Origin of the sequence: Nocardioides sp. NPDC127514 (assembly GCF_040302125.1) — a bacterium.
In the GTDB taxonomy this organism is placed as follows: Bacteria; Actinomycetota; Actinomycetes; order Propionibacteriales; family Nocardioidaceae; genus Nocardioides.
This window is the reverse complement of the sequence record NZ_JBEORF010000007.1, coordinates 55,420-112,460: the sequence shown is the minus strand read 5'-3', so window position 1 is coordinate 112,460 and position 57,041 is coordinate 55,420. Positions and strand designations below refer to the sequence as shown.

The 57,041-nt window shown below is 67.9% G+C and carries 49 protein-coding genes and 1 pseudogene (2 of these 50 only partly in view); 25 read left to right on the top strand and 25 right to left on the bottom strand.

The window, feature by feature from the left end:
- From ABTX24_RS07475 to ABTX24_RS07445, 7 genes are all read left to right on the top strand, one after another.
- Window positions 1-904: the 3' portion of a hypothetical protein gene (locus ABTX24_RS07475; protein WP_350838531.1), read on the top strand. The gene continues 257 nt to the left of window position 1, outside the view; the window shows 904 of its 1,161 coding nt (coding positions 258-1,161); its start codon lies off the left edge, out of view; it ends in the stop codon at window positions 902-904.
- 72 nt (window positions 905-976) lie between these two features.
- On the top strand, window positions 977-2,989 hold the full coding sequence (locus ABTX24_RS07470) for an MDR family MFS transporter (RefSeq protein WP_350838529.1): 2,013 nt from the start codon (window positions 977-979) through the stop codon (window positions 2,987-2,989).
- A 53-nt stretch (window positions 2,990-3,042) separates the two neighbouring features.
- Window positions 3,043-3,345 (top strand): hypothetical protein, encoded by a 303-nt coding sequence (locus ABTX24_RS07465; RefSeq protein ID WP_160025414.1) that lies wholly within the window; start codon window positions 3,043-3,045, stop codon window positions 3,343-3,345.
- Window positions 3,345-4,547 (top strand): WXG100 family type VII secretion target, encoded by a 1,203-nt coding sequence (locus ABTX24_RS07460; RefSeq protein WP_350716524.1) that lies wholly within the window; start codon window positions 3,345-3,347, stop codon window positions 4,545-4,547. Before ABTX24_RS07465 ends, ABTX24_RS07460 begins: the two co-directional genes overlap by 1 nt.
- Before the next feature lie 7 nt (window positions 4,548-4,554).
- The gene (locus tag ABTX24_RS07455; protein ID WP_350663671.1) at window positions 4,555-4,914 is read left to right on the top strand and encodes a hypothetical protein; all 360 of its coding nucleotides are present in this window, start codon (window positions 4,555-4,557) and stop codon (window positions 4,912-4,914) included.
- 2 nt (window positions 4,915-4,916) lie between these two features.
- Window positions 4,917-5,339: a hypothetical protein gene (locus tag ABTX24_RS07450; protein ID WP_350838527.1), complete on the top strand. Its 423-nt coding sequence runs from the start codon at window positions 4,917-4,919 to the stop codon at window positions 5,337-5,339.
- Window positions 5,336-5,782, top strand: coding sequence for a hypothetical protein (locus ABTX24_RS07445; RefSeq protein WP_350838525.1), 447 nt, complete (start codon window positions 5,336-5,338; stop codon window positions 5,780-5,782). The genes ABTX24_RS07450 and ABTX24_RS07445 overlap by 4 nt, the downstream gene beginning before the upstream one ends.
- On the opposite strand, the gene ABTX24_RS07440 is transcribed toward ABTX24_RS07445, so the two are convergent.
- Window positions 5,776-6,222, bottom strand: a complete 447-nt coding sequence (locus ABTX24_RS07440) for a TY-Chap domain-containing protein (RefSeq protein WP_350838523.1) — start codon at window positions 6,220-6,222, stop codon at window positions 5,776-5,778. The genes ABTX24_RS07445 and ABTX24_RS07440 overlap by 7 nt on opposite strands.
- A gap of 124 nt (window positions 6,223-6,346) precedes the next feature.
- On the opposite strand from ABTX24_RS07440, the gene ABTX24_RS07435 reads away from it, so the two are divergent.
- Window positions 6,347-7,123 carry an NPP1 family protein gene (locus ABTX24_RS07435; RefSeq protein WP_350838521.1) on the top strand — a complete coding sequence of 259 codons (777 nt, stop codon included), beginning with the start codon at window positions 6,347-6,349 and terminating at the stop codon, window positions 7,121-7,123.
- Between the two features lie 7 nt (window positions 7,124-7,130).
- On the opposite strand, the gene ABTX24_RS07430 is transcribed toward ABTX24_RS07435, so the two are convergent.
- The 8 genes from ABTX24_RS07430 to ABTX24_RS07395 form a co-directional block, all read right to left on the bottom strand.
- Window positions 7,131-8,270, bottom strand: coding sequence for a N(5)-(carboxyethyl)ornithine synthase (locus ABTX24_RS07430; protein WP_350838519.1), 1,140 nt, complete (start codon window positions 8,268-8,270; stop codon window positions 7,131-7,133).
- Window positions 8,270-8,404, bottom strand: a complete 135-nt coding sequence (locus tag ABTX24_RS07425) for a hypothetical protein (RefSeq protein ID WP_256206805.1) — start codon at window positions 8,402-8,404, stop codon at window positions 8,270-8,272. The genes ABTX24_RS07430 and ABTX24_RS07425 overlap by 1 nt, the downstream gene beginning before the upstream one ends.
- Before the next feature lie 125 nt (window positions 8,405-8,529).
- A complete protein-coding gene (locus tag ABTX24_RS07420; RefSeq protein WP_350838517.1) occupies window positions 8,530-9,285 on the bottom strand; it encodes an anti-sigma factor in 756 nt (251 codons plus the stop codon).
- Window positions 9,282-9,881, bottom strand: coding sequence for an ECF RNA polymerase sigma factor SigK (sigK, locus tag ABTX24_RS07415; RefSeq protein ID WP_350838515.1), 600 nt, complete (start codon window positions 9,879-9,881; stop codon window positions 9,282-9,284). Before sigK ends, ABTX24_RS07420 begins: the two co-directional genes overlap by 4 nt.
- Before the next feature lie 37 nt (window positions 9,882-9,918).
- Window positions 9,919-10,557 (bottom strand): fasciclin domain-containing protein, encoded by a 639-nt coding sequence (locus ABTX24_RS07410; RefSeq protein WP_160025404.1) that lies wholly within the window; start codon window positions 10,555-10,557, stop codon window positions 9,919-9,921.
- 81 nt (window positions 10,558-10,638) lie between these two features.
- Entirely contained in the window at window positions 10,639-12,177 is a 1,539-nt protein-coding gene (locus ABTX24_RS07405) for a molybdopterin-dependent oxidoreductase (protein ID WP_350838513.1), read from the bottom strand.
- A 52-nt stretch (window positions 12,178-12,229) separates the two neighbouring features.
- A complete protein-coding gene (locus ABTX24_RS07400; protein WP_350838511.1) occupies window positions 12,230-13,984 on the bottom strand; it encodes a DUF429 domain-containing protein in 1,755 nt (584 codons plus the stop codon).
- Between the two features lie 47 nt (window positions 13,985-14,031).
- Window positions 14,032-14,727, bottom strand: a complete 696-nt coding sequence (locus ABTX24_RS07395; protein ID WP_350838509.1) for a class I SAM-dependent methyltransferase — start codon at window positions 14,725-14,727, stop codon at window positions 14,032-14,034.
- 53 nt (window positions 14,728-14,780) lie between these two features.
- On the opposite strand from ABTX24_RS07395, the gene ABTX24_RS07390 reads away from it, so the two are divergent.
- Window positions 14,781-15,701: an AraC family transcriptional regulator gene (locus ABTX24_RS07390; RefSeq protein WP_350838507.1), complete on the top strand. Its 921-nt coding sequence runs from the start codon at window positions 14,781-14,783 to the stop codon at window positions 15,699-15,701.
- 39 nt (window positions 15,702-15,740) lie between these two features.
- On the opposite strand, the gene ABTX24_RS07385 is transcribed toward ABTX24_RS07390, so the two are convergent.
- The 4 genes from ABTX24_RS07385 to ABTX24_RS07370 form a co-directional block, all read right to left on the bottom strand.
- A complete protein-coding gene (locus ABTX24_RS07385; RefSeq protein ID WP_350838505.1) occupies window positions 15,741-16,157 on the bottom strand; it encodes an agglutinin cell wall attachment protein in 417 nt (138 codons plus the stop codon).
- Between the two features lie 31 nt (window positions 16,158-16,188).
- Complete coding sequence (locus ABTX24_RS07380; protein ID WP_350838503.1) at window positions 16,189-18,444, bottom strand: DNA/RNA non-specific endonuclease; 2,256 nt, start codon at window positions 18,442-18,444, stop codon at window positions 16,189-16,191.
- Window positions 18,445-18,584: 140 nt separating this feature from the next.
- Complete coding sequence (locus tag ABTX24_RS07375) at window positions 18,585-19,067, bottom strand: TrmO family methyltransferase domain-containing protein (protein ID WP_350838501.1); 483 nt, start codon at window positions 19,065-19,067, stop codon at window positions 18,585-18,587.
- 27 nt (window positions 19,068-19,094) lie between these two features.
- Window positions 19,095-20,513: a helix-turn-helix domain-containing protein gene (locus tag ABTX24_RS07370; protein WP_350838499.1), complete on the bottom strand. Its 1,419-nt coding sequence runs from the start codon at window positions 20,511-20,513 to the stop codon at window positions 19,095-19,097.
- A gap of 274 nt (window positions 20,514-20,787) precedes the next feature.
- On the opposite strand from ABTX24_RS07370, the gene ABTX24_RS07365 reads away from it, so the two are divergent.
- Together ABTX24_RS07365 and ABTX24_RS07360 are read left to right on the top strand one after the other, a co-directional pair.
- Complete coding sequence (locus ABTX24_RS07365; RefSeq protein ID WP_350838629.1) at window positions 20,788-21,498, top strand: TetR/AcrR family transcriptional regulator; 711 nt, start codon at window positions 20,788-20,790, stop codon at window positions 21,496-21,498.
- Window positions 21,467-22,319 (top strand): annotated as a pseudogene (locus ABTX24_RS07360) (IS256 family transposase); the annotation flags it as partial. The gene ABTX24_RS07365 and the pseudogene ABTX24_RS07360, both read left to right, overlap by 32 nt.
- Before the next feature lie 288 nt (window positions 22,320-22,607).
- On the opposite strand, the gene ABTX24_RS07355 reads toward ABTX24_RS07360, so the two are convergent.
- The 7 genes from ABTX24_RS07355 to ABTX24_RS07325 form a co-directional block, all read right to left on the bottom strand.
- The gene (locus tag ABTX24_RS07355) at window positions 22,608-23,615 is read right to left on the bottom strand and encodes a RecB family exonuclease (protein ID WP_350838497.1); all 1,008 of its coding nucleotides are present in this window, start codon (window positions 23,613-23,615) and stop codon (window positions 22,608-22,610) included.
- A complete protein-coding gene (locus ABTX24_RS07350) occupies window positions 23,612-29,089 on the bottom strand; it encodes a DEAD/DEAH box helicase (RefSeq protein WP_350838495.1) in 5,478 nt (1,825 codons plus the stop codon). Before ABTX24_RS07350 ends, ABTX24_RS07355 begins: the two co-directional genes overlap by 4 nt.
- 18 nt (window positions 29,090-29,107) lie before the next feature.
- Complete coding sequence (locus tag ABTX24_RS07345; RefSeq protein ID WP_350838493.1) at window positions 29,108-30,007, bottom strand: hypothetical protein; 900 nt, start codon at window positions 30,005-30,007, stop codon at window positions 29,108-29,110.
- 23 nt (window positions 30,008-30,030) lie between these two features.
- Window positions 30,031-32,103 carry a hypothetical protein gene (locus ABTX24_RS07340; protein WP_350838491.1) on the bottom strand — a complete coding sequence of 691 codons (2,073 nt, stop codon included), beginning with the start codon at window positions 32,101-32,103 and terminating at the stop codon, window positions 30,031-30,033.
- A 451-nt stretch (window positions 32,104-32,554) separates the two neighbouring features.
- Window positions 32,555-33,040: an HNH endonuclease gene (locus ABTX24_RS07335; protein ID WP_350838489.1), complete on the bottom strand. Its 486-nt coding sequence runs from the start codon at window positions 33,038-33,040 to the stop codon at window positions 32,555-32,557.
- Window positions 33,041-33,217: 177 nt separating this feature from the next.
- On the bottom strand, window positions 33,218-33,613 hold the full coding sequence (locus tag ABTX24_RS07330; protein ID WP_350838487.1) for a very short patch repair endonuclease: 396 nt from the start codon (window positions 33,611-33,613) through the stop codon (window positions 33,218-33,220).
- Between the two features lie 35 nt (window positions 33,614-33,648).
- Window positions 33,649-34,431, bottom strand: a complete 783-nt coding sequence (locus tag ABTX24_RS07325; RefSeq protein ID WP_350838485.1) for an HNH endonuclease — start codon at window positions 34,429-34,431, stop codon at window positions 33,649-33,651.
- Between the two features lie 274 nt (window positions 34,432-34,705).
- On the opposite strand from ABTX24_RS07325, the gene ABTX24_RS07320 reads away from it, so the two are divergent.
- The 5 genes from ABTX24_RS07320 to ABTX24_RS07300 all read left to right on the top strand — a co-directional run bounded on the left by ABTX24_RS07320 (window position 34,706) and on the right by ABTX24_RS07300 (window position 40,427).
- Window positions 34,706-35,731 (top strand): DNA cytosine methyltransferase, encoded by a 1,026-nt coding sequence (locus ABTX24_RS07320; protein WP_350838483.1) that lies wholly within the window; start codon window positions 34,706-34,708, stop codon window positions 35,729-35,731.
- Between the two features lie 72 nt (window positions 35,732-35,803).
- Window positions 35,804-36,766 (top strand): NaeI family type II restriction endonuclease, encoded by a 963-nt coding sequence (locus ABTX24_RS07315; RefSeq protein ID WP_350838481.1) that lies wholly within the window; start codon window positions 35,804-35,806, stop codon window positions 36,764-36,766.
- Window positions 36,767-37,000: 234 nt separating this feature from the next.
- On the top strand, window positions 37,001-38,023 hold the full coding sequence (locus tag ABTX24_RS07310; protein ID WP_350838480.1) for a LacI family DNA-binding transcriptional regulator: 1,023 nt from the start codon (window positions 37,001-37,003) through the stop codon (window positions 38,021-38,023).
- A gap of 239 nt (window positions 38,024-38,262) precedes the next feature.
- Entirely contained in the window at window positions 38,263-39,798 is a 1,536-nt protein-coding gene (gene arfA / locus ABTX24_RS07305; protein WP_350838479.1) for an arabinosylfuranosidase ArfA, read from the top strand.
- Between the two features lie 14 nt (window positions 39,799-39,812).
- On the top strand, window positions 39,813-40,427 hold the full coding sequence (locus tag ABTX24_RS07300) for a nucleoside/nucleotide kinase family protein (protein ID WP_160025382.1): 615 nt from the start codon (window positions 39,813-39,815) through the stop codon (window positions 40,425-40,427).
- A gap of 3 nt (window positions 40,428-40,430) precedes the next feature.
- Here ABTX24_RS07300 and ABTX24_RS07295 read toward each other — a convergent pair whose 3' ends face one another.
- Window positions 40,431-41,213: a Fic family protein gene (locus ABTX24_RS07295; protein WP_350838477.1), complete on the bottom strand. Its 783-nt coding sequence runs from the start codon at window positions 41,211-41,213 to the stop codon at window positions 40,431-40,433.
- A complete protein-coding gene (locus ABTX24_RS07290) occupies window positions 41,210-41,959 on the bottom strand; it encodes a helix-turn-helix domain-containing protein (RefSeq protein WP_160025381.1) in 750 nt (249 codons plus the stop codon). Before ABTX24_RS07290 ends, ABTX24_RS07295 begins: the two co-directional genes overlap by 4 nt.
- A gap of 74 nt (window positions 41,960-42,033) precedes the next feature.
- On the opposite strand from ABTX24_RS07290, the gene ABTX24_RS07285 reads away from it, so the two are divergent.
- Entirely contained in the window at window positions 42,034-42,573 is a 540-nt protein-coding gene (locus ABTX24_RS07285; protein WP_350838475.1) for a TOPRIM nucleotidyl transferase/hydrolase domain-containing protein, read from the top strand.
- 10 nt (window positions 42,574-42,583) lie between these two features.
- Here ABTX24_RS07285 and ABTX24_RS07280 read toward each other — a convergent pair whose 3' ends face one another.
- Complete coding sequence (locus ABTX24_RS07280; RefSeq protein ID WP_350838474.1) at window positions 42,584-44,434, bottom strand: hypothetical protein; 1,851 nt, start codon at window positions 44,432-44,434, stop codon at window positions 42,584-42,586.
- A gap of 340 nt (window positions 44,435-44,774) precedes the next feature.
- Here ABTX24_RS07280 and ABTX24_RS07275 point away from each other — a divergent pair, with 340 nt between their 5' ends.
- The gene (locus ABTX24_RS07275) at window positions 44,775-48,815 is read left to right on the top strand and encodes a carboxypeptidase regulatory-like domain-containing protein (protein WP_350838473.1); all 4,041 of its coding nucleotides are present in this window, start codon (window positions 44,775-44,777) and stop codon (window positions 48,813-48,815) included.
- 150 nt (window positions 48,816-48,965) lie between these two features.
- On the top strand, window positions 48,966-50,123 hold the full coding sequence (locus tag ABTX24_RS07270; protein ID WP_350838471.1) for a hypothetical protein: 1,158 nt from the start codon (window positions 48,966-48,968) through the stop codon (window positions 50,121-50,123).
- Window positions 50,124-50,127: 4 nt separating this feature from the next.
- Here ABTX24_RS07270 and ABTX24_RS07265 read toward each other — a convergent pair whose 3' ends face one another.
- On the bottom strand, window positions 50,128-50,703 hold the full coding sequence (locus ABTX24_RS07265; RefSeq protein ID WP_350838469.1) for a mismatch-specific DNA-glycosylase: 576 nt from the start codon (window positions 50,701-50,703) through the stop codon (window positions 50,128-50,130).
- A 77-nt stretch (window positions 50,704-50,780) separates the two neighbouring features.
- Here ABTX24_RS07265 and ABTX24_RS07260 point away from each other — a divergent pair, with 77 nt between their 5' ends.
- The 5 genes from ABTX24_RS07260 (at window position 50,781) to ABTX24_RS07240 (ending at window position 55,425) form a co-directional block, all read left to right on the top strand.
- Complete coding sequence (locus tag ABTX24_RS07260; protein ID WP_350838468.1) at window positions 50,781-51,323, top strand: hypothetical protein; 543 nt, start codon at window positions 50,781-50,783, stop codon at window positions 51,321-51,323.
- 10 nt (window positions 51,324-51,333) lie between these two features.
- The gene (locus ABTX24_RS07255) at window positions 51,334-52,575 is read left to right on the top strand and encodes a site-specific DNA-methyltransferase (protein ID WP_350838466.1); all 1,242 of its coding nucleotides are present in this window, start codon (window positions 51,334-51,336) and stop codon (window positions 52,573-52,575) included.
- An 18-nt stretch (window positions 52,576-52,593) separates the two neighbouring features.
- Window positions 52,594-53,421 (top strand): MBL fold metallo-hydrolase, encoded by an 828-nt coding sequence (locus ABTX24_RS07250; protein ID WP_350838464.1) that lies wholly within the window; start codon window positions 52,594-52,596, stop codon window positions 53,419-53,421.
- Between the two features lie 109 nt (window positions 53,422-53,530).
- Window positions 53,531-54,181, top strand: coding sequence for an HNH endonuclease family protein (locus tag ABTX24_RS07245; RefSeq protein WP_160025373.1), 651 nt, complete (start codon window positions 53,531-53,533; stop codon window positions 54,179-54,181).
- 128 nt (window positions 54,182-54,309) lie between these two features.
- On the top strand, window positions 54,310-55,425 hold the full coding sequence (locus tag ABTX24_RS07240) for an FUSC family protein (RefSeq protein ID WP_160025372.1): 1,116 nt from the start codon (window positions 54,310-54,312) through the stop codon (window positions 55,423-55,425).
- Window positions 55,426-55,519: 94 nt separating this feature from the next.
- On the opposite strand, the gene ABTX24_RS07235 is transcribed toward ABTX24_RS07240, so the two are convergent.
- Complete coding sequence (locus tag ABTX24_RS07235) at window positions 55,520-56,647, bottom strand: glutamate--cysteine ligase (RefSeq protein ID WP_160025371.1); 1,128 nt, start codon at window positions 56,645-56,647, stop codon at window positions 55,520-55,522.
- Window positions 56,648-56,729: 82 nt separating this feature from the next.
- Here ABTX24_RS07235 and ABTX24_RS07230 point away from each other — a divergent pair, with 82 nt between their 5' ends.
- Window positions 56,730-57,041, top strand: partial view of a threonine/serine exporter family protein gene (locus tag ABTX24_RS07230; protein WP_350838461.1) — the 5' end (the start) only. 1,029 nt of this gene lie beyond the right edge of the window; the window shows 312 of its 1,341 coding nt (coding positions 1-312); it begins with the start codon at window positions 56,730-56,732; its stop codon lies off the right edge, out of view.

The following is a 57,041-nucleotide window of genomic DNA, read 5'->3' as shown; positions in this document are numbered from 1 at the left end:
GCTCATGCCGAGGTGGGCGCATTCGCGCTGGATCGTCGCACAGGCGATGCAGAGCACCAACGCGCGCAACCAGTGGCGGATGTCGAAGGCGATCCGTGTCGCTCTGGACGTCCGTGGCGGCCCCGACCCAGGACGTGACCGGGAGGACGACCGGATCCAGATCTTGGATCGCGACTGGGTCTACCGGCAGACCTTCCTCTACGAGCTCGGCGGGCTCGAGGCGTTCTTGCGCCACAACGCGTCCGGCGACCTGATCGCCGGTGCCGACCGGATCTGGGAATGGGTGCGGGCGCCGATGCGTGGCCTACGGCTGCTGGGACGCGAGCCGCGACACCTGCTCTGGGAGGATCCGAGGACCGGAGAGCAGCTGACCACGATCAACATCGGTGCCGGGCTGCTCGTCGACGACGGCGAGTGCGTGATCGGCCGGATCGTGCCCATCGACGACGGCCTGATGTTCGAGACCGCGCCGCTGCGGGTGCCTGAGGAGGTGGCGTACGCGGTGGCGGACGAGCCGGAGCGGTGGATCGACGCGCTGCGTGACAGGACCGGCAGGCCGGGTCACGAGCCGGGGGAGATCTGGACCCACCGCGGGCTGCGCGACTATGGCTTGCTCACCGACATTCCGTACGGACTGGTCAATCTCGCCATGGACGCGGGTCTGCATGCGTTCAGGAATCCGGATGACGATGGGTTGGTCGAGCTCGACGAGCTGTTCAACCGTCCGGCCGACTATCCCGCCTGCCTGGCCGCGTGGCTGGTGCGACCGGAGACGATCGCGGCGCTCTCTGCGGGCGTGCCGCTGGAGGGTCTTTCCGCGCTCGGCGGGTTTGCGGAGTTCGTCCACGAGCCGGCCGCGAGCCTGATCCGCGACCTGGCCGACCACCACGAGGAGGCTGCCTGACATTCCGCGAGGTCCCTCGCCCGGCCTGGAGTTTGGCTTAGTTTGATTCCAGTCGAGACCGTGGGGGTCGCAATGGCAGCACCGCAGGCGACGTCGGACGCCGAGCCTCAGCTGAGCCGGCGCAGGATCAATCTCATCTTCGGCACCGTGCTCCTCGGCATGCTGCTCGCGGCGCTCGACCAGACGATCGTGTCGACAGCTCTACCGACGATCGTGGCCGACGTCGGAGGTGCCGGACACCTGTCCTGGGTGGTGTCGTCCTACCTCCTGGCCGAGACGGTGGCGACCGTGCTGGCCGGAAAGTTCGGTGACCTCTTCGGTCGCAAACTGATGCTGCAGGTGTCCGCCGGGCTCTTCATCCTCGCCTCGGCCGCGTGCGGGTTCGCGACCGACATGGCCTGGCTGATCGGCGCCCGCGCCGTGCAGGGCATCGGGGCCGGTGGCCTGATGGTGACCGCGACGGCGCTGATCGGCGACATCATCCCGCTGCGCGACCGCGGGAAGTACCAGGGCGCCCTCGGCGCGGTCTTCGGTGCCACCACCGTCCTCGGGCCGCTCCTCGGCGGTCTCTTCACCGACCACCTCTCCTGGCGCTGGGCGTTCTACATCAACCTGCCGCTCGGCATCGCCGTGATCGCGATCGCCAGCCTGACGCTGCCGCAGATCGCCCGCGGCAAGCGACCCTCGATCGACTACCTCGGCATCCTCTTCGTCGGCCTCGGCGCCTCGATGCTGACGCTGGCCGTCAGCTGGGGCGGGACGGAGTACGCCTGGGACTCGGCGACCATCATCGGCCTGTTCATCGGCTCGGCCGTCGCGTTCGCGATCTTCGTCTGGGTGGAGTCGCGGGCGGTCTCTCCGATCCTGCCGTTGCGGCTGTTCCGGGACCGGGTGTTCACGGTCAGCGTCGTGCTCTCGTTCATCGTCGGCTTCGCGATGCTCGGCGCGATGACTTACCTGCCCACCTACATGCAGTACGTCCACGGCGTCTCCGCGACGTCGTCCGGGATCCGCACCCTGCCGATGGTCATCGGTCTGCTGGTGACATCGACAGTGGCGGGTTCGATCGTGGGCCGGACGGGCCGCTACAAGATCTTCCCGGTCGCCGGTGCGCTGATCATGTCGCTGGGCCTCTATCTGCTCTCGACCATGGACGCTGACACCAGCACGCTGATGATGTCGCTGTACCTGCTGATCATGGGCATGGGTGTCGGCCTGAGCATGCAGATCCTGACGATCATCGTGCAGAACACCGCGGCCTACGAGGACCTCGGCGTCGCGACCTCGGGCGTGACGTTCTTCCGGACGATGGGCAGCTCGTTCGGCGCCTCGATCATGGGCACCGTCTACGCCAACCAGCTCGCCGACCGGCTCCCCGCCGCCCTCGCCACGGCCGGAGTCTCCCCGAACGACGTCGCGACCCCCGCCCTGCTGCACACGCTGCCCGACGCCCAGAGCGCGCCGATCATCGGTGCCTACGCGGAGACGCTGCAGGTCGTCTTCCTCGCCGCGGTCCCTGTCGCCGGACTCGCGTTCCTGGTCGCGCTCTTCCTCAAGGAGGTGCCTCTTCGCGGCACCTCGAGGGCAGCAGCGACCGACACGGGCGACGGCTTCGCGATGCCCAACTCCTCCGACAGTGCGATGCGCCTCGATGCCGCCGTCGCCCAGCTCGTCCGCCGGCAACCGCCGGAGACCTTCACCATGCTCCGGGAGTCGGCGGTCGACCTCGACGCGGCGACCGCGTGGTGCGTACGCCAGATCGGGATCCGCGAGTGGGTCGGTGGCGAGACTTCGCTGGTCGCGATCGGCCACCGCCTCGGGATGCCGGGCGCGGTACTGGCGCCGGCGTTCGCCTCCGCCGCGGCGCAGGGCTACCTCTACGGCGACGAGACGGCGTACGCCCTGACGGAGGCGGGCAAGGAGGAGCTCGCCAAGCTGGTCGCTGCGTTCAAGCAGTGGCTGGTCACCGAGCTCGCCGACTGGGGTGCCGACGACGCCAAGCTCGACGAGGCGCTCGCCCTGCTCTCCCGCAGGATCGTCGAGGGTGAGCAGGACGTGCGCAGCCCGGCCGAGGCAGCCCTATAGGGCTTTTTACTTTCGTCATGTTTGAAATCGGCGAAAGCGGGTAGGACGAAGGCATGAGTGACGACGACATGCACGTCAATCCCGACGATCTCAGGTCCATCAAGAGCACGCTCGACACCGCCGGCGGCGACCTCTTCAAGCAGGCCAAGCCGCTGCAGAAGACACCTGACGTGGGCGAGTCGTCCTCGGAGGTCGCGACCGCGCTGGCGTCGCTGGCGGCGGCCGTCGGCGGGATGGCAGAAGGCCTCGGGTCACTCAGCGACGGCGTACAGAACGCTCTCGACCACGCGACCACGACCGATGACGCGTCCGGCGACGCGGGTCGGCGTCATGAGCAGAGGGTGAGGGGCAACTGATGCCTGAGGCGATGGACACGAAGGTCTACGGCGACGCGTCGGCGGCGCAGACCGCGGCGGATGCGTGTACGACCGCCAAGGACGCGGTCGGTGACGCGCTCGACGATCTCGGCAAGGCGATCAAGACCGCCGGTTCCTGGAAGGGCCAGGCGGGCGCCGCGTTCGAGTCCAAGGCGGAGAAGCGCAAGAGCGACCTGCGCCAGCTCGAGTCGCGCATCGAGGCCATGGGCAAGGGTCTCTCGACCTTCTCGGGCGACCTCAAGGCGGTCGAGACCAAGATGTCGACGATCCGCACCGAAGCCAGCGGCGCTGGGCTCACGGTCAGCGGCACCATGATCTCGCCGCCGACCGACCCGGGCGAGGACGCCTCCGAGGGCGACGTCAACGCCCACAACACCAAGGTCGAGAAGTGGAACGACCTGGTCAGCCGGGTCGAGACGGCTCGCAAGGACGAGGACAACGCCCACGAGGACCTCGGCAAGGCGATCTCGAAGTCGACCGGCGACGGCTGGATCGAGGACCGCCTCGAGGACCTGGGCCTGCTGCCGAAGGACTTCTCCGACGGCATGCAGATCGGTGCGTACGCTCTGGGGCTGGCCGGTCTGGGTGCCGGTGCCGGCGTCGACTGGATGGTGAAGAGCCGTTACGGCACGTTCCAGCCGCGGGTGAACGGCCGGTTCGCCAGCCCGTCGAGCCTGACGAAGCTGGAGCGCGCCGCGAAGGTACTCAGCGACAAGAACTGGCACGCGAAGGCCAACAAGGCAGCCGTACGCGGTAAGTGGCTGACCGCGGGCAAGTGGGCGACCCGGGCCGGCTGGGTGGTCACGGCCGGCACCTCGGCGTGGGAGCAGTGGCAGAAGGACGCCGACGACCCGTCGCTGTCGACGACGGAGCGGGTGAGCCGTACGGTGAGCACCTCCGCGATCACGACCGCGGGCGCCGCGGGTGGAGCCTGGGCGGGTGCTCAGGCCGGTGCCGCGATCGGCAGCATCTTCCCCGGCCCGGGCACGGTCATCGGCGGTGTCGTCGGGGGCGTGATCGGTGGTGCCATCGGCTCCGGGCTGGCCGGCAAGGCCGCCGACTTCGTGGTCGACGAGGCCGGTGAGCTCGGTGAGGCCGTGGTCGACGGGGTCAGCGACTTCGCGGAGGGCGCCGGCGAGGTAGCCTCCGATGTCGGCGACGCCATCACCTTCTGGGACTAGGACCGCAATGATCTGGGCCGCACTCATCCTCGCCGCCGGCGTCATCGGCGCCGGGGTCAGCATCTGGCAGCATCTCGGGCTCTCCGCTCGTGCCCGTTCCTGGGCGACCGCGTGGAACCGGGGCGGTGTGGGCGAGGACGTCGTACTCATCCATCTGCCCTGCATCTCCGCGCTGGCCATCACCGGCTCGACGGCGTTCGGGCTGGTGCCCGAGCAGACCGCGGCATGGACGATCATCGGTGGGCTCTTCCTGCTCACCTGCCTCGTCTATCCGCTGCTGGTCATCGTGCCCACCCCGTCGTTCATCAAGCCGAAGTGGTATCGCGAGTCGCGCCCGAAGAAGAAGCGCACCGCAGGAAAGAAGTGACCATGTCCGATCAGATGACGATGACGCTCCCGGAAGGCTGGGAGAGCGTCGAGCCACCCGAGGGCGTACGTTTCCTGGCGCTCGCGCCCGCGAGCGGGACCTTCCGCGCCAATCTCACGGTGACCGCCCAGACCAACGGCGACCTGGGGTTCCGCGACTGGCAGGTCGGCTCCGAGATGGCGTTCACCGAGATGATGCCGGGCTACACGCCGATCGACCTCGAGCGCCTCACGATCGCCGGGCAGGAGGCGGGGCGGCGACTGGCGATGTACGACGGGCCGGGCGGCTCAGCGCTGACCATGGAGCAGTGGTTCGTGGCGATCGACGGAGTCGGCCACACCCTGACCGCCACCGTGCCGACCAGCGACTATGCCACCTGGGCCGCCCAGATCGACGCCGCCGCCGCGACCTGGAGCCCGGCATGAGCGCCGCCGCGACGGAGGTGGTCTGGGTCCTCGCCGGTCCGGGCGGACGCCTCGAGCACCGCGCCGCGGTCGACCTCACGGGCATCCACCTCGAGCTCGGCGTCGACGGCACGCGTACGCAGCCCCTCGACCTCCCGCGAGGCCACCTCGTCCCGAGCCTGGTGCGCACGCTGAAGATCCGCCCGGTCAAGGGCGCGGCCGGGTCCATGCGCCCGTTCCCGACTGCCCGGATGGCCGAGCTGTTGGGCGAGGACCAGGACGCTCGCGACGAGGTCCTGGACGAGCTCGGTGCCCGCACCGCCTGGTCGATCACGGTCGGGCCGTGGCAGCTCGCCGGCATCAACGGCCCCGACGGCCTCCATCTCGCGCTGGAGGACAGGCTCACCCCGATGACGAACACCGGCTTCTACCGGATGCTCTGCCAGCAGCTCGGCGACTACTGATCCCGGCGGAGGGTGAGCGTCGCGAAGTCGGCCCCGAGGATGCCGAAGGCGTCGACGAGGAGCCCGGCGACCAGCGCTGCCTCGGCCCGGGGAACGGTGCGCCAGTAGTGCGGCACGCCCGGTGCCGGGGCGATCGGGTCGGTCTCGTCGGGGGTGAGCCAGCCGGCCGCGCGGAGCGCCTCGTGCTGCTCGGCGGAGGCCTCCCAGGTGCCGCCGATGTGCTGCGTACCCGTGAACTCCGCGTAGAGGACCGAGTCCACGCACAGCACCTGTCCCCAGCGAGATGCCGAGGCGGACCGTGACGCCTTCGACCTGAGCCGGGCGAAGAGGCCCGTCGGTTCCGGCGCCGGCGGCGAGGGCTCAGCGATGATCACGAACTCCTGCTGCCCGAGGCCGGCGAGCTCGGCGGTGATCCGTTCCTGCCACTGCGTTGCGTCCACCGGTCCATCCAACCAGGGTCGGCGAGCAGCGTTACCGGCGCGTTCACACACCAGGGGTTGTCACGCGATCGTGGCACTGGTTGCATCTGAGCACCCCCTTCCCCCACGATCAAGGGACCCCCACATGACTCTCGGGAAACGACTCACACGCAAGCTCGCCCTTGCGCTCCCGCTCGCCGCCCTCCTCTCCCTCGTGCCGGCGGCGGCCTGGGCCGCCCCGCCGCCGGCGTTGCCGGCCTCGGCCCCGGAGGGCGACCGCACCTGGCAGCCGGCCCTCGACTTCGACACCGACGGCTGTTACAGCACCCCGGCGATCGGCCCGGACGGCACGCTCAACGGCGGTCTGGCGATGGGCGGCACGGTCAACGGCCAGTGCCGCGATCTCTCCGACCTGCAGAACACCAACGTCTACTCCCGCTCGAAGTGCAACAACGGCTGGTGTGCGTACCTCTACGGCTACTACTTCGAGAAGGACCAGGTCTCCTGGGGGCCCGGCTCGGCCGGCCACCGGCACGACTGGGAGCACATCATCGTGTGGGTGCAGGACGGTCACGCGCGGTTCATGTCCGTCTCCCAGCACTCCGGCTACCAGATCAAGCCCGAGTCGGAGCTGCAGTTCGAGGGCGGTACGCACCCCAAGGCCGTCTATCACAAGGACGGCGGCAGCACCCACTGCTTCCGCTTCCCCAAGACCGGCGGCGGAGACGAGCCGCCCGAGAACCACGAGGGCGTCTGGCAGGTCAAGGGCCTGGTCGGCTGGGACAACTACCCCGCCGGCATCCGTGACCGCCTCGTTTCAGCCGACTTCGGCGCCGCCACCTTCAAGCTCACCGACGCCCGCTTCGGCAACGCGCTGGCGGGCGGGAAGCCGGCCGCGGTCACTCTGGATCCGTACGCCTGACCCACGGTCACACCAGAGCGTGAGGCGCCTCCGTCGCGCGCCCCTGGAAGGCGAGGATGGCGGGGTTGAGCACGCGGCCGTCGCGGATCTCGATCGCTCGGCGCAGCGTCTCGACGGCGTCCCACGCGGTCGGTCCCTCGAGCACCGGGCGCAGGAACGGGATCAACGCGTTGCTGTTCTCCCAGGTCGCCGAGTTCCACAGGTACGACGGACTGTGGTCGACCGCGTAGTAGAGGACGTTGTCGCCGACCAGGAAGGCCGGGTCGTCGAAGGTGGTGGGCCGGGCCCAGGTGAAGCCCATGCCCAGGTCGCAGGAGACGTCGACGATGACACTGCCGGGGCGGAAGGCGGAGAGGTCCTCCTCCTCGAGGAAGACCAGTGGGTTGGCCGTGTCCTGGAGGGTGCAGTTGACGACGATGTCGTTCTCCGCGAGGTACGGCGCCAGCGGCTCGCGCCCCCGCTCGGTGATCACGTGGCTGACGTGCTTGCCGTCCGGCTCGTGGTCGAACTGCCGGATCAGCACCGAGTGGATCGGTGAGCCGACCGCGGCCACCTCTCGGTTGGTGAGCACCGCGACCTCGTGCACACCGTGCGCGTTGAGGGCGGTCACGGCGCCACGTGCGGTGGCCCCGAAACCGATGACCACCGCGCTGAGCCGGCGACCGTAGTCGCCGGTCAACCCGGCCAGCTCGAGCGCTTGTAGGACAGAGCAGTAGCCGGCCATCTCGTTGTTCTTGTGGAACACGTGCAGGCCGACCGCACCGTCGCGGGTCCAGTGGTTCATCGCCTCGAAGGCGATCAGGGTCAGGCGCCGGTCGATGGCGACCTGGGTCAACTCCGGGTCCTGTACGCAGTGTGGCCAGCCCCAGAGCGTCTGCCCCGGGCTCAGCGCCTCGACGTCCTCGAGCTGCGGCTTGGGGAGAAGCACGACGTCGGAGTCGGCCAGGATCTGCTCGCGTGACGCGAACCCGGCGACGTACGTCCCGAGAGCCTCGTCGCTGACCCCGAACCGGGTGCCATAGCCGTCCTCGAGCGTGATCCTGGACCGGATGTCAGGGTCCAGGTTCGGGATGTGCTCGGGGTGGAGCGGCAGCCGGTGCTCGTTCTCCTTGGCCGACGAGCCGATGACCCCGAGCCCTAGGCGCATCACTTCTTCTTCGGCGGGTGGATCTTGTCGGCAAGGGTCTCCGTGGACCCCGAGCTGCGCTTCTCGGCGCGCTTCGCCTTGATGGATTTCCCGGACTTCTTGGACATCTTCTGCCGCGGCGACTTGTCGCTCATGGGGATCTCTCTGATGGGAAGCCTGAATGGCTCCATCCTGCGACAGTACGCCCTTGCTGGTCGGAAGCCGGCCGGGGTCTCCTCGCCCCGTGCGCCTGAGCCGGCCGGCCTCCACTTCTCGCAGGTCAGGTGGCCTGCGAGAAGTCGAAGAGCGCGATCGGGGCCGAGGTCGGTTCGTCGGAGCCTCCCTCGGGCTCGACGGTGATCCCGGCCGCGCTCGCATCCGCGGCGTCGCCCTTCAGGACGAAGGTCTGGTCGCTGCCGGCAGGCATCAGCCCGGCGGGGACCATCACATCGTCGTGCTGGAGCCAGAGCTCGTAGACCTTGCCGTTCGGCGCGGCCGGCATGCCGGAGGTGACCAGCACCGCCCTGTTCTCCGAGACCGAGCGGACCACCCGGGCACGGGCTTCGCCCGGAAGGTCGACGGCCACGGTGGTCGCGTCCTTCGCGTTCAGCACCCGTTCCGCGGTCGACATGGTTTGGCTGGAGTCCTCGCGGATCAGCTCGACGGCCGCGACCGTCCCGCTGCCGACGACGGCCAGCACCGCGGCCGCGGCGGCGAACGTACGCCACCCGAACCGGCGACGGCCGGACGACTCCTCCGCGGGCTCAGGAGCCTCGACGGCCCTGTGCTTCGGTGTGGTCTCGGGCGGAAGCGGTCGGATCTCCTTGATCCCGGCGAGCAGACGGTCGCGCAGCTCGGGCGGAGGTGCGGTGTCGGTCAGGCTGCCGAGCATCCAGGCGCTGTCGCGCAGGCTGGCCACCTCGTCGCGGCAGTCCGCGCAGGCGGCGAGATGCTCCTCGAAGCGGATGCGCTCGAGGTCGTCGAGGGCGTCCACCGCGTATGCGCCGGAGAGGGCGTGAATGTCTTGCGCGTTCATCGGCTCACTCCCATCGCGTCGCGCAACCGGATCAGTCCGTCCCGGATACGGGTCTTTGCAGTGCCTATCGGCAAGTCCAGCATGGCGGCGACCTCAGTGTGGGTGTAGCCGCCGAAGTACGCCAGTTGTAGCGCCTCCCGTTGGACTGCCGTCAGGGTTTCGAGGGCGGCGTGGACGCGGCGAGCCTCCAAGGAGGTCTCCACGGCCTCGGCCGTCGTGTCATGTGGTGGGGTCTGTGTGGTCCCGTGGTAGGCCGTGTCGTTGCGGCCGGCGGACTCCGCGGATCGGACCCGGTCGACCGCACGACGATGGGCCAGGGTCAGCAGCCACGAATGGGCGCTGCCCAGGTTCTCGTCGTACCGGCTGGCGGTGCGCCACACCTGGAGGTACGTCTCCTGGGTGACCTCCTCCGCCTGAGCCGGGTCTCGGACCACCCGCAGCACCAGTCCGTGCACACGGGCGGAGGTCGCGTCGTAGAGGGCGGCGAAGGCGGTCTCGTCGCCTCGGGCGACGCGACGGAGGAGCTCGGCAAGCCCCGGGGACCCGGTTCCCTCCGGCGACGAGTCGCCGGAGGGAACTGAGCTGAGCGGTCTCATGTGTCGATCCTCGCGGAGATCCGGTCCGATGTCCCGATCAGGGCATCAGGACGGTGTCGACGACGTACACCGTGGCGTTGGCGGTCGGGATGTTGCCGCACAGCACCTTGGCGTTCTCCTTGCCCACGGTGAACTCCTCGCCCTCGCCCTCGACGGTGATCATGTCGCCGGCCAGGGTCTCGTGCTCACCAGCGACCTCGTCGGGGCTGAGCTGGCCGGCCACCACGTGGTGGGTGAGGACCTTGGTCAGCGTGGCCTTGTCGGCCAGTACGGCGTCCAGGTCGGCCTTCGGGATCTTCTTGAAGGCGTCGTCGGTCGGCGCGAAGACGGTCAGCGCGTCGGCGCTGTTGAGGGTGTCCACCAGCTCGGCCTCGCCGACCGCGGTCACGAGCGTCTTGAGCAGCGGGTTGGCGCTCGCGGCGGAGGCGACCGGCGCGGTCGACATGCCGTTGAATGAGCCGGCACCGTCGGCGGGAATCAGCTTGCAGCCTTCGCCGAAGGTCTGCGAACCGGCTTCCTCGTTCTCGGGCGCGGCCTCGGTGGTCTCAGAGGTCTTGGAGCCGCTGTCGCTTCCGGACGCGGTGTCCTCGGAGCCACATGCCGAGAGACCCAGACCCAGCAGGAGAGCCATGGAGGCGGCGACGCTGCCGGTGCGGGTGATGGTGTTGAGCTTCATGAGAGAGCCTTTCGAGGGTTGGTCTCTTGCTGTCATGAGGGCTTCGGCACGGCGGCCGAATCGGATTTCGCCAATTTCTTCTCAGGTGACGGTGACGACGATTTCCTGGATCCCGCTGGACCCGTCGGGGAAGGGGGTGGCCCGTTCCGAGCTCTGCACGTTGCCGTCGCGATCGGTGACCCGGACGGCCAGCTGGTGGCTCCCGGGCTCGGCGTCCCACGGCATGAACCACTGGCGCCAGTAGTCGATCCCGGCGTCCGGACCGAGCTCGGCCGGCTGCCAGCGACCGCCGTCGATGCGTACGTCGACCGTGTCGACGCCGGAGTGCTGGGCCCAGGCGACGCCACCGATCACCGTGCGGCCGCCCTCGATGTTGCTCAGCGGCCGGGGCGTGTCGATCCGGCTGGAGAGCTTGATCGGCGCATCGATGGCCCAGTCGCGGTCGGTCCAGTAGGCCGTAGCCTCGTCATAGCGGGTCAGGGTGAGCTTGGTGACCCACTTGGTGGCGCCGACGTACCCGTAGAGGCCGGGCACCACCAGCCTGGCCGGGAAGCCGTGGGTGCGGGGGAGAACCTCGCCGTTCATGCCGAGGGCGACCATCGCGTTGCGGCCGTCCATCGCGGCCTCGAGAGGTGTGCTGATCGTGAAGCCCTCGACGTCGGTCGAGAGGATCTGGTCGGCGTTCTTCCCGACTCCGGCCTCCTCGAGCAGCTCCTTGAGAGGTACGCCGGTCCAGCGCGCTGCGCCGACGAGCTTGCCGCCGACCTCGTTGGAGACGCAGGTCAGGGTGATGTCGTACTCGACGTTCTCCCGCGCGCGCAGGTCGTCGTAGCTGAAGGTGAGCTCGCGGTCGACGTCACCGTCGATGGTCAGCGACCAGCTGTTCTGGTCGACGATCGGGACGGCCAGCTTGGTGTCGACCCGGTAGAAGTCGCGGTTGCGGGTGATGAACCGGGAGATCCCCTTGTGGGTCTCCTCCAGCCCTGCCGGGAGCACGGGCAGCGGCTTGCGGACCCGCGGCAGCATGATGTCGGCGAGCGCCGTACGGCCGCGCACGATCATCTGCCCGCCGGTCGCGGCCGCGGCGGAGAGCAGGGCGAGAGCCCCGAACCCGATCAGGACGCTGCGGCGGGTGGCCGCGCCTTCGTCCGGGGTGTCCTGCCGGTGGGTCGGGGTGCGCTCGGAGGTCAGGGCGCGGGTCAGCAGCACCAGCACGCCTGGTCCGAGGAGGAGCGCCACCAGCGTCGGCACGAGGTTGGCGATCTCGAAGAGCGGCTGGCGGACCACGGTGGCTCCGGCGAGCAGGACCAGGCCTGTCATCAGACCGACGCCGAGCCACAGACGTCTGCGGGCGATCACGCCGATCACGGCGGCGAACGCGATCGTGACCAGCAGCACGCTGCCGATCAGGATCGGCTTGTCCGCGCTGCCGAGCTCGCGCACCGCCCATTCCTTGACGGGGGTGGGTGTCGCGTCGATGACTGCGGTGCTGACCGCGAGCGCGGGGGAGGAGGCCGGCGTGAGCAGCGCGGCCGTGAGGTGCGCGACGGACATTCCGACCGCTCCGGCGAGCACACCGGCGGCGGCATGGGCGAGGGTATGACGATCCAGGTGTCTCATGGCGGGGATTCGTGCCCGAGCCCCGACCGGATTTGATGCCTGCCGAGACGAGTCAGTCCGTGTCGCGCATCTTGGCGAGCCTGGCCCGCAGGCCGGGCTCCCGGTGCGCGTTGGCACGCAGCTCGACGTAGGCGTCGCCGTAGACCCAGAGCAGGGCGTCATCGAGCCGCCGCACCGCCCCCGGCGGATAGCGGTAGTCCATCCGCGCCATGAGGGTCTCCTCGTCGACCGAGCGCAGCGCGTCGCCGAGCTCGCTCAGGGAGGTGATGCCGAGCTCGAGGATGACCCCGGAGATCCACCCGTAGTGGTCGGTTCGCGACCAGCCGGCGTCGGCGTACTGCCCGGCCAGGAAGGCCGCCAGCTCGCGTGGGCTGATCCGCGGGTCGTCGTCGGGAGTCTCCGTGCTGGCTGCGGTCCCGCCCTCCCGCAGCCGATCCCGGATCGTGGAGAACTCGCGGTCGGCGAGCTCGAGCAGGCCGGCCGCGAGCGTGAACCGTCGGTCGAAGTCGGGTCTGTGCTCGCTGGGGATGGTGCCCTTGTAGCGGATGTCGTGCTCGAACTCGGCCCAGGCGTGCTGCAGCACGGTGCGGATCTGGATCTGCGCCTGGCGGCCTCGCAACAGCTCGTACGCCGCCTGGCCCTCGCGCGCGGGGTCGAGGCTGACCAGCAGGTGGCGGCTGGCGTACCCGAACCGGCCCTCGCTCGCGGTCTCCTCGCCCATGTCGCGGTCGTCGTGGACCACCACCTGGTCGTCGAGGAGGTCGGCGACGGCCTGGACGTCGCTGTGGACATAGGTGATCACCCGCAGCCCGATCTGGTCGGTGATCTGGCGGAGCGGGTCGGTGAAGACCTGCCGTCCGTCGACGGTACGAGCCGCCTTGGCGGCGAACGACGCGACCGACTTCGCGCGCGAGGTCACGGTCAGGTAGTTGATGCCGGCGTCATCGAGGATCGAGGTCACCAGCTGTACGTACTGGTCGGCCGCCTCGTGCAGGATCGGCTGGATCGCGGCGTACTCACGGACCGCGGTCGCGGTGTCGTGGATCCGGGCCCCGGCCCGCCCGCGGGGTGTCGGGCGGAGGTCGTCGGGCAGCGTCGGAGTGACGATGTAGCCGGTGGCGAAGTCTCCGTACGTCGTGGTCCGGTCCGGGGCGCGGGTCGCGAACAGGCCGATGTAGGCGCTCAGCACCGCGTCGACCTGGTCCTCGACCACTCGCAGCTCGCTCTTGCGTACCGCCTTTTCGGCGGCCGTTCGCAGGGCGTGCCAGGACGGGTTGTCGAGCAGCAGCGGCGGGTCGGCGCTCGCGAGCCCCTCGAGCAGGCCGAACAACATGATCAGCTCGGCGCGGAGCTGGTCGATGTCGCGCCCTGACTTGTTCTTGTACTTCAGTGTCCGACCCAGGCGGAAGAGGGCCACCGTCGCGGGGTGGGGGTAGACCTCGATCGCCCGGCGCCGCCGACCGGATCGGGGGTTCGTGTCGAGCCCGAGCCGTGCCGCGATCCGGGCGCCTCGAGGTTGCTCGCTGAACTCCGGCTTGCTGGTGTTGGAGGGGTGCGCGCCGGCGTCGAAGCGAGCGAAGTCCTTGTTGAGCGCGGCCTCGGCCGGACGGTTCCCGGTGGGGTTGGTGACGATCAGCGGAGCATCGATCGCGACGAGACAGTCGTCGACGTAGGGCTCCATGGCGGCGACGATCTCGTCGTCGGTCTTGGCGGCAGTGACGTGCACGAGGCGGCCATCCTCGTCCAGGACGGCGACACCGGTGGGCCTGCGCACGCCCCAGGCGAGGTCGACTCCGAGGAAGTACATGGGGCCAGACTGCCCGTCCAAGAGGCGCGGGTCTAACCCCCGGGCCGTCAGCGAGTCGCCTGCACGATCGTGATCGGACCGAATCGGTGGTCGATGTGGTCGACCTCGCGGGCGTCGGTGAACCCGGCGGCGGTCAGCAGGGTGACGATCCCGTTGTCGAGGTTGCGCTCGGTGTAGGCGTTCATCCCGCGGTGCCGGTGGCCCTCGTGGCCGTGTCCCTTTCCGTGCCCGCCGTGCCCGTGGTCGGGGGCGCCGAAGTCGACGATGGTCACCCGCCCGCCGGGCCGGAGGATCCGGTGGGCCTCCCGTCCGAACCCCTCGCGCCCGGCGTCGTCGACGTGGTGCAGCGCGAGCGAGGAGACGACGTGGTCGACGCTGCCGTCCTCGGGCAGCAACCGGTCGGCGTACCCCTGCACCAGCGAGAGACGTACGCCCCGCCGACCCGCCTTGCGAGCGGCGATCCGCAGCGCGGCGTCGTCGGGGTCGTGCCCGGTCACCACGGCTCCCGGGACGGCGCGAAGCACCGAGAAGGATAGGTTGCCGGTGCCGCAGCCGACGTCGAGCACGCTCTGGCCGGACTCGATGCCGGCGAGCTCGACCGTTCGTTCGTGGAGCGCGCGCACGCGGGCGAACCGGGTGAAGAGGTCGTAGAGGGGGAGGAGCCAGGTGCGGCCCATGCCGGGGAGGAACGGGCGGTCCCGTTCGCCCTCGGCGCGGCCGTCGATGATCTGTATGGTGGTCATACATCCACGATGGGACATTCTGCGGATCAGCGGTGGGAGGGAAGTCGGTCACCATGGGACGTTCTTCGGATCCGACCTCGGCTCTCGCGCGTGCCGTACGCACCGTCCGCGCCGACGGCACTCCGGTCTACGCCTGGGACCAGGGCCCCGGCCTACCTCCGGTCAGAGTCGTCCCCCTCGATCCCGACTGCGACGTCGACCACCTGCCTCCCGACAACCGGCACGCCCACGACTTCTGGGTGCTGGCCTATGTCGAGCGCGGCGGCGGCGCCGTCGGCCTCGACGGCAAGCAGGTTGCGCTGCGCGACGGCGAGGTCCACGCGGTGGCTCCCGGCGAGGTCGTCGCCGCCGAGTCGCTCGCCGAGCTCACCCACGCGCGGGCGTGGTCGGTGGCGTTCACCCCCGACGCCATCCCCTCCCTCGCCTCCATCTCCCCGCTCACCTGGGCCCACCACCCGCTGCTCGCCCTCTTCGCCGCCGACGGCCGCCGCGGCCTGGTCCCCGAGACCGAGCGCCCGCGCTGGCGGGCCTGGCTCACCGAGCTCGACGACGAGCTACGCCACCCCGAACGCCTCGGCTCCCACGACGCCGTCACCGCGCTCCTCACCCAGCTCCTCGTCGCCTCCGCGCGCCTGGCCCCGAGTGCTCCGATTGCCCCGGACCCGCTGGTCAGCCGGGTCTTCGACGAGATCGAGAGGACGTACGCCACCAAGGTCTCCGCCGGCGACCTGGCCCGCACCCTGGGCTACACCCCCGGCCACCTCACCACCGTCATCCGCCAACGCACCGGCCGTACGCTCCTCGACTGGCTCACCGAGCGCCGCCTCACCGAAGCCCGCCGCCTCCTCCGCGAAACCGACCTCCCCCTCTCGGTCATCTCCACCCGCACCGGCCTCACCGACCCCGGCTACCTCGTACGCCGCTTCAAGTCCCGCTACGGCACCACCCCCGACCGCTGGCGCCGGGAGGCGTGAACCAGCCAGGATGTGCTGGGACGGGGCACCAGTGGCGCGCTACTTGGCCTGACGACGCGCTTCGTCCAACCGCTGCTGCATCCACAACGGGACGTTCTGCGGCTCGCGAGGAAAGTCCTCAAGGTCGAGCCCATACATGCCGGGATTGAGCGGCTCTTGCCAGGAGGGTTCGTCGTCGTAGTTGAAGCTGGTGCGCCCGGACCAATCGCCCAAGTTGTTCTCGATCGTCCACTCCAGCGACAACCACGTGCCGCCACCCGGCGTGTACATCACCTTCCGGAGTTCCTTGAGCAATTTGGAGACCGCCCTGGGAGCGAGGGCCTTTTCAGTCGCGCCGTTCAGACGGTGAACGATGAGTTCCTGTTCTGCGTACATCGAAACCGCGCGCCGCCGGAGAACAACGGAAGTCCACTCGCCCTCAACCCGCTCCGGAATCATCGGGCCGATCTGGGCCATGAGTTCTCCCTGGCGCTCCAGACCTGACCGTTCAGAGTCGGGGTGGTCTGACATTCTCGAACTCCTTCTCGTCTGCGACGCCGTCGATGCTGTACTCAACGGTGATCGTGGTTGGGACGGGCCCATCGTCGTCGTAGTCAACGTACAGACTGAACGACACGTCGTGGCCGCCGTCGATGGCATCTCTGAGGTCCGACTCCAGTTTGTAGAAGTTGTTCGGGATGCTGCCGTACTCCGGGGAGCCAGACCGGTTGAGCTCCTGAAGCATCGCAACGATGTTGATGCGCTCGCGGCCACCGCCGGCGTAGTTGGCGACGAGGTGGCCTCCGTCGTAGCCGGGGCCACCTTGCTTTCCTACGTCTGCCTGGATATGTCCAGAGCGTGGTGCATCCCGCCGGGCCATGTGTGGGTCATGGGCCTCGATGGTCCGTGACCCGGTATCCGTGATGAACACATGTCGGTCGCTGACCGCATAGGTGACGTTCGGCGCTGGGTAGTTCAGATCTGGGTTGGGACGGGCGGCATCGCCGTACACAGTCTCCGCGTAGTGAAGCTGGCCTTCGCCATCGGTGTAGTAGGTTCCACGGCCCGGTACCTCATAGGCGGTGTTCGGCTCCAAGGCGAAGCCATTGCCGGGGAACGATGTACGCGGCCCGAGTTCCGGTCCCTGGGTACGCCGGCTGGTACCTGGTCGCGGCCACCGCTCTTGTATCGGGCTGACCTCGGATACCGCTAACCCAGCAGCACCGCTTGGCAAGGTGGAAGCAGGCGCGGACGGCTGCGTGGGGGTGGGTGACAAAGGTGGTGGCGCCGAGAGATCCGCCGGAAGTCCCGAGGCCGCAGGAGGTGAAGGCGAGTTGACAGCAGGAGGTGCGTGCAACTCCGGATCGCGGTAGGGAGCGGCCTGGCGCCGCCAACCGGTGGCCATTCCCCAGGCGAACCCGGCAGCACCCCAGATGTGACCGACTCCGTAGGCAGCGGGACGTGTGAAGCGCCAGGCGATATAGGTGAGGACGGCACAGACGGCGAGCTTGAGAGCGTAATGAACCTGGGCGCTGGTCAGGACTTCGCTGAAGAACCGGAGCAGGCATAGAGCCACGACGAAGTAGATCGGCCCCATGACCAGAGGGCCGATCACGCGATGCAGCCGGCCGACAGCGAGGTCGCGGGTGCGGTCGAACATGAACAGGATCCCAGCGGCCGGTGCGAACGGGACGATGAGGCGGATGAGCACGAACGCGAGCAGGATCGCCAACCCAGCGATCAGCAGATAACCGCAGGTCACGACCACCGCGACCAGGTTGACGAGACCTGCGGTTGCGCGCTGACCCCAGTGCTCACCTTTGAAGTATTCGTACGCGACCGAGTCTTCACGGTCGATCTGCTCGGCGATCGTCTTGAAGGCGTCCTGCTTCTCCTCGACGATCGTCTTCCCCTCACCTTCGGGGTCGGACTGGTAGATCTCGTACTCATCGAAGGTGAAGTGGGTCGCGCAGAACAGGTCTGGTCCGTGCTCGCGGGCAGTGGCGGAGTCGGCATCGCCCAGCGCGCCGGTGAGCCAGGTGCGGTATTGCGTGGAGCGTACGACCTCGTCCATCTGGCCGTTGATCGCAGCCACTGCTGGATCCTCGCCGGGCGCCGGGTGATCCTCGAACCCGGTCGCGATCAGCGTGACCGCGTTGCGTACGCCGTCATCGACCAGGCGGACCGACTCCGCGGGGTAGGAGATCAGCAGGGACGTCCCAAGAAGTACGACACCAGCCCATGCGACGGCGGTCGCGGATCCCGCGATGTGGCCGGTGCGTGCGCGCCAGATCGCGGTCGCGGCGACGAGGAGCACGGCGATGGTGATCCATGGGCGCCAGACCCCTTCGGTGACCGCCCGGGTGGCGTCCACGACCGGGTTGTCGAGGGCCTGGACCGGAGAGTCCGGATCGACGACGGCAGCCAGCAGGGCGTGGGTCCAGTTCGGGATCGTGCCGGAGATCTGGAGCAGGATGTTCCCGATCGCCGTCCCTGCTCCGGAGACGAACTGGCCGGTGCACCCGTTGTCGTAGGTCCACAGTTGCGGGGTCGTGCCGTACGTCGACTCCAAGGTCACGCCGTCGTCGTCGAAAGGATCGGCGTCCTTCGGGCTCTCGCCGATCTGGACGATCCACGACCCAGCCCCGTGTGGGGAGGCAGGGATGGGTGCCTCGTCGTTGTTGCACGCGAGGTCTGCTGCGCCGGCCGGCGAACCGACTGCTACCGACCCGATGATGACGAAGGTCAGGGCAAGCAGCGCCATGAGCAGACGCGATCGCCTGCCGCGTCGGCGTATGCGAAGCGGTGCCCGACCACCCAACTTCATGTCCCCCGATGCTCCCGAAACCGAACAGCAGTTTCGCCCACGGTGTCGAGGGCTGCCACCGTTTACCGAGCGGCTGGCTAGGCCTCGGTCGATGGGGCGAAGTAGTCGCCGAGCATCTCGGTGACCCAAGTCGGCTGATGAGTCTCTCCGCGAGTGCCGAACTCGGCGAACCAGGGCTTCACGTCGAGAACCGGGGTGCCGTCGACGGCGTCGAGGTCTTCGACGTGGAGGTCGAGTCCGTCGACCTTGATGAGCTTGCAGCGGGAGATACCGAGCCAGTTGCGACGGCGCATGTTGCGGTGGCCGATGTTGCCGACCTCAGGCCAGGCGGGGTTCTCTCGGGCGCGACGTAGGCCGAGGTTGAGGTCGGTCTGGTCGGTGAGGTGGAAGAAGAAGACCACTTCGAGGTGGGAGAACTCCTCTAGACCGTGGGTCGCCTCGGCCGGGAACAGGTCGGAGTCGAGGCGGATGATCGCCTGGGTGCCGCCCCAGTAGTCGTCGGTCGGCTCTGTGCGGCCGCCGACGACGCGGGCGATCGGGGTCATGGGGATGGGGTCCACGGATGCTCCTTGGCAGTGGCGGTCGGGTCAGGCTGTTGCGAGGTACGCGGCAGCACGCTGATCGAGGTCTGCGAACTCGCTGGTGGCACGGACCGGCTGGAGAACCTGACGCACGGTGGCGGCCATGTCGCGGACGCGGCCGGACCGTACGCCGCTGGTTGCGTCCAGTGCGGTCGACCAGGTCGCTCCGGCACGGTCGAGGTGGCCCCGGGCGGCCTGGATCTCGCCGAGGTAACCGAGGGTGACCGCGTGGGTGCGTACGAATTCCTTGCCACGTAGCTCGACGCTCCGGGTCAAGGCGGTTTCGGCACCGTTGAGGTCGCCGCTGGCGTAGAGCGTGCGGCCGGTCTCGTGTGCGAGTGACGCTTGGGAGAAGAAGAACACGCGGCTCGGCTCTTCATCGCCGTTGATCGCGGCCGCGAGGTCGTTCTCCGCACGTAGAAGCGCTGCAGCGGACGCGCCGCCCAGGCCGGCGGTGGCGAGGGCGCGAGCATGGACGACCCCGATCAACGCACGCTCACGCGGGCACGCTGTCCGGTATCGGTCGCCGTCCACGGATGCCTCCGCGAGCGCCAGGGCATCATTGGGTTTCTCGAGCTCGATCGCCTGATGTGCGAGTGCCCGAAGTGCATGGCCCGCGAGTGCCGGGGCGTTGGCCTCCTCGGCGAGCTTGACCGAGGTGGTCAGGAGGCGACGCGCCTGGCCTTGGCGGGCATCGTCGAAGGCCATCCACCCTGCGACGTAGGCGACCTCGGAGGCCGCCGCGAACATCGCTGCCCTGACCGACTCGTTCGGGAAAGCGCCGGTGACCATGCGTTGCACGTCGTTCATGAGGTACGCCGTTACCTGACCGAGCGCGCTCCCACCGCCGTGCTTCTGGTCGGCGCGTGCGAACCCGGCCGCCGTGGAGTAGACCCGTGCCACATCGGTCGTGCCGTAGCGTCGTCCCGTTGTCGGCGGGGAACCCCACGACACCACGGTTGCCGCGGCCGCACCAAGTGCCTCACGTCGAGTCAGGTCCACACCACCATTGTCCCGTGCCGGCCGATCGATCGGAGCCGTTGGGGCTCGCAGTTGCCGAAGCAGATCCTGCTGCGCCGGTGGGAGGTGCTCGTGATCGATGTCGTCGAGAAGGTCGAGGACCGTGCAGCCGTGCCCGAATGCGCGAGCCAGACGCGCGAGGTCCTCGAGCGCGGGACGCGAACCACCGTGGGGCCAGTTCTCCCACCGCGAGAGCCGGGAATCATCGATCGGAGCATCCGGGTTGACCGTCCGGTACTGCTGGACCGCCTTCCACTGCGTCCACCCGAGAGCTGCCCGCCAGGCCCGCCGCGGGCGGTCACCGAAGGCCTGCTGCATCTGCGCAGCGATCTGGGCCACCGAGCGGTCTTCGGCGACCAAGCACATGCGCAGCTGCTCGCGCGCTGCCCTCTCGCTACGTGCCACGTCGAATACCTCGCCCGATCGTCGTCTGCGGCCCTCATCTGACGCGATCGTATCGGCGCACCCACCCCGCAGCCAGCGATGCGTGACCGCGGCGCAGAAACTTGCATCCAGATACAAGATCTCGACTCACCAACACCCAAATATGCAGGTCAAGCTCCTGTTAGGCCGCGGACCAGAAAGTTGCCGTTCCGCATGGGAGCCTGACCGGCTTGCTCCAGCAAGCTGGTCAGGTCAAGCCGCGGTACACCTACCGCGCCAGAACCCGGAGATCGAGATGTCAGCAACCATGACCCGCACTGGCAGGCCCGGAGGGCCTGGACGTCCTCGCCACACCGGCCAGATCGCGACCGGATCGGCGCGCGAGGACATCCTCGACCACGCTGCACGTCTGTTCACGAGTCGCGGTTACGCCGGCACCTCCACCCGAGACATCGCCGAGGCCGTCGGTATCCGACAGTCCTCGCTCTACTACCACTTCGCGGACAAGGGCGAGATCCTCAGCGAACTGCTGGACCAGACCATCCGGCCGACGATCGACAAGGTCGAGGGGATCGAACGGCTCGCAGCCGAGCACGGCTGGGAAACCGTGCTGTACGTCTTAGTCCTCGTCGACGTGCACACCCTTGCCATCGCGCCCCACAACGCCGGCATGCTCCCGCGATTGCCCGACGTCAGCAGCCAGCCGCTGTTCGAGCGCGCCAGAACCGTTCGCCGAGAACTCGTCGATGCCTACGACCGCATTGCCTCACAACTCGCCAGCAACCGTCGCCACTGCGATCTTCGTCTGGGCAACGTGCTGCTCGAGCTCGTCGAAGTCGTCATCAGCATCCGCCGCGCCGGCGACACCCTCACCGACACCAAACGCCACGCCATCGCGGCCTCTGCCCTCCGAATCTGCGACGTCCCCGAAGAACAGATCTGGGCCGCCGCTCTCACCGCGGCGCGCTTGGTCGGCCAGTTCGCAGGTCTCTCGGATGGCCACTGATCTGGACCAGGTCGTCGAGGAGTTCCGGCACCGGCCCTTGGGCGATGCCGGACCGTTCAGCTTCGTCACCGCCGACGCGCTCACGATGAAGGTCCGCGAAGGCGGCCGCGTCATCAACGCGGTCGTCTTGCTCGCAACCGGGGTGAACAACGACGGCCACCGCGAGGTCCTCGGCATGCGCGTGGCCACCGCCGAAACCGGTGCCGCGTGGAACGAGTTCTTCGCCGACCTCGTCGCCCGCGGCCTGTCCGGGGTCCGGCTCGTCATCAGCGACGCCCACGCCGGGCTACGCGAGGCGATCGCAGCGAACCTGCCCGGCGCGACCTGGCAACGCTGCCGCACCCACTACGCCTTCAACCTGATGGGCGTGACCCCGAAGAACATGTGGCCAGCGGTGAAGGCGATGCTGCACTCGGTCTACGACCAGCCCGACGCGGCCGCTGTCGAAGCCCAAGTTCGACCGGCTGCTCGACTACGTCGAAGCCAAGCTCCCCGCTGTCTTCGAGCACCTCGACAGAGCCCGCGCCGACCTCCTGGCCTTCACCACGTTCCCGAAGGAGATCTGGACCCAGATCTGGTTCAACAACCCCACCGAACGCCTCAACAAAGAGATCCGCCGCCGCACCGACGCCGTCGGGATCTTCCCCAACCGCAACGCGATCGTGCGCCTGGTCGGCGCCGTCCTGGCCGAACAGACCGACGAGTGGGCCGAAGGCCGCCGCTACCTCGGACTCGACATCCTGGCCCGCTCCCGCATGAACATCGTGCCCACCACCGAACCCGAGATCGGAGCTGATGACCTGCCCGCACTAACCGCCTAACCCTCATCGAGGAGAACGCAGCGCTACACCACTACCTGGGACTTGACCCCGACAGACTCGGGCTTGCATCAGTCGGCACCCAGCGTTCCGCCACCATTGCATGCTACTGATCGGTCGCAAGCGACACGGGAGTACGGGGCTAACTGGTCGACACCGGCTTGTTCGCGGGACAGGCTGGTGACCAGGTAGGACCTCTCGTGTGACAGTGTCGGCAACGCGGTCGGGGACTTCTTGCGCAGACAGGTCATAGATTGCGATCCACAATGACCACGACAATGCACGGTCGGCTCAGTGGCGCGAGCTCGCGGACGTGGTCTGCAGCGCGCCAGCGGGTCCGAACCGCCATCCAGTAGGGGCCTCATTGTCCCCGGTCTTGATAGGGCGAATGCGCATGAGTCGTATCGCCTCGCCCGGCTGGCCTGTCAGCAGGTCGGCCGGGATCTTGCTGACCCAGGTCGGTCCCTGCTCCGTGAGTACGCGGACAGCAGCAACTCCATTGGTTGCAACCTCGATGCGCTCGGCGATCCCCTCGAGACAGTCTGCGTCTGGCCATTCAGCAGCTGCGTGCCAGTGGGGCTCACATTCGCAGCGACGATCGCAATAGCGGCATACCTCAAGACTTGGGTGAGCGATCTCGCGGTCTAGTTGTCGGGCGGTCTCGACCGCGGTCAGTGCGGCGTCAATCTCCGCGTCGGTGATCGGCACCGGGACCCTGCCTCGACTCAGCGAGAAGACCTCGGCACGATCCGGGCGTGAGCCGAAGGTGTGCTCGACGAGGTGGGCGTAGACGGCGAGCTGGAACTTGATCGATTCGGGAAGGTCATCGCCTAGGAACGTCTGTGTCTTGAGATCGAGCAGAACGACTTCTTCACCAAGCAGGATGAGGTCTGGCTTGCCGCGTAGCCGGAGGTGCGGTTCCCAGAGTTCCGCCTCGGAGACGATCTGCTCAGGCGCACGTGTGCCGATCAATTCAACCACCGCAGGCCCGCGCGCGATCAGACGCGCCCGTGCCAGCGTCCAGCCGGGTGGGAGATCGCCCGGCAACTCGGCCACGCACGTGCTGACGGCGTGCTTCAGTGCGCCAATCGGGTCGGTGTCGTGGTACCCGCCGCTGCGAATCCATCTCTCCAGGGCTCGGTGCGCAAGAGTGCCTGCGTTCACGTCAGATGTGTCGGACAGTTCGGTCAGGCGTGGGGCTCCACCAACGAGCGGACGGACCGACGCCGGGCACTGGATCATGCGCCAGGCGCGGGTCGGTGAGAGCCACTCCTTCGGAACGTGCTCGACGTCAGTCACGATAGCGGGAGGACCGTCTCGCACAGCTGGAAAACACGGCCGGGGTCGCGGTCCAGAGTCAGGCCGTCGACGTAGATGACCGGCGCGTTCGGCACCGCGATCTCCGCGTGCGCTGTCGCTTCCGCCAACCGTTCGGCAGTGAAGTTCGCCTCCGAGGCCTCCAGCGGGTGACGGACGATCAGAATGTGGTCGCCGAGCTGGGGATGCCGGAACTTGACCGCGCCAGGGATGCCGGAAATGGGTTCGGCGGTGTATCCGTTCGCCCACGCTTCGGCAGCGCTGTGCAGTAGACCGACATCGACAGCTAGCTGACCCTCCAGGAGTACCTGGAGCAGGTCTCTGGCCAGTCGCCAGTCGAGAAGTGCGTGGTACGACATGTTCCCGTAGTCACGCAGGCAGCGGTAACACGAGGCCAAGCATTCATCGGCGTGATCCGGGTCGGCCAGGTGCGTGAGGTACTTCGTGGCGTCGTCGAGCAGCGTCGGTAGTATCTCGTCGCGTCCAAGGTGGGTCGAGAACCCGGCGCCGTTCTCCAGTGTGTCGGCGATGAACGCGTATGGCGCTGGATCGCCGTCGGCCAGACCAGCGAAGATCCCGGCAACCAGCTCCAGCGGCTCGATATCGAGCTTGGAGGCGGCGACCTTGCGAATCAGGAAGGCAAGCGAGTACCACGCGGCGCGACGGCCGTCGTTGACATCGGGTGCGCCGTACGGCTGGAACGTCGTTGTGAAGTTCAGTCGCAAGCCCTGCTCTGCGATTACCGCCTTCTTCGGGCCAAGGAAAAGGAAGTCAGTCGGTTGGATAGCCCCCAGAGCGACGTCGAAGGGGTCTCCCGTGACGGCATTGGCTGGGACGAGTTCCTTCTCGACCGCCTCCACCGCGACGTGGCCGCCCCAATCGGGTCCCCCAGGTGCGGCCGCCTTGAACTGGAACAGCTTGCCTGCGTTGTCGTTGATGACGAACCGCTTACCCGGCCCAGAGAACGCCCTGGCGGCATCGAGATCAGCCAGCTGGAGGGATCCTAGATCGGCGAGCGCTCGAGCGGTAATCGACCGCGGCGACCACGAGAAGTTCCCGTCAAAGTCACGCGGTCGAGCGGCCCGGAAGCCCAGCGGCTCGCGGAGGGGCATCTTTGAGAAGCCGTCAGGACCGCTGCCGCACTGCGGGCAGAGTTCGATGTCGCCGAGGTCCTCATCCGACAGATATGAGCACGAGCGGCAGAGGTAGATAGTCCGGTCGTGTCCGAGTGCGTCGGTGGATGGGTGACGCGGCGGCCGCCCGTAGGGCTCGAACGCCGCGATACCGATTGACGTGTAGACCCGGCGGTCGCGGACCAGTTCGCTCATCGGTGCGAACTGACTGACCGCCATCGCTAGGTCGCGGTCGATGACGTTTGCGGGCGGCCACGGGTACGACCTGTACGGCCGCTCCAGGTACAGGTAGCGGACGCTCGTCGGGAACCCGAACATTGGCAGGACGCCGAACTCGGCCAGTCGCTGACTGAGTTCCTCATGGCCGACGGCGCCCTCGGCGGTAGCATCATCTAGGCGCCCGGGGAGTTCCGCAGCGCACGTCGCTGCCAGCGTGATGGCATCCGATGCGAGCGGGGTGCGGTTGGACAGCGCGACCGCCACCCGGTTAACCGTTTGCTGGTGGTGGGCGAGCCAGTCGACCAGGTGCGGCTTGGCGGCCGCCCAGTCATTCACCAGTCCGAACGCGCCGTGGACGTTGTTCGTAGGGTAGAACTCGCCACCTGCACTGATGATCTTTGCCGCCACGACGGGCATGGCGAGCCGCAGCACCTCAGCCCGCACCGAGCGTTCGAAGATCTCGCGCCGGTCGACGGCGAGGTATGGCTCTGGCGTTGGGTCGTTGGTGATGCGCTCGGGCTCGTCGAAGTAGTACTCGTCGTGGCTCCGTCCGCGGCAGACGGTTAGCGCGACAGCGACCGGATTGCCGCGACGCCCAGCCCGGCCGACGCGCTGCTGATAGTTGAACCTCGTCGGCGGCATGTTGCCCAATACGACGGCCGATAGCGCTCCGATGTCGACGCCGGCTTCCATCGTGGTGGTGACGCTCAGCAGGTCGATACCGTCGGCGACTTCAACTTCGGCGTTCGGTCCCGAGTCGAGGAAGACGCCCTGGAAGCGTGCCTGTCTCGCCTGCGCATCGATACGGTCAGTCTGGCCCGTCAGCTCTTCACAGTTGAGCCGGAAACGGCCAGCCTGCCGTGTCGCCTTCCAGCCGTAGTAGTCGCTTTCAAGATCGAGTGGGACGCCAACCTCTGGCAAGGTTCGATAGCAACGTGTGCAGTATCCGCAGCCGCGGTTGAGGTGCTGCCGTCCGCATGTGTTGCACACCCATCCGACCTCGCCGCCTTTTCGCAGCACGACACGCGATGGGTCAATCAGGAAGTCCTTGACCGCGGTGCCGCAGCGGGCGGCAAACATCGTTGCTAGCTCTTGCTCCCCCGGTCCGCCGGCCTTCTCAATCGCCCGCCAGAAGTTGCGCAGCTGTCGAGGCGGGTCGTCGCGACGCGCGCGCAGCCGGTCGAAGCGACGGGCATCGGCGAGAACGCGCAGACTTGCCCGCACGTAAGCGAGTTCTTTCGTCGCGGGGACGTCGATCGAGTCATCATCGTCGTCGAGCGCCAGCCAACCCAGGCCGAGCGACTCGAAGTCACGCCCCGCACCGGAGAACAGGCCCTCGAGGATCTCCTGCAGGAGTGAGTTGTTGATGTCCGCCAGTAGGACCCCCTGCTCGGCGGAGAGATTGCCGCGGAGGCTCGGCGGCGTGGCGCCCCAGTCGTAGAGGCTCGTCCACTTCCGCTCGTTCGAGGTTTCTTCGAGGCTTGCGTGCGGTCCGCCGGGGTTGAGTCCAAGGCTCAGGAGCCTCGCCGCGATAACGCCGGTTGAAGCCTCGATCGTCGGACCCTTGCCGAGACGCGCCACCAGGCCGGGCTCGTCGTCCTTGCTGGTGCCTGGGCGGCCCTCCCAGATCCGGTGGAGCTGCTGGAAGGCATTCGCGTCACGCTGTTCGAGTCGCTCGATCGCCTCCCACGAGTCATCGGTCTTCTCGTTGTCAACATAGTGTGCTCGGGCAAGCGCGACATCGGGGATAGCGTCGCCGTGTGCGTCCATTTGCTCGTGGAGCAGTAGGCGCAGCAGGTCCTGGTAATGGCGGAGACCTAGGCCGGACGACAGCTTGGCGGCGTCCTGCCGGCTGTCGGTGAACATGATGACTTTGCGGTCTTCGCCGTACAGATCGGTCGCGAGTTCGGTAGTGAGAACCTGATTGATCTTCTCGAAACCGGTACGCATCCCACGGATAGGCGAACGCTGCGTTGCAGGATCCGTGTGCGGCAGGCGCTTGCCACCCTTGCCGTACTGGATCTCCCAGTCATCACCGCAGTTGGGGCATTGGGTCGGGAACGGACCGACGGTCGTCGGCTTCCGCTTCTCCTGCTTGGCCCTCGGAACGACCGCATGGAACGACCAGCCTGTATGCCCGCCACCGGGCCCCGAGTTCTTTAGCCCACCTGTTGCCGGGTTCAGCGTGCTCCGCCGAAACTCGTACTTGACGCGCTCGTGGTCACGAGTCCAGCTGGACTTCTCGATAGCGTCGAGGTTGGCCGCCGCGTTCGGCCAATAGACGAGGTAGTTGGCAGCGGTGCGTTGCAACTGCACCTGGTCGGGCAGCTTGGCCAGCTCGGGGACGTCCGCCAGGAGGAGTGTGTCGACTCGATTCCTCTGCGTCGCGCCCTCGGGGGTGAAGCCGCCGAGCATGACATCGCCACAGTTCTGGCAGTAGAGCAGCTCCAAGACCCGCGCGCGGCATTCACATCGTGTAACCGGCTCCCGGTATAGGCGACCGACCGGCCGTGGCTCGTCATCGACGCGCGGAGCAGCCGTGCAGTCGGGATCGGTACAGGCCCAGACCCCGGGGACGTTCCGGAAGAAGTAGTGGGCTCGGAGCTTCGGGTCGGTGTCTACCGAATCGGCTGCGATCGCAGACAGCATCTGCTGAAGCGCAGGTTCGCGGTCTTCGGCTTCCGCGTCTGCGAACACCGCGGATGCCAGGTCTGCCAGGGTCTTCGCGATCGTGGGCTCGGTGCCGTCATCGCGCTCTTCGATAAAGCCACGGCGAAGCGTGTCGGTGAGGTTCTGGTCGCGAACGTACTGAGCGGTCTCCGTGAGATCTGACGCCAGGATGGCCTTGGCGTGTTCGGCGGTCGCGGTCGGCGCCGACGTGGGCATGTTCAGGACGCCGTCAACGAACTCGAACGAGCTGGCGTCCACGCCGAAGAACTCTTCGAGGTACCGCTGGTCGCGCTCGGCGTCGATCGAGGCAGATGCGGCGAGGATCCGCAGCTGCTCCGGGTGTTCATCAAGGCCCAGGCGCTGCTTGAGGTTGCGGAGCAGGTAGGCGACCTCGGTGCCTGCCGTACCGCGGTACATGTGCAGCTCGTCGACGACAAGCGTAAAGCGATGTTCCGGGTTCGCCTTGAGCCAGGCGCGCGTCGAATCGAAGTAGTGTCCATCGCGCTCGCGAAGGAGCATGACGTTGAGCATCGAGTAGTTGGTAACGAGGACGTCAGGCGGCGCATCGGCCATGTCCCAGCGCGACCGCATCTCGGCGCCATCGAGGCGTGGAACAAAGTACTGAACGTCGTCCCGGCCGGTCTGCTGCGCGACTTCGATTGCGCGCTTGCCACGCTTTTCGGTAGCCGACAGCTCGGCGCGCAGTCGCGCGACGGCTGAGTCGGTTTCGCGGCTACCGGTAACCGGCGTCGCGCCCGTGTAGCGGCCAAAGTAGAACCGGTGGCCGCGCCGATTGGCCTTCAGCCAGTCGTGGGCAGCATCGCTATCGAGCGCGTGGCGCATACGCATGAGCTGGTCATCGACAAGGGCGTTCATCGGGTAGAGAACCAGTGCGCGGACCGCGGCGGGCCTACCCGACTCACCCGCACGCTGCGATGCGAACGGTGCGCCCGACTGGCGCCACCAGGGGTCGAAGCCTGCCGGTCCGCCAGTCCACGACTTCGACTCCTCAAGGAGCGAGCCAAGCACTGGCAGCAGGAAAGACTCCGTCTTGCCGGACCCGGTGCCGGCCGTCACGATCATGTTCGTGCCGACGGTCATTCCGGCCTTGAGCGCGTGCTCCTGGTGGAGATAGAGCGGACGGTTGGGCGGGATGAGGCCGCAGGCCGCAAAATCGGCCAACTCGGGAGGGGCGCCGCATTCGGCCACGGACTCGGCCAGGCTGCGCGGTGCAGCAGCGTACTCGGGACGAAGTTCGACCAGTGGCAGGCGGTACGTACCCTTGTCGATGTCCAACAAGTCGCGGCGTTCGTCTTGTAGGCGCCTGTCCTCCAGGCCGAATGGTGTGTCGTAGTAGCGGAAATACGCCTGACGGAGCCGATTAAAGGTGCCGATGACATCGAGGCCGTGACCCTCGACTTCAGTTGCAGCCACTGATACCTCCAAGCCGATTCATGCGATCTGGGTCACTTTCTGGCGCACGGATTCTCCCACCAGTTTGGCCACATCTAGTGGCACATTCGAATAAATGGCTGTTCTGGCGGTCTGGCCGAATTTCGTTGGCAAGCCACTGCAGAGCACGAGTGCACGGGACTGAAGCGGCGGCAGTGGAGCGCCCTGGTCGACGAAGACGGTCCCGATCTCTTCGCCGTCGCTAACGCGGTCACGCCGCCAACGGATGACGCCGATCTTCTGGGCTGCGAGGGCGTACAAGATCCCGGTGGCGTGGTCCGTGCGGAACCAGCTGTCACCGCGGCGGTAGCTGTAGCTGGGGCGTCCTTGGACGGTCGTACGACACAGCCCATCACCGTGCGGCAGGCCGGTCACGAAGCGGAGGTCATCGCTGTGGGGGAGCAGATGTTCGACATCATCGCTCCAAGCGGGTGGGGCCGCGGGCGTATCCAGATCGATGCGCCGTAGGCCCCGCGCGATGCGTCCGGCAGCTGCCCCTGCATAGTTGATGCCGAGGGCCTCGAGCGCCGCGTTGAGCTGAGGAAGCGACTCGGCCTGGACGTAGATGGATGGCGGTGGTGGCAACGGCTGCCCGAACGCAGACGGCCGTTCTTCCATGTGAACCGCAAGGTCGTCGCAGCCTTCGATCCGGTCGACGAGTCCGGTCCGGCGGGCTCCGGCCAATACGGCCGTACCACCCGACTGCGGAATGAGGACCGCGGCCGCTGGCGCGACGGCCCATCGTCCGTTCTGCCAATCGATCTCGGCGTGGCCAAGGGCCGACATGTCACGCAGCCAGCGGCCGATCTCGTACGGTTTAGGGTTCAGGTCGGCCGAGCGCGCCGCCCATGCAATCCGCTGACGCATGTCACGGATGTCGCCAGAGCCAGTTTCGCTCATCCAGGTCAGGAGTAGGCCGGACTTCACTGGTGGCGCTCCCAGGCAGCGACGTAGAGTTTCCAGATCGGGTCATCCAGCCGAACGTTGTGAGCGGCGGCCAGACCGACGCGACGGTCCGCGTCCGTCAGCTCGTGGAAGGCGGGCTCGGCAACGCGCAGGCGGACCGCCTGCCAGCCGGTCGTTCGTCGTTGCAGCAGCCACGCGCCGCGGTCGGGCGACACGTCGAAGAACATGAACGACGCGTGTTCCAGGCAGGTCGGGGCAGGCGGCTCTGCTAGCTCTGTGACGTGGCCGCGGTGATCGACGAGCCAATTCTCAAGTGCGCCTCGTCGCGCCAGTATCGTCTTGTTCGAGGAGTCGGTGGCGGCGGTCATCGCCCCGCAGACATCGGAGCCGCCGGTCGCCTCGCGGAGCTGGTCGTCGACCCAGGCCAAGCTGCCGAGACCCGGGGGAATCCAGTCGGCGTCCGGTCCCGGGCTGACGTAGAAGGGGAGTGTTTCCCCGTCGGCCTCGATGGCGTGTGTCCCAGGCTCGTACGGACCGAGTCGTGCGAACGGGAATGGAAACATCGAGGCGGGAATGCCCTGGGGTGGTGACCCATCCAGTACGACGTCAACGGTTCGTGGCTCAGTGCCGACAGGCAGTTCCAGATCTGGTTCTCCACCGGCCAAGTAGGTGTTGCGACTCACCCTCTTGAACAGCGGGAGGCCGTTGATGAGCCGCGGCCGGACGGTCGTTCCGAGACGGATCTGACCGACCGCCGCACCGGGCAACCTCCGGATTGCGGCTGTGAGCGCGTCCCGATCCGAGAACGTCACCCGGAAGTAGATGGCATAGCCGCTCAGGATGTTGTTCGCGATCGCGTCGGCGACCTTCCGCCAACCGGTGTCAGCCGCCGTGCCGAGGGCTTGTTCGACAGCGGACGCGAAATCGGTGGTGACTGCGACGACATGCTCCTCGTACGCCTCCAGCGCGTCGACCGACATCCAGCCGCCGGCGTGGGCACTCTCGATGAATGCGAGAAACTTGCTCGGCTGGTACTCCGCAACGCATGAACTGCCTCGCGCTGAGAAACCGTGCTGGAGCGCGATGGGCATGACCGGAGGAAGGTCATCAGCCGCGTACAACGATGAATGATCATCAGGAGTGAGGAGAGCTGTGAACGGCGTGCCGTCGACACGGCCCTCGACGATGTCGCCAGGTAGGTCGGAGACCGCCGGGACGACCCACCACGCCTTACCTTCGTCAAGATCGATGGCGAGGCGGATCTCCAGTCGCCGGAGACCCTCAGCGGTCACCACCTTGCCGTCCCACGCGACAGCCAGCCCGTGGATGAGGGGTTTCAGATACACGTGCATGGCGGTCTCGTCGAGCGCCTCGACGAAGCGCTCGCTGAACCCGTGTGAACGACGGTGCGTCCAGACCTTGAGGAGGCTCAGAAGTGCGTCGGGACCCGGCACGCCAGCACGGGTGAGGTTCATCCGATCAAAGAACCGTGTGAGGACCGCACGGTCGCTTCGGCGAACAAGGGTCTGTGAAAGCGGGTAGCCGATCCGCCGTAGGTCGGGATCCTCGCGAATCGTCGACGTACCGAACGCACCGGCCTGCTCAGACAGCCAGGCGTCGAAGCCCTGCCAGAGCGTGGTGAGATCGAGTGATCCTTGCTGACGCAGGACGAGTCGCAGGTCTTCGACCTCGTGGTCGGCGCCGTCCGGAAGAAAGGCCCGGGCGAGCCGGGTGTAGTAGTTGTGGCGCGCTCCAGATGCGTCGGTCCGCATCTCTGACGCGGCAAAGACGCTCAGCGCCAGAATGGGGAGAGTCGGGGGCGGGCTGGTTCGTGGTCCTTGGCGCCAGAGCTTCTCCGCCAGACATGCCCGCCGAAACATGGCGCCGCGCCGCTGGATATTGACCAGGCTGCGCACCGCCGCCGCAAGTGAGCGCGGACCGTCCTCGGTGTCGTCAGCAAGCCGCTGCAGCTCGTCGCAGTCGACGAACATGACAACGGGCTGGCCTGCATGTCCGTCCAAGAACTCGTGCGCGAGTCTGGCTTGCCAGCGTGCGTACTCCGGCGCGAGCAGATCCGTGGAGCTTGGCACGGCAAGACCATACGGCAACCCACCGAAAGTTTTCGCCGGAATGCGTAGACCGCACGGACTCGTGCAACCTCGCAGCGTGTCATGGCTGCGTCTTGCTGTCAGAGATGAGCTGCGAGGAATTCAATCGTTTCCTTGACCGTGGACTCGTGGTCTGTGCGTCTGACGAGCCAAGCTGGGGTACCTCTCTGACCTCACCTTTTGACTCGGAAGTGCATGGCTGGCGAACTCTGCTTAGTCGCCGATGATGGAAGTGATCTTGTCGGCCATCCTCTGACGGTCGGCGGCGCCGAGGCGACGGATGCGTCCGTACACGCGTTCGGTGCGACTTCGCTCGCGCCTGCCCGCAGCGATCCACTTCCGCAAGATCTTGAGCTCGTTCTTCCCCATTCCGCGGACTTCCGGAAGGACCTCGTCGTAGGTTTCTGGGTCGGGAAGCTCGTCACGGATCGGCTCATTGCAGATGGACCACTCGGTCTGGAGCTCGTCGACGGACGCGCCGCCGAGCCGCTGCCCCGGGTACCCGGTGGCCGATGGTCATTCGCGCGGAGCGACCCGGGTATTCGTCATACTCTTCGCCTTGGGCGATCCCACATACCTGGCAAGCGTGGCTGTCGCGCTCCAGCACCTGCCGCCGGACCTTGGCGGAGATGGCATCTCGTTCCATACGCTCGCTGAGCCGAACGCGAGTGCCGGCCGCGTCGAGCCGGTAGGTGTTGGCGGGAAGTGACCGGTCATCCTTGTAGCTGGTGATCACCCAGCCGTCTGGACGTAGGTTTCGGAGCCTCCGGTTCAACTGTTCAGCATCCTCGGCCCTTCCCTTTGCCGGAGCGATCGCAGTTCTCAGATCCCGTATCGTGAACGTCGCCCCCAACGGCACGTTGAACTTCAGGTACGCCGCGATACGCTTCTCGCCGCCAAACTTCTGGGACTTGACCACGACGTAGTTGTACTACACCCCGGATTGTTAAGAGCGCTTAGATCCCTGAGTGCTTCGTGACTTGAAAGCTCGGTGCATGGCCAATGCCATTAGGGAAGCCTGGAAGGTGGATCCGCCAACGTTGCCATGTCGTGGCGCGCCGACTCGTTCGATATGATCACGAGACCGATGGTCGCGTTACGCAGTCCGAACTGCGGTCTCGACTAGATTCGCGATGGACGCGGGGTCCTCGTGTTCCCACGCCCTTATAACGGTCCATCCGCTTTCTCTGAGTCGTTTGTCGAACTCCCTATCACGGGACACGTTTCGTTCCAATTTTGGAAGCCAGTAGTCGACATTGCGCGACGGCGGCTTGGAATGATCAGGACACTGGTGCCAGTAGCAGCCATCGATGAACACGGCAACCTTGGCCCGGGTAAACACAACGTCGGCCTTCCAGCGAGTAGACGGTAGCGGGCTGAAGTCCACGCGATAACGGAGCCCTCTCGCGTGAAGAATCGACCGTAGCCTTAGTTCTGGCTTAGTGTTGCGCCGACGTATGGCCTGCATGTTCCGACGCCTCCCGGGGTTCAATGCCCAGGAGGTCTCGGACTTCTCATCGGAGACGGCTATACTCTTTCTCCGATCATGTCAAAGATCTTCTGTGCCATCTTCTCTCGATCGGCAGAGCCAAGGCGGCGGATGCGACCGTACGCCAGCTCTGCTGGGGTGCGTCCGCGTTTACCGGCCTGGATCCATTTTAGCAACTCAACAAGCTGCTTTCTGGTCATGCTTCGGACCGAGGGGAGAACCTCTTCGTACAACTCCGGGTTTGGGATCAAGTCACGTAAGGCCTCGTTGCACATGGCGCACTCGGTCTGGAGTTCGTCCACTGAAGCGCCACCGAGGCGCTCGCCTGGAACGAGGTGTCCGAGTGTCACCCGGGCGATTCGGCCGGGGTACTCAATGTATTCCTCGCCTCGGGCGACGCCGCATACCTGGCAGGTGGAAAGGTCCCGCTCGAAGACGAGGCGACGAACCTTGGCCGAGGGCTTGTCGCGCTTGTTGCGCTCGCCAAGCCAGACTCGGGTACCGATAGCATCCAGGCGGTAGACGTCGGGCGGCAGATCCCGGTCGTCCTTGTAGCTAGAGATCACCCAGTCGTCGGGCCGGAGCTCTCGCAGCCTTCGGTTGAGATGCTCAGCAGTGTCCGCGATGCCATCGCCGCCTATGGCCTCTCGGAGATCACGCATTGTGAACGACTCGCCCACCTCGACGTTGAAATTCAGGTAGGCGGAGAGTCGCTTCTCCCCGCCGAACTTGCCCTTCTTTGTCCCTGGGGTGACGGTCACATGCCACCAGTTCACGCCTTCGAGAGTCTGGGGCCCGTCCGTCTTGTACTTCTCATGCACGGTGCGTAGTCAAGCCGGCGATTCAGAGGAAATCTCGTGATTGCCCAACCGCATCGGCGCCCCGTCAAACGCCCCGACGCGTCCGGTTCGCGCGGGTGAAGCAGCACTTGATGCCGTCCCCTGTTGCGTACTGTGCTGACCTGGCTGAACCGATCAGTGTGGGGCTAGGCTCGGATGCTGCCGGATGGGCGCCGTGTGTGATGACAGTCACGGGAACGCGTGTTCGACGGCGCGCCTTCCGTGAGTTGGATCGATGCCCCGTACGCTATGCCTCATGACCTCCTCGACGCTGACCTCGATTGAGATCTGTGCCGGCGCTGGTGGCCAGGCGCTTGGGCTGGAGCAGGCGGGGTTTGAGCACGAACTACTCGTGGAGTACTGGGCACCGGCTGTTCAGATTCTTCGCGCCAACCGCCCGGCATGGAACGTCGTCGAGGCCGACGTTCGCGACGTCGACTTTCGGCCGTACCGCGATGCCAACATCGACTTGGTTGCTGGCGGCGTTCCGTGCACCCCGGCATCGACCGCAGGGAAGCAGTTGGGGGCATCTGACGAACGGAACCTCTGGCCGGAGGCCATTCGAATGGTCGACGAGGTCCGACCGCGTGCGGCGATGTTCGAGAACGTCCGAGGTCTTATGGACTCTAAGTTTGAAGGCTGGCGAAACGAGACGCTCGAGGCGCTTGCGCAGCTTGGATACGAGGACGCCGTCTGGGACATGGTCTATGCGGCTGACCACGGAGTGCCGCAGTTGAGGCCGCGATCTGTGCTGGTGGCATTCCGGGACGCTGAAGACCGTGAGCGCTTCCGGTGGCCTGACGCGGAGACCCCAGAAGGGGCGCGCGCAAGTGTCGGTGAAGCGCTGAAGGACCTCGTTGCGGCTAACGGCTGGGAAGGGGCCGACCGCTGGGCTTCTGAGGTTGCCACCACGATCGGCCCGACCCTGGTCGGTGGCTCGGAGAAGCACGGCGGAGCTGACCTTGGCCCGACGCGCGCAAAGGCGCAGTGGCGTCGCCTTGGTGTGGACGGCCTGGGTCTCGCGAATCACGGAGTCGCCCCCGCTGCTGATGACGATGTCAATCAGCTGTTCAAGCTCAACGTCCGCATGGCTGCGCGGATTCAGGGATTCCCGGACACTTGGAAGATCGACGAAGTCCTGCGCAAGACGAACGCGTACAAGACCATGGGTAACGCGTTTCCTCCGCCAGTCGCACGCGCGATGGGGGCGGCGATCCGCGAGGCCCTTGAGCCTACGCTCAAAGCGGGAACGCGTACCAGCGGCGATGAGGTAGCTGCCTGATCCTCGGGACCTACGCTCTGTCTCGCGCTAAACCGACGCGCGTTGTCGGTGCTCGACGCTAGGTTTACGACCGTGAGCGATGATCCGATACAGGGACTGGCATTCACTGGCCTCGATCCGGACCCAGTGCGTGACGAGGTGTACTGGCGGTTCTTCAACGCCGACCCCGCTGGTCATCGATCCTCCAAGGTCATCAGAGATACCTTTGACCAGTTGTACGACGGCCAGCACACCGGCCGGTTTCGATGGCAACAGTTGTTCAAGACGGAGAAGACCCACTTTGGGACGCTCTTGGAAATCAACCTGCGCCGTGAGTTTGATGACGTAATCGACGATGGTGTCCTGCTCGACTACCGGGTGAGCGGCGTGGACATCGATTGCAAGTACTCGCAGTCGATGGGAGGTTGGATGCTGCCTCCGGAGTGCTTCGGGCACCTTCTGTTGGTCGCTACGGCAAACGATGAAAAGGGCACCTGGAGCCTGGGCGTTGTCCGTGCCTCCGAAGAAAACCGACGCCCAAGCCAAAACCGTGATGGCAAGACCGGGCTCAACTCACGGGGGCGCGAGCAGGTTGCATGGCTGCATCGAGATGCCCGGCTTCTGCCGAATGCCCTGCTCCGACTCGACGACGCCACCCTGGCCGCGGTGCTCGCTCCGAAAAGTGGGCAGGGAAGGTTGAACGAGTTGCTTCGCAGGCTGACGAACACCCGCATCGGACGGAACACGATCGCCACGGTTGCGCAGCAGGACGACTACATGAAGCGTGTTCGAGGCAACGGCGGGGCGCGAACAGCCCTCGGTGCGGAGGGGTATCTCATTCCGGGCGGTGACTACGAGGCTCATCGCCGTGTGGCGATGGCGCTGGGCATCGAGGTCCCTAGTCCTGGCGAAGTGGTTAGCATTCGTGTCGTGCCGGCAAGCCCCGGCGAGCCGTGGACGATCGAGCTAGACGGCCGCCATTGGCGGGTAGCCCGGGACGACGAACCGTCGCTAGAGCCGGCACCGCTTCTGCCGACCACAAAGAAGGTTATGTAGGTAATCTGACGCCGATCGATCGGGTTGCCGCAGGTAACCGGTTCATCCGTGGGAACGGTTTCTTGAACATCCTATGGCTTCTATGTGCCTTGATTTCGCTGGGTGATCGGCGTTGACCGTCTTCGGCGCGGATACTGCGTGCGGCTGGTCTCTGGTAATGGGATCGTTGGCTGGCTTCCGTGCGATGTTGCCGCTGTGGACGTCGTGCCGGCGGTGCTCAACTACGCTGACTGCATGACCAGGGGGCCGCGGCGGGCGACGGTGAAGGATGTCGCGGCGCTGGCGGGGGTGTCGCCTAAGACGGTGTCGAACGTGATGAACGAGACCGTGTTCGTACGTCCCGACACCCGCGAGAAGGTGTTGGCGGCGGTGGCGGAGCTGGACTTCGTACCGAACCTGAGTGCCCGGAGCCTGCGGAGCGGGCGGTCGGGGGTGATCGCGCTGGCGCTGCCGGATCTGGCGACGGCGTTCTCGGCGGACATGGTGCACCGGGTGGTGCAGGCGGCGCACGAGCGGGGGATGGCGGTCCAGATCGAGGAGACGGCGGCGGAGCCGAAGCGGGAGCACGATCTTGTCTCGCGTGCGCGGGAGCACCAGGTCGACGGGCTGATCCTCAACCCGATCCGGCTCCAGGACAGCATCGTCGTCCACGACGACCAGCTGCCGCCGGTGGTGCTGATCGGGGAGGTCGAGCAGCACAAGGTCGACCGGGTGCTGATCGACAGCCGGCAGGCGGGGTACGAGGTGGCGGCCCACCTTCTCGAGCGCGGCGCGGGGCGAATAGCGGTCTTGGGTGGCGAGACCGGCGCAACTGACGCCATGGCCACCAGCGTCCAGCGGCTCGAGGGCTACCACCGCGCGCTCGGCGAGCACGGCGTTGCGTACGACCCGGCGCTCGAGGTGAACGTGGAGAAGTGGTCGATGGTGGGTGGGGCCGAAGCGGCGGAAGAGCTGCTGGGCCGCGGCGTCGAGTTCGACGCGATCATGGCGTTCACCGACTCGATCGCGTTCGGCGCCATGCACGTGCTCCAGGAGCACGGGCTCGAGGTTCCCGGGGACGTCCTGGTCACCGGGTTCGACGACGTCGAGCACGCCCGATTCATGAACCCGTCGTTGACCACGGTCGCGCTGGACCGGCGCGCGTTCGCCGAGGCGGCGGTCGATCTGCTGCTGACCCGGATCGATGACCGTACGTCCCCACCGCGCGCGGTGGCGGTCCCGCACGAGCTGGTCGTCCGGGCGAGCACTACGCGGTAGCTAGTGGGCGGTCCAGCGGCCGCGTGCGATCCACGCGCCGACGAGGATGCCCAGCAGGTAGCCCATACCTGCGGCGATGAGCAGCGTCGTACTCATCGGGAGCGTGGCCTTCGGGACTTCATGCTTCCCATTGGCACTCGTGATCGAGGCGTGGTCGGTCGGGGTCGGAAGGGATCCACCGAATAGGGGAGGCGGAGACTCTTGCCTGTGTCATTACAACGATGTAATAGTTTCGTGCCATGACCAGCGCACGTATCACCATCGACCGTGACTTCACGATCGCCGACGTACCCCGCCGCCTCTTCGGGTCGTTCGTCGAGCACATGGGGAGGTGCGTCTACACCGGCATCTACGAACCCGGCCATCCGACCGCCGACGACCGTGGCTACCGCAAAGACGTGCTCGAGCTCGTCCGGGAGCTGGGCCCGACGGTGGTGCGCTACCCCGGGGGAAACTTCGTCTCCGGCTATCGCTGGGAGGACGGGATCGGTCCGGTCGCGGACCGGCCCCGCCGCCTCGACGGCGCCTGGCACACGATCGAGACCAACGAGTTCGGGCTGCACGAGTTCATGGGCTGGGCCCGCGAGGCCGAGGTCGAGGTGATGGAGGCGATCAACCTCGGTACGCGCGGGGTCGAGGAAGCGCGGGCGCTGGTCGAGTACGCGAACCATCCCGGCGGGACGTACTGGTCGGATCTTCGCCGGAAGAACGGAGCCGAGGAGCCCTTCGACATCAAGCTGTGGTGCCTCGGCAACGAGCTCGACGGGCCGTGGCAGATCGGCCACAAGACGGCACACGAGTACGGCCGGCTGGCGCAGGAGACGGCCAAGACGATGAAGCTCGTCGACGACTCGATCGAGCTGGTCGCGGTGGGTTCGTCCAACCGCTACATGGAGACGTTCGGCTCGTGGGAGCACACCGTGCTGACCCACGCCTATGACGAGATCGACTACATCTCGATGCACGAGTACTACCAGGAGCGCTCCGGAGACGCCGCCTCGTTCCTTGCCGAGGCGGTCGGGATGGACGCGTTCATCGACGGCGTCGTCGCCACGATCGATGCCGTCAAGGCGGCCGGCAAGCACACCAAGCAGGTCGACATCTCCTTCGACGAGTGGAACGTCTGGTATTACGAGGGCCTCGACTCCGAGGACCAGCCCCATCAGGTGAAGAAGGAGTGGCGCGAGCACCCGCGGCTGATCGAGGACACCTACTCCGTCACCGATGCCGTGGTCGTCGGGACCCTGCTCAACAGCCTGCTGCGCCATGGCGACCGGGTACGCATCGCCAACCAGGCGCAGCTGGTGAACGTGATCGCGCCGATCCGATCGGAGGAGGGCGGGCCGGCCTGGCGGCAGACGATCTTCTGGCCGTTCGCCCGGATGGCTTCCCTCGCCCGCGGACAGATCCTGCGGCTCGCCGTCTCCGCCGACCAGATCCCGACCGAGAAGTTCGGCGACGTCGACGTCATCGACGCTGCCGCGACCTGGTCGGAGCCGGACGGTCGAGTCGCGCTCTTCGTCGCCAACCGTGGGCTCGAGGAGGCTTCCGAGGTGACCGTCGATCTGCGCGGCCTCGGGGTCTCGCGGGTGGCGAGTGCCGAGGTCCTCACCATTCCCGAGGGCGGCGACCGGCACACGTCCAACGTGGAGGCCGCGCCCGATCGGGTGGGTCTCGTGCCGCTTCGCGACGTCGGCGTCCAGGACGGGAGCGTGCGACTGAACCTTCCGCCGTTGTCGTGGGCGGTCGTCGAGCTCGAGGTGTCGGTGTCGTGAGCCCGAGGTTGACCTTGACCGTCAGTGAGAGCGAGCTCCTCCGGCTGGCGGAGAAGATCAGGGAGAAGGCAGGCGCCAGGTTCGTGCTCGGCATCGTCGGTCCGCCGGGGGCGGGGAAGTCGACGCTGGCGGAGCGGCTGCGGGACGTGCTCAACGAGGACGGGCGGGTTGCGGTGGTCGCGCCGATGGACGGGTTCCACCGGAGCAACGCCGAGCTCGACGCGATGGGGGCGCGGGCGCGGAAGGGCGAGCCGGACACCTTCGATGCCGAGGCATATGTGGCGGCGTTGCGACAGCTGCGGGGTCGCGGACGAGTCGAGTGGCCGACGTTCAGCCGTGTCACGGACGAGCCGGTGCCCGGCGGGGTGGTGATCGACGGCGAGCCGATCGTGATCACCGAGGGCAACTACCTGTTGCTGGAGGATGGGCCGTGGAAGGACGTACGCGGGCTCCTGGACGAGGCATGGTTCGTCGACGTCCCGGACGAGGTCCTCGTGCCCCGGTTGCTCGAGCGGTTCCTCGCCGGCGGGAGGTCGCGGGCGGAGGCCGAGGCCAAGATCGCCGAGAGCGATCTGCGCAACGCCGCGCTGGTGCGGGCGACGCGGGATCGAGCAGTTCGGGTGCTCTGATCCTCAGTCCGCCGACGCGGCGCAGTCGATCAGGAACGACATCAGCTCGGTGGCGTCGTCGGTGGTGACGACGGTGTCGAGGGCGTGGTCGAGCTCGAGGCGTCGGGCGCCGGGGATGCTGATGGCGTCGAAGCCGTTCGAGATCAGGATGCCGGTCATCATCAGCAGGGCGGTGCGTTCGTTGCCGCCGGCGTAGAACCGGGTCCGTGCGGCGGAGCAGAAGTAGATCAGTGCCCGGAGCCGGGGGTCGTCGGTCTCGGCGAGGCGCTCCCGCAGGGTGGCGAAGCGGGCTCGAAGCAGCTCGCTGCCGTTTCGGCGCAGCGTGCCCTCGCCGCGGAACCTTCCGGCGTCAGGCGTCTCGTGGAGGGCGACGATGCGGTTGAGGCGGTCGGACGTCGATTTGTCGATATGGAACCTGCCGTAGCCGATCATGTCGCGGAGCGCGCCGTACGCCTCGTTCAGCGCCAGCACCTGCAGCTCGTCCGCGGCCCGGTGGCCACCGACGGTGATGCCGTCGAGGAGGGAGCGGACCTCGGGAAGGGTGAAGCTGTTGCCCTCGAGCGTCGCGGCGTTCCAGACCAGCTCGGGCAGGCTCGCGCGGAACCGGCGCCAGGCGCGGTCGGTGTCGCTCGGGAGGATGCGGGCGGTGTCGACCTCGGTCCACCAGATGCCGGTGTCGCGCAGTTGGGCGTCACGGTCCGCGACCTCCCGGTAGGTGTCGTCCGTGGTCGCCTTGCGGGCGGCGTACGTCTCGGGGTCTGGTGCCCAGCGGGGCTGCTTGGTCACCATGTCCGGATCTCCTCGCGGGCGCGGTCCGCGGCATCGCCGCCGACCGAGATGGCGTCGATCGCGATCTGGATCGGGGCCGCGTAGACGACCCGATCGCGCTCGAATGTGCCGAGGAACAGCTCGGGTTCGGCGGCGGCGATGACCACGGTGGAACGGTGCGGGGCGGATGCCGGCCGGAGGGTTCCGCCGGTGAGAAGAGTCCGGATCGCGCTCGGGTCCTCGCACCACAGGACCGAGATCCGGGGGACGGCCCCATCGAAGGACGGGAGGTCCAGGCCGGCCGCGCCGGAGAGCGCCCAGCGCTGGCCGGAGGCCTCGCCGGCGGAGGCGAGCCGGCCGATGGTGGCCTCCCCGCCCAGCCGGACGGCGTCCGGTCGGTGGAGAACACCCGAGGCGCGTGCCGCCTCCTCGATGATCTGAATCGGGTCGCCGTCGGCCCAGGTGTCGAGCCGGGTAGCCCAATGTTCGACGTCGGCGTCCACGTCCGCCGGGTAGTTCTCGTCGAGGATGGCTCGCGCCGCCGCGGCGGCTGCTGCGGATGCCAGCGGTGTGGTGCTCATCGTCAGGTCGAGCCCGCAGGCAGCGGTGATGTTGTGGAGCGTCGCGACCGACGGACTGACCTGGTCGTTGAGGATCCGATGGACCGTCGACGCGGCCACGCCCGCGCGCGCCGCCACCTGGCGGGCGTTGAGGCCCGAGTGCTCGATGCACTCGGCGACCAGGCGGCCGACGTCCGATTCCATATATGCAACTCTAGGTCGAGGTGTTGCATATATGGAACAGGCGCGGCGACGTACCTTCTTCTAATGTGTGCGCCATGACGCGACCGATCACGCTGCTCGTCGAAGGAGAGTCGGACAAGGCTCTGGTGGAGGCGCTGGCTCCGCGCTACGGAGTGGAGCTGACCGAGCTCGGGATCGAGGTCGTCTCGATGAACGGCGCCGGGAACGCGGGCCGCTACATCCGGGAGACGACGGCTGCGGGACATCGGGTCGGCGGCCTCTACGACGAGGCCGAGGAGCACTTCGTCACCAACGCGCTCGGCCGGCAGCTCGGCGAGGACCTCTCCGGCCAGGGGTTCTTCGCATGCCGGCGCGATCTCGAGGACGAGATGATCCGGGCGATCGGCGCCGCGCGGATCGTCGAGATCCTCGAGGCCAACGGCGAGGGCGGCAAGTTCCGTACGCTGCAGAACCAGCCCGAGCATCGCGGCGAGGAGGTCGCCGACCAGCTGCACCGCTTCTTCGGCACCGCGTCGGGTCGCAAGATCCGCTACGGCACCATCCTCGGCGAGGCCGTCGAGATCGAGTCGATCCCGGACCCGCTGGTCGGGCTGCTGACCTGGTGCTGGGGATGACCCGGCTGACCTAGGGCTCCATGTCGTCGTGGACGACGACGCGGGAGAGCTCGATGGTGCCGTCGGGGCACTTCCAGAAGTGCAGCCGCCGGGCGCTGGGCGTGTGGATCTGCATCGAGACCCGGTAGCAGACCGCGCCGTCGGGGCGGGACTGTGGGGCGGCGTTGCCCCCGGCAGAGGTACGCAGCTGGTGCAGCTCGCGGCCGGTCGACTGCTCCGCCAGGCCGGTGAGCACCTCCATGACCACGTCGGCGATCTTGTCGACGGCGATGCCCTCGAGCGCGTCGACGCTGTCGAGGAACCGCTCGCCGATCGCGTAGTCCGGCAGCGGCCGGGTGGGCTGTTCGCCGACGGGGATCCGGCGGGCCCAGGCGGCCTCGACCAGGTGACGGAAGCCGCGCTCGCGGTCGGCGAAGACGGGCAGGGCTACGTCGGGCGGGGCGGTGCGTTGCTTGGCGCGGCGCAGCTGGGAGCGCATCCGGGCCAGCTCGGCGTCGCGGGTCTCGACCTGGCGGGCCGCACGTGCGAGGTCCTTGGCGAACTGCACGCGCTCGTTGCGCAGCCCGGAGACCTGGTCGCGGAGCTCGGCCAGCTCCGCCTCGAGGTGTGCCTTTTCGGCCTTGATCGCGGTGACCTGCAGCGACATCGACTGCACGGCCGCCTTCTTCGCCGGCGCGGGCCCCTTCTCGGGCATGGGCGAGGGTTCGGGCGACGGCGCGGGCGCCGGCCGGACCGCGCGGACCGGCTCGCCCTTGCGCCGCGGCATCATCGCGGGACTCGGGATCGCCGGCTTGGCCGGAGCCAGCGGAACGGGCTCAGCAACCGGTTCCACCAAAGGAGCGGCCGCGGCAGGCGCGGTCTCGGCAGGCGCGGGCTCCGCACGTGCAGGCTCGGAATCGACATGCTCGACAGGCGCAGGCGGCGGAGCATCCGGATCGAGCCATGGGGGCCCACCGGCGTACAGGGCGAGGGCCTCGCGGGCGGTGTCGTGCTCGCGGACCTCGCGCAGCGACAGCCGCCACTTGGGCCCGGTGGCGATGACCCGCGCGAGCACGACCTCGCCGGGGGTGAGGAGCGCCGAGAGGTCGTCGTCGGGGTCGCCGGTCACATCCGAGCGGAAGAGCTCGACGGTGACGTCGGGATGCAGGCGCAGGTCGGCCGAGCCGGCCAGCACGGAGCGGACCTCGGCGGGGACGACGTCCCCGGCGGCGTACGTCTTCAATGCCTCTTCGGCGGTGGGGCGGCTCTCCCGGATGTCGAGCCAGCGTGACTTCTTCTCCAGGACGCCGTCGACGTGCATCCCAGGGGCGAGTACGCGCTCGATCGGCACCCCGGCCTGGGCGAGCTGGGGCGGGACCGAGGCCATGTCGCCCCCATCGAGGGCGACCAGAGCGCGCTCGCTCATGATCGAGCGCACCGTGCCGGCGCGGCGCTCGCGGGTGGAGGCGGTGCGGGCGCTGTCGAAGAGCCCGGCCGCCGCGGCCATGTCGAGAGCGTCGTCGATGAGCTGCCCGGTGAGCTTGGGGCCCTCGGACTTGCTCCACGCGAACCGCAGCGGGGCCTGCTTCAGATCGATGTTCCACCCCAGGCCGACCGGGTAGACCCGTCCGGCGCCGCCGTAGACCTGCGTGCCCGGCGTCATCTTGTTGGAGAAGGCCCAGGTGTGTCCGCCGGTCGTGACCAGGTAGAGGTCGGCTAGGTCGCCGATCTCGGCCGCGATCCGCTCCACGTCGGCGTAGGGCTCGGTGTGTCCTGACGCAACCGTCACCACCACGGTCGGCTTCGTGCGGGAGTCGCCGTTGAGCAACGCCGCCAGCGCCTCGGCCTCGGACGTGTTCGTCACGCGTTTGATCGCAGACATGCCCCTCCTTTTACAAAAACGTACAGCGAACGGAAAGCGGACCGACGTCAACGACCCGGCCTTTGCGGGAGCATTCGGCAGAGCATTCGTCGGAGCCGATACCGGGGGCGGGTGTCAATGACGCAGCTGTGTCATATTTGACTCGCCAACTTGTCTAGGGCCGTGACGCTTTTACGACATTGGCAGGTATCTGCCGCGCTCCGGCGCTCGGAATGACTGCGGCTGTAACAAATCGAGAGAACGCTTTCCCGTGGCAATAATCGATCCGTCCGCATTACCCGGGAATGTGCACGATCTCTGCTCGCGGGTTTTGCCGACGGTTTCCGCAAGGAGACCCACCTTGAGATATTCACGCCTCGGCCGATCGGCCGTAGCAGCCACAGGCATACTCGCCGCCACGGCTGCGATGCTTGCCACTCCCGCATTCGCCGGCACCCCTACGGCCGACGACAAGGCCCCTGCGGCCAAGCTCACGTCCACCCTCGAGTCGAAGTTCGAGAAGTCGGAATCGACCGACTTCTGGCTCCGGTTCTCCGACAAGGCCAACCTCGGTCCGGCCTCCGCCATCGACGACTGGACCGAGCGTGGCCAGTACGTCGTCGACGTGCTCGAGAGGACGGCGAAGGCATCTCAGGCCGGCGCCGTCGCCGAGCTCGACGCCGCCAAGGTCAGCTACAAGACGTACGCGATCTCGAACGCGATCCTGGTGAAGGACGGCTCCGAGGACCTGGCGCTGAAGCTGGCCGCCGACCCGGAGATCAAGACCGTCCACGAGCGGGCCAAGCTCTCGCTCGTGGAGCCGGTCAAGGAGGAGGCGGCCACCAAGGCGCCGCAGGGCATCGAGTGGGGCATCGACTTCATCAACGCTCCCGAGGCGTGGGAGCAGGGCGCGACCGGCGCCGGCATCGTGGTCTCCAGCGTCGACTCCGGCACCGACTACACCCACCCGGCCCTGGTGAACCAGTACCGCGGCAACAACGGTGACGGCACCTTCACCCACGACTACAACTGGTACGACGCCTACGGCGACTGCTCCAGCGGTCCCTGCGACCTCGACGGCCACGGCACCCACACGATGGGCACCATGGTCGGCGACGACGGCACCGGCAACCAGATCGGTGTCGCACCCGACGCCGAGTGGATCGAGACCAACGGCTGCTGCGGCACCGACGCCGGGCTGCTCGAGTCGGGCTGGTGGCTGCTGGAGCCGACCGACGCGGCCGGGGAGAACCCGGACGTCGCCAAGCGCCCGCACGTCATCAACAACTCCTGGGGCTGGAACGGCGTCGGCTACATCGACTCCTTCTTCGACGACGTGAACGCCGCCTGGAACGCAGCCGGCCAGTTCTCCTCGTGGGCCTCCGGCAACCCGGGCTCGATGTGCCAGGGGACGTCGTCCCCGGGCGCGAACGTGCTCACCTACTCGGTGGGCGCGGTCGACTCCTCCGGCGCCGTCGCCTCCTTCTCGGGCCGTGGCTCGGGCCAGAACGGCCTGGTCAAGCCCAACATCGCGGCGCCGGGCGTGAACGTACGCTCCTCCCTCCCGGGCGGTTCGTACGGCAGCTACAACGGCACCTCGATGGCCGCCCCGCACCTCGCGGGAGCCGTCGCGGCGCTGTGGAGCTACAACCCGACCCTGATCGGTAACGTCGAGGAGACCCGCCGCCTGCTCAACGAGGCGGCGACCGACGTCGACGACACCACCTGCGGTGGCACTGCCGAGAACAACAACGTGTACGGCGAGGGCTACCTCGACCTGGCACGCCTGATCGCCCTGGCTCCGGCCGAGGGCGGCACGGTCGCCGGCACCGTCACCAGCGGTGGTGAGCCGATCGAGGGCGCGACCGTCGTGCTCGACGGCGAGGCGCTCGACCGCACCCTCACCACCGACGCCGAGGGCCACTTCTCGGCCGGTGTCTTCGTCGGCGACTACGACCTGACCACCTCCGCCTTCGGGTTCGTCACCGAGACGGGATCCGCGACGGTCACCCAGGACGCCACCACGACCGTCGACTTCGACCTCGCCGAGGCTCCGAAGCACACGGTCAGCGGCACGGTCACCAACGCCAGCACCAACGCCCCGATCGCCGGGGCCGAGATCCAGCTCTCGCCGGGCAACCTGTCCGCGACCTCGGGTGCCGACGGGACCTACTCGATCGCGGGCGTCCCGGAGGGGACGTACACGATCTTCACCGATGGGTCCGGCTGTGCCGAGGCCACGAGCTCCGAGATCGAGGTCACGGGCGCCAAGACCCACAACGTCAAGGTGGTCTTCTCCTACGACGACTACGGCTACTTCTGCTCGGAGGGCTCGAGCGGCGTACGTTCCGGCACCACCGCGCTCGGACTGGAAGGTGACGACGCGGCCGCCTCGGTGGACCTGCCGTTCAGCTTCCCGCTCTACGGAGGCAGCTACGCCAAGGCGTACGTCGCATCGAACGGTCACGTGAACTTCCTCGCGTCCAGCACGGCCTACGCCAACGGGGCGCTGCCGTCCACGGCCGTGCCGAACGCGGCGATCTACCCGTTCTGGGACGACCTCGACGCCCGCGGTGAGGCCGACGTGTTCACCGCAGCGACGACGGTCGACGGCGTGGACGCGTTCGTCATCGAGTGGCGTGACGTCTACCCGTTGAGCAGCTCGGACCTGCTCGACTTCTCGGTCACCCTCTTCGAGGACGGCCGGGTCGAGCTGGGCTACGGCGACCTGCCGAGCGGGGACCGGGCCCTGGGCGGCTCGGCCACGATCGGGATCGAGAACGCCACCGGCACCATCGGCACGCAGTTCTCGCTCAACACCGCGTCGCTGAGCGACGACAAGTCGATCACCTTCGACCTGGCCCCGATGGGCACGGTCAGCGGTGTCGTCAAGGACTACAACACCAAGGAGGGCATCGACGGCGCCGAGGTCACCCTGACCCCGACCGCCGGCGGGTCCGTCAAGACGGTCGAGACCGGCGCCGACGGCTCCTACAGCGTCGACCTGGTGACCGGTGCGTACGGCGTGAGCTTCACCGCGCCCGACTACGACCCGATCAGCCGCAACCTCACCGTCGCCGAGGACACCACGCTCACCTCCAACGCCCAGCTCAAGGCGGGCCGGCTCACCGTCACCCAGACGGCGCTGAACGCCAGCCTCGCGATGGGTGGCTCGGTCTCCCGCAACCTGAAGATCGCCAACACCGGGTCCGCGCCCGTCGAGGTCGATCTGGGTGCCAGCGGCGAGGAGATCGTCATCCAGGGCGACAAGACCGCCTCGGCCGGTGTCACCAAGAGCGTCACCACGAAGGCCACGACGGTCGAGACCAAGCCGGGTGCCGGCTCGAAGGCGTCGGGTCTGACCTCGTCGAAGTCGGGGAGCAAGCTGGGTTCGTCGGGTCAGCCGTCGGTGACCGCTCTGGCGCCGACCCCCGCGGGTGAGACGACCCTGTCTCACTCGAGCTCGCACGAGGTCGTGATGTCCAGCTCGGTCGCGTGCCCCTCGGGGACCACGACCATCCTGCGCACCTACTCTCCGGGTGACTTCGGGGTCTCCGGCGGCTTCACGCCCACGAGCGTGAGCTTCGCGGTCCAGGAGTCGGCGAACGGGAGCACGCCGGTGACGGCGACGCTCTACACGTTGCCGGAGGGCGCGGCGTTCACCTTCGCCAACCTGACCCCGATCGGGTCGGGTACGACGACGGTGACCGGTGACTTCGGGGCGACCTACACGGTGCCGATCGCGGCGTCGGCGGAGATCGCGCCGGACGACATCCTGGTCGTCTCCGTCGCCGGTGGTGCGGTCTACTTCGGTGGCAACGCCGCCGCCGAGACCTCGCCGACCTACCTGGCCTCCGACGCCTGCGGTACGCCGGAGCCGACCGACGCCGCGGAGCTCGGGTTCCCCGACTCCAACATCATCCTCGATGTGACCGGTGAGACCGGTGGCGGCGGTGGCGTCGCGTGGCTGGACGTCCAGCCGCCGTCGTTCACGCTGGCACCGGGCAAGTCGGTCACCGCGATCGCCACGTTCGCGGCCACGGTCGACCAGCCGGGCACCTACACGGCTGACGTGGTCATCGGGAACAACACGCCCTACACCGTGGCGCCGGTCCCGGCGACCATGATCGTGAAGGCGCCCGCGGGCTGGGGCAAGATCACGGGCACGGTGACGGGCTCGGGTGAGGCGCTCGAGGGTGCGGTGGTGGCCCTCGACGGCGTGTCGTACGACGTGACGCTTCGGACAGATGCGGACGGCACCTACGGGTACTGGATGCAGAAGTCCAACGCGCCGCTCCAAGTGGTCGTCGCGGCCGACGGGTTCGTCCCGGCGACCAAGAAGGCGCAGATCGTGGCTGGTCAGACGACTGTCTACGACTTCGACCTGAAGCCGCTCGACTAGCACACGACCGGCTCGACAGCGAGGCCCCGGGCACCATCCGGTGTCCGGGGCCTTCGCGTGTTTGTTCGGAACGGCTCTGGCGCGACTCGAATGTCGGTGCTGCGGTGTACGATCGCGGCGCCTGCGAGAACAACCCCCTAACCAGCCCCTATGCCTCATTCCTCCATGCCGGCCGTCGCCGAGATCCTGCGCCTGCGGGCTCCGTTGAGCCTGCAGGTCCTGCGCGCCGCTTTGAAGGGCAAGCGAGTGCTGCTGACCGAGGAGGAGCTGCTCGCCGTGCTGAACTCGGGCGGCTTCGTCGAGGGGCCGCCGGGGCAGTGGAGCCTGGCTCCGGCCTCGACCGCGGCGCCCGCGCCGGCTCGGTTCAACCAGGCCTCGCTGGCTTCGCGTGCGGGGGTCGAGGGTGACGTACTCCTGAAGGTGCTGGACGCCCTCGTGACCGACCATCCGGAGGTCAACTGGGGTGCGCTGCGGGACCGGCTCGAGTCGGGCGCCGATGTGGCGGTCTCCGACCGCACGCTCGGGCTGCTCGAGGAGGGCGTACGCCGCTTCGAGGTCGCCCGGCTGAAGGCGGAGAAGCAGCAGGCCGAGGAGCGCGCCCGGGAGGCCGAGCGGCGCCGCGAGCTGCAGCAGCTGGCCGAGAGCGAGGTCGCGATGCTGCGCGCCGAGCTCGACGACGAGCGCCGGCGCGCCCACGACGCGGCCCTCGAGCGGGACCGGCTGCGGCAGGAGGCCGAGAAGCTGGTGGCGCTGAAGGAGCAGGAGACCGCCTCGTGGGTCGCCACCGCCGCGGGCGGGTGGATGCTCGACCTCGGCGCGCCCGAGACCTTCGGCGAGGAGAAGCTCCGTCAGGCGCTCGGCCAGCTCGAGTCGGCCCTGGTTGTGCTCAACGTGAGCATCGGGTCGCGCGAGCTCGAGGCGGTCGTGGTGCATCCGGGCGGGGTCGCGGTCATCGAGCAGCACGACATCCCCTCGACCGCCGGCATGGTCGAGGTGCCGGCCTCGGGCGCGGCATCCGTCGACGGCCGCCCGCTGGAGGTCGCCGATCCGCGGGCCGATGTGCTCGCCGCCGTACGTCTTCTCCAGAAGACCGCTTCCCTCGACCTCGCCTACCTGCCCGTGCTCGCCTTCCAGGGGCCTGCCGAGGCCGAGGGCGAGGACGTGCTCGTCTGCCTCACCGCCGAGGTCGACCTCGCCGTCGACGACATGCTCCACTCCCAGTCGTCGCGGGTCTCGGCCGACGACGCGGTGGCGCTGCTGGCGAAGCTCGGGGTCCCTGACCTGCCGGAAGCTCCTTCGGGGTTCTGAGCCCTCAGATCAGGCCGGCGGCGCGGGCTGCTTCGGCGTAGGCCGCGGCGAGGCTGGGGACGGTCTCGTGGGCGTTGAGACCCGACGGGTTCGGCACGACCCAGAGCTCGGCGCCGGCCAAGGGCTCCGGCTGGAGGCCCTGCTTGGCCTTGGGACGGTTGAACGCGGTCCGATAGGCGGTGATCCCGGCGATCGCGACGACCGCAGGTTTCCTGCGTGCGACCAGGGAGAACAGTTCGGCGCCGCCCTCCTTGAGCTCGGCGTTGCTGAGCTCGGACGCCTTCGCCGTGGCGCGGCGGACGATGTTGGTGAAGCCGATACCGCGGGCTCGGAAGTAGTCGCGGTCCTCCGGCGTCATCCCGGCCGAGGCGTCGATCGGGCGGGTGGTGATCCCGGCCCGGAAGATCGCCGGATAGAACCGGTTGAGCGGGTGCGCGAAGTGGGTCTGGGTCGCTGCCGTCCACAGGCCGGGGTTGATGCCGACGAAGAGGAGGCGCAGCGGCTGGTCGTCTGCCGGAAGGAGGTCGGGTACCGAGGCGCCGTAGTAGGTCTGGAGCTCGGCCTGAGTGAAGCGGGCCACGGCGTGATCCTTCCATCTCCGTAACGACGTGCCTGTCGGGGGTGCAACAGCCGGGTGCCGTGGGGAGTATGTGAAATATGCACCCCACGCGTCTTCTCCCACTCGCACTCGCTGCGACGGCGCTCCTGGTCTCCGCCTGCGGCACCGCCGAGGAAGCGACCGACCCGGGCTCGAGCCCGTCGGCCTCGCCTTCCGGAACCCCGATGCCGAAGCCGAAGCCGAAGCCGCAGCCGGAGCCGTCCCGCCCGCCGAGCTCGGAGAAGCCCGTACGCGGCCTGGTCTCCGCCGGCGGCGCGGCCGAGGGCGACCTGGAGAAGACCGCGACGCCCCTCCCGGACGAGGCTGCGATCAAGGCGTACGCAGCCACCTTGGGCACCTCGCTGCAGGCGTCCTTCACCACCGAGGCGACCAGGCTGCTCGCCCACGTCCCGTCCGGTCAGCGGCTCTATGCCCAGACGGTCTACGACGGCTGCGAGGCCCCGGACCCGGCGACGATCACGGCCGGCACGACCGGCGATGACGTGGTCCTGAGCGTCACCCCGCCGAAGAGCACCAAGATCCAGTGCCTGGTGGCCGAGCGATCGGTCGCGTTGCTGAGCACCGACCTGCCCGTCGGCTAACGTTCCCCGCGTGGGGGAGCCGTGGAACACCTTCGTCGAGGGCGACAACCTCGATGTTCTTCGGGCGCTCTCGGTCGCGGGGGAGAAGTTCGACCTGATCTACATCGACCCGCCCTACAACACCGGCAGCCTCTTCGCCTACCACGACGACCGGCGCGGTGAGGACGGCCGTCGGGCCGGTCGCCACGAGGCCTGGGTCGCGATGATGAGGCCCCGGCTGCAGGCAGCGCGCACCGTGATGTCGGAGCGCGCGGCGATCTACGTCTCCATCGACGACAACGAGGCCGCCCACCTCAAAGTGCTGATGGACGAGGTCTTCGAGGAGCGCAACCAGCTCGCGCAGATCGTGGTCAACCTCAACCCCAAGGGCCGCCAGCTCGGCAACGGGTTCGCGACGTCCCACGAGTATCTGCTGGTCTACGCCAAGGACGCCCGGACCTGTGCGCTGGAGTCGAGCATCCCCGAGGCCGTCAACGAGCAGGACTTCCCGCTCGTCACCGACGACGGGCGCCACTACCGGCGGCTGCCGCTGCGCAACACCAACAAGAAGTTCAACCCCGCGACCGCCAGGACTCTCCACTTCCCGGTGTGGGGCGACCCGGAGACCGGTCGCGTCGGGATCGAGCCGTTCGAGGGCGGGCAGGAGATCTGGCCGGTCTTCGGTGACGGCCGTCCGGCGGTCTGGCGGTGGAGCGCCCCGCTGATCGCGGCCCGTCCCGACGACCTGATGTGCCGTCGCGTACGCGGGAAGCTGGGGGAGCGGGTCGACGTCTACCAGCGCGACTGGCTCTCCCGAGACGCCTCCGGTGAGGCGAGGCGGAAAAAGCTCACCACGATCTGGATGGCCGAGGAGATCGGCTCGACCGACACCGCCGTCGCGGAGCTGAAGTCGCTGGTGGGGCCGCTGTTCGAGTCGCCGAAGCCGACCGGCCTGATCCGGCGGATCCTGGCCACGATGCCGGCCGACGCGCGGGTCCTCGACTTCTTCGCCGGCTCCGGGACCACCGGCCACGCGGTCGCGCTGGCCAACGTGGAGGACGGGGCGCGGCGTACGTGCTGGTCCGTCCAGATCGCCGAGACCACCCGGCCCGGCTCGAACGCGGCCAAGGCCGAGATGGCGTACGTCTCCGACATCACCCGCGCGCGCCTGCGGGCCGTGGTCGCGGCCCACGGGAACGGCGGCGCGGAGGGGTTGGTCGAACGCGACATGGGTGAACTTCTCGAAACATCTGGCGTGACGCGGGGCGCGTAGGAGGGCAGGATCGCGGCCATGGCTCTCAGCGTCCCCCGCCTCCGGATCGGCTCCACCGAGATCATCGCCCTCGCCGACGGCGAGGGCCCGTTCTTCTCCCCGCGCGCCGATGCCTTCCCTGAGGCCACGGCCGATCAATGGGCCGAGGTCGACCGCTACGATCCGGGCGCGGTCGACGCCGAGGGCCGCTGGTGGCTCCAGTTCCGTGCCTATGCGATCCGCAGCGACAAGGGCCTCACCGTCGTGGACGCCGGGATCGGTCCGGCGGACAGCCCGGCTGCCTCGTGGGCGCCCGTGCCCGGTGTGCTTCCTCGGTCGCTCGACGCCGCGGGCATCGACCCGGCCGAGGTCGACACGGTCGTGCTCACCCATCTGCACACCGACCACGTCGGCTGGGCGGTCGTGACCGAGGCCAGCGGCCGCCGCCCCTATTTCCCGAACGCTGAATACCTGCTCCAGCGGGCCGAGTACGACGCCCTCGACGCGCTCAACCCCGGGCTTCGGGAGACTCTCACCGACCCGCTCGCGGCGGCCGGCCGGCTCCGGCTCCTCGACGGCGACACGCCCCTGCGCGCCGGGCGTACGGTCGCCACGCCCGGTCATACGCCCGGGCATCAGAGCGTGCTGGTTGCCGAGGGGCGCGAGCTGGTGCTCGTCACCGGAGACCTCCTGGTGCACGCGCTGCAGCTGCTCCACCCCGAGCTCGCCTACTCGAACGAGATCGACCCTGAGGAGGCCAGACGCTCGAGGGAGCGCATGCTCAGCCGCGAAACCGCCGGCACGCGTCACCTGGCGACGCTTCACCTGGCGACGCCGCATCTGACGGAGCCGTTCATCTCGGCGTGATCGCGCCACTGGGTGAACTTCTCGAAACATCTGGTAACCGAGTTACACGGGGCGCGTAAAACGCGGCATCGTCTGGGGGCGACCGAACACCTCACCTCGGGAGACCCCCATGAAACTCCGTGGCCTGTTCATCCTCGCCTGCGGCGCCCTCGTGCCGCTCACCATTCCGGCGGCAGCACACGCCGAGACCTACTCCCAGCCGCTCTCGACCGCCATCGGCGACCTCCCGGTCGCGGCCGAGAACCGCACCGGCTACAGCCGTGACCTCTTCCAGCACTGGATCGACGCCGACGGCGACGGCTGCAACACCCGCAACGAGGTGCTGATCGCGGAGGCCGAGGAGGCCCCGACGGTCGGCTCCAGCTGCTCGCTGTCGGGCGGCCGCTGGTACTCCTACTACGACGGACTCTCCTGGACCCTCACCAGCGACATCGACATCGACCACATGGTCCCGCTCGCCGAGGCCTGGGACTCCGGCGCCCGCACCTGGACCTCGACCGAGCGCAAGAACTACGCCAACGACCTCGGCTACTACGGCTCCCTCGTCGGCGTCACCGACAACGAGAACCAGGAGAAGTCCGATGCCGACCCGGCCGAGTGGATGCCTGACCTGCAGAAGTGCCGCTACCTGAAGGAGTACGTCTCGGTGAAGATCCGCTGGCGCCTCTCCGTCGACAGCACCGAGAAGTCCGCCCTCACCAACCTCACCTCCGCGAACGGCTGCGGCAGCCAGAGTGTCTCGGTGACCCTCGCCCGCTGACCCCGCGCCGAGTCCGCAGAAGTGGCGGCCGAATCCGTAGAAGTGGCGGCCGAGATCCCGATCTCATTCGCCAGTACGACCGATTCGGCCGCCACAACTGAGGTCTCGGCTGCCTTAGGATCTGCGGCATGGCGTTCTCTGCTCCGCGAGTCACCCGTGAGCAGGTGAATTCCGACGTACGCCGCCGGCTGGCACGGCTGAAGTCGAAGCGGTGGCACGTGCTGCAGGCCGCCGCGGCAGCCGGGGTGGCCTGGTTCATCGCCGCCACGCTGCTCGGCCACGCCCAACCCGTCTTCGCGCCGATCGCGGCGGTGGTCAGCCTCGGCACCTCCTACGGCCAGCGGCTGAGGAGAGTGACCGAGGTGACCATCGGGGTCGCGCTCGGGGTGTTCCTGGGCGACGTCGTGGTGCAGGTCATCGGCGAGGGTGCCTGGCAGATGACCCTGGTGGTCGGGATGGCCATGGCGGTGGGGATCTTCATCTCCTCGGGCCAGGTCTTCCGCAACCAGGCCGCGGTGCAGTCGATCTTCGTGATGGGGCTGCTGCCGACGCCCGGCGCGGCGTTCACGCGCTGGACCGACGCGCTCATCGGCGGTGCGGTCGCGCTGGTGGCCGCCTCGATCGTGCCCGCCGCGCCGCTGCGGCGGCCCGGCGAGCAGGCGGCTGTGGTCGCCAAGAAGATCGCCTCGCTGCTGCGCGCCGCCGGCCAGGTGATGCTCGACGCCGACGCGGTCCACGGGCTCAAGGTGCTCGCCGACGCGCGCGCCACCGACCCGCTGATCCGCGAGCTGCAGGACGCCTCCGACGAGGGCATGTCGGTGCTGGCCGTCTCGCCGTTCCGGTTCCGACATCGCAGCCACGTACATCGCATGGCCGAGCTCGTCGAGCCGCTCGACCGCGCGCTGCGTAGCACCCGGGTGCTGGTGCGGCGGGCGGCGGTTTCGGCCTACCGCGGGGACGTGGTGCCGGAGAGCTACTACCAGCTGGCCTTCGGGCTCGCCGACGCCGTCGACGTCGTCGAGGCCGAGCTCGCCGCGGGCCTCGGCCCGGACGGACTGAGCGGGGAGGCCAGGTCGGTGCTGCTCGCCGTCGGCGAGCACTCGGCCGAGGTGGAGCGTACGGAGTCGCTCAACGCCGAGGTCATCCTCGTCCAGATCAGGTCGATCATCGTCGACCTGCTCGGGGTCACCGGGATGGGGCAGTTCGAGGCGACCGACGCCCTGCCGCCGCTGCCGCCTCGCTGAATGCTCACCGAGGTAACTCGGCGAACGCGTACTGACCTCGGGGAACTCCACGAGGGAAGTGACGGCTGACCGAGGTACCTCGGTCAGCATCCCGCTAGAGCGACCCGCGCAGGTCGCGTACGACCGAGTCGACGACCGCGACCAGGTCGCCCTCGGTGGAGGCCGCGATGGCGCGTTGTCGCTGGTAGGAAGCACCCTTGTGGATGATGTCGTGCACCCCGGCCAGCTCCTTCTCGCAACCCAGGCGCGCGGCCACCGGCTCCAGGCGCACCAGCAGGTCGGCGAGGTCGTCGGTGACCAGCCGCTCCTCGGAGGCGTCGTTGAGGATCACGATCGCGTCCAGGCCGTAGCGGGCGGCGCGCCACTTGTTCTCCTGGACGTGCCACGGCGGCATCGTGGCCACCGGCTCCCCGGCCGCCACCCGGGCGTCCAGGTCGACACAGAGACAGTGCGCCAGCGCGGCGATCGCGGCCAGCTCCTGGATCGTGGAGACCCCGTCGCAGATCCGGTTCTCGATGGTGCCGATCCGGGGCGAGGGCCGGATGTCCCAGCGGATCTCGCTGATGTCCTCGATCACGCCGGTGACCGTCTGGTCCGAGACGTACGCCTCGAACTCCTGCCACGTCGAGAACTGGAACGGCAGCCCGGCGGTCGGCAGCTGCTGGAACATCAGCGCCCGGTTGGAGGCGTAGCCGGTGTCCATGCCCGCCCAGATCGGGGACGAGGCCGACAGCGCCTGGAAGTGCGGGTAGTAGGTCAGCAGCCCGTTGAGAACCGGGAGCAGCCGGTCCCGCTCCGGCATCCCGACGTGCACGTGGACGCCCCAGATCAGCATCTGCCGGCCCCACCACTGGGTGCGGTTGATGAGCTCCTGGTAGCGATGCCCCGCGGACAGCTCCTGCCTGGTCCAGGACGCGAACGGGTGGGTGCCGGCGCCGAAGAGATCCACGCCGAGATCGTCACCGGCACGGACCACACCGGTGGTCGTCTCGCGGATCTGGTCCATGGCCTCCTCGACCGTTTCGCAGACCCCGGTGACGACCTCGACGGTGTTGCGCAGCAGCTCCTTGTGGATCCGCCCGGGGTAGGGAACCCGTGCCTTGGCGCGGGCGAAGATGTGGTCGGCGACGTTGACCAGATCCCGGGTCTCGCGGTCGACGAGCGCGAGCTCCCACTCGACGCCGAGCGTCGGCCGGGGGGAGGGATGGAAGTCGATCCGCATGTAACGAGCGTTCCTTGCACGGGCCCGTTTGTCGAGCATCGTGAATGCCTGTCGTTCACCGGGCCGGTGGCACCCTGTGACGGTGGACGCGCGTGAGGTGAACCTGACTCTGGACTTCTGCCTCCGCGTCGGTGAGCTGCTGATCTCGACCGGCGCCGGGGCCGCTGACGTGACCGCGACGATGAGGTCGCTCGCCCAACATCTGGGGCTTCGCGAGGCCGAGGTCGACGTCACCTACACCAGTCTCTCGATGAGCTATCAGGCCGATCCCGAGGCGATCCCGATCCACACCACCCGCCAGGTCAAGAACCGCACCATCGACTACGACCACCTGACCGCCGTCGACCACCTGGTCCGCCAGGTCGTACGCGACGAGGTCGACCTCCAGGGCGCC

What these genes read in the sequence shown, in the direction of transcription:
- ABTX24_RS07385 (WP_350838505.1), bottom strand. Translation starts at nt 16,157, where the DNA reads ATGGCCCAGATCGGCCCGATGATTCCGGAGCGGGTTGAGGGCGAGTGG.
- ABTX24_RS07400 (WP_350838511.1), bottom strand. Translation starts at nt 13,984, where the DNA reads ATGTACTTCCTCGGAGTCGACCTCGCCTGGGGCGTGCGCAGGCCCACC.
- ABTX24_RS07465 (WP_160025414.1), top strand. Translation starts at nt 3,043, where the DNA reads ATGAGTGACGACGACATGCACGTCAATCCCGACGATCTCAGGTCCATC.
- ABTX24_RS07235 (WP_160025371.1), bottom strand. Translation starts at nt 56,647, where the DNA reads ATGCGGATCGACTTCCATCCCTCCCCCCGGCCGACGCTCGGCGTCGAG.
- ABTX24_RS07410 (WP_160025404.1), bottom strand. Translation starts at nt 10,557, where the DNA reads ATGAAGCTCAACACCATCACCCGCACCGGCAGCGTCGCCGCCTCCATG.
- ABTX24_RS07450 (WP_350838527.1), top strand. Translation starts at nt 4,917, where the DNA reads ATGTCCGATCAGATGACGATGACGCTCCCGGAAGGCTGGGAGAGCGTC.
- ABTX24_RS07395 (WP_350838509.1), bottom strand. Translation starts at nt 14,727, where the DNA reads ATGACCACCATACAGATCATCGACGGCCGCGCCGAGGGCGAACGGGAC.
- ABTX24_RS07430 (WP_350838519.1), bottom strand. Translation starts at nt 8,270, where the DNA reads ATGCGCCTAGGGCTCGGGGTCATCGGCTCGTCGGCCAAGGAGAACGAG.
- ABTX24_RS07425 (WP_256206805.1), bottom strand. Translation starts at nt 8,404, where the DNA reads ATGAGCGACAAGTCGCCGCGGCAGAAGATGTCCAAGAAGTCCGGGAAA.
- ABTX24_RS07285 (WP_350838475.1), top strand. Translation starts at nt 42,034, where the DNA reads ATGACGCGACCGATCACGCTGCTCGTCGAAGGAGAGTCGGACAAGGCT.
- ABTX24_RS07405 (WP_350838513.1), bottom strand. Translation starts at nt 12,177, where the DNA reads ATGAGACACCTGGATCGTCATACCCTCGCCCATGCCGCCGCCGGTGTG.
- ABTX24_RS07345 (WP_350838493.1), bottom strand. Translation starts at nt 30,007, where the DNA reads ATGAGCGAAACTGGCTCTGGCGACATCCGTGACATGCGTCAGCGGATT.
- ABTX24_RS07445 (WP_350838525.1), top strand. Translation starts at nt 5,336, where the DNA reads ATGAGCGCCGCCGCGACGGAGGTGGTCTGGGTCCTCGCCGGTCCGGGC.
- ABTX24_RS07270 (WP_350838471.1), top strand. Translation starts at nt 48,966, where the DNA reads ATGCCTCATTCCTCCATGCCGGCCGTCGCCGAGATCCTGCGCCTGCGG.
- ABTX24_RS07435 (WP_350838521.1), top strand. Translation starts at nt 6,347, where the DNA reads ATGACTCTCGGGAAACGACTCACACGCAAGCTCGCCCTTGCGCTCCCG.
- ABTX24_RS07380 (WP_350838503.1), bottom strand. Translation starts at nt 18,444, where the DNA reads ATGGCGCTGCTTGCCCTGACCTTCGTCATCATCGGGTCGGTAGCAGTC.
- ABTX24_RS07460 (WP_350716524.1), top strand. Translation starts at nt 3,345, where the DNA reads ATGCCTGAGGCGATGGACACGAAGGTCTACGGCGACGCGTCGGCGGCG.
- ABTX24_RS07320 (WP_350838483.1), top strand. Translation starts at nt 34,706, where the DNA reads ATGACCTCCTCGACGCTGACCTCGATTGAGATCTGTGCCGGCGCTGGT.
- ABTX24_RS07310 (WP_350838480.1), top strand. Translation starts at nt 37,001, where the DNA reads ATGACCAGGGGGCCGCGGCGGGCGACGGTGAAGGATGTCGCGGCGCTG.
- ABTX24_RS07260 (WP_350838468.1), top strand. Translation starts at nt 50,781, where the DNA reads ATGCACCCCACGCGTCTTCTCCCACTCGCACTCGCTGCGACGGCGCTC.
- arfA (WP_350838479.1), top strand. Translation starts at nt 38,263, where the DNA reads ATGACCAGCGCACGTATCACCATCGACCGTGACTTCACGATCGCCGAC.
- ABTX24_RS07250 (WP_350838464.1), top strand. Translation starts at nt 52,594, where the DNA reads ATGGCTCTCAGCGTCCCCCGCCTCCGGATCGGCTCCACCGAGATCATC.
- ABTX24_RS07365 (WP_350838629.1), top strand. Translation starts at nt 20,788, where the DNA reads ATGTCAGCAACCATGACCCGCACTGGCAGGCCCGGAGGGCCTGGACGT.
- ABTX24_RS07245 (WP_160025373.1), top strand. Translation starts at nt 53,531, where the DNA reads ATGAAACTCCGTGGCCTGTTCATCCTCGCCTGCGGCGCCCTCGTGCCG.
- ABTX24_RS07390 (WP_350838507.1), top strand. Translation starts at nt 14,781, where the DNA reads ATGGGACGTTCTTCGGATCCGACCTCGGCTCTCGCGCGTGCCGTACGC.
- ABTX24_RS07455 (WP_350663671.1), top strand. Translation starts at nt 4,555, where the DNA reads ATGATCTGGGCCGCACTCATCCTCGCCGCCGGCGTCATCGGCGCCGGG.
- ABTX24_RS07470 (WP_350838529.1), top strand. Translation starts at nt 977, where the DNA reads ATGGCAGCACCGCAGGCGACGTCGGACGCCGAGCCTCAGCTGAGCCGG.
- ABTX24_RS07280 (WP_350838474.1), bottom strand. Translation starts at nt 44,434, where the DNA reads ATGTCTGCGATCAAACGCGTGACGAACACGTCCGAGGCCGAGGCGCTG.
- ABTX24_RS07420 (WP_350838517.1), bottom strand. Translation starts at nt 9,285, where the DNA reads ATGAACGCGCAAGACATTCACGCCCTCTCCGGCGCATACGCGGTGGAC.
- sigK (WP_350838515.1), bottom strand. Translation starts at nt 9,881, where the DNA reads ATGAGACCGCTCAGCTCAGTTCCCTCCGGCGACTCGTCGCCGGAGGGA.
- ABTX24_RS07240 (WP_160025372.1), top strand. Translation starts at nt 54,310, where the DNA reads ATGGCGTTCTCTGCTCCGCGAGTCACCCGTGAGCAGGTGAATTCCGAC.
- ABTX24_RS07290 (WP_160025381.1), bottom strand. Translation starts at nt 41,959, where the DNA reads ATGGAATCGGACGTCGGCCGCCTGGTCGCCGAGTGCATCGAGCACTCG.